Annotated in this window: 50 protein-coding genes (1 of these 50 cut by a window edge); 33 read left to right on the plus strand and 17 right to left on the minus strand. The window is 61.8% G+C overall.

The window, feature by feature from the left end:
* From AB6803_RS09740 to AB6803_RS09750, 3 genes are all read right to left on the minus strand, one after another.
* Positions 1 to 2,841: the 5' portion of an efflux RND transporter permease subunit gene (locus AB6803_RS09740; RefSeq protein WP_371108685.1), read on the minus strand. It extends 357 nt beyond the left edge of the window; the window shows 2,841 of its 3,198 coding nt (coding positions 1-2,841); its start codon is at positions 2,839 to 2,841; the stop codon falls past the left edge of the window.
* Positions 2,842 to 2,971: 130 nt separating this feature from the next.
* Positions 2,972 to 4,159 carry an efflux RND transporter periplasmic adaptor subunit gene (locus AB6803_RS09745; RefSeq protein WP_371108686.1) on the minus strand — a complete coding sequence of 396 codons (1,188 nt, stop codon included), beginning with the start codon at positions 4,157 to 4,159 and terminating at the stop codon, positions 2,972 to 2,974.
* A 182-nt stretch (positions 4,160 to 4,341) separates the two neighbouring features.
* Positions 4,342 to 5,154 (minus strand): alpha/beta hydrolase fold domain-containing protein, encoded by an 813-nt coding sequence (locus tag AB6803_RS09750; RefSeq protein WP_371108687.1) that lies wholly within the window; start codon positions 5,152 to 5,154, stop codon positions 4,342 to 4,344.
* 234 nt (positions 5,155 to 5,388) lie between these two features.
* Here AB6803_RS09750 and AB6803_RS09755 point away from each other — a divergent pair, with 234 nt between their 5' ends.
* The gene (locus AB6803_RS09755) at positions 5,389 to 6,300 is read left to right on the plus strand and encodes a LysR substrate-binding domain-containing protein (protein WP_371108688.1); all 912 of its coding nucleotides are present in this window, start codon (positions 5,389 to 5,391) and stop codon (positions 6,298 to 6,300) included.
* Between the two features lie 58 nt (positions 6,301 to 6,358).
* Here AB6803_RS09755 and AB6803_RS09760 read toward each other — a convergent pair whose 3' ends face one another.
* Entirely contained in the window at positions 6,359 to 6,817 is a 459-nt protein-coding gene (locus AB6803_RS09760; protein ID WP_371109005.1) for a carboxymuconolactone decarboxylase family protein, read from the minus strand.
* A gap of 117 nt (positions 6,818 to 6,934) precedes the next feature.
* Between AB6803_RS09760 and AB6803_RS09765 the strand changes: the two genes are divergently transcribed.
* Positions 6,935 to 7,819, plus strand: a complete 885-nt coding sequence (locus AB6803_RS09765; RefSeq protein WP_371108689.1) for a sigma-70 family RNA polymerase sigma factor — start codon at positions 6,935 to 6,937, stop codon at positions 7,817 to 7,819.
* Between the two features lie 5 nt (positions 7,820 to 7,824).
* Here AB6803_RS09765 and AB6803_RS09770 read toward each other — a convergent pair whose 3' ends face one another.
* Positions 7,825 to 8,586, minus strand: coding sequence for a helix-turn-helix transcriptional regulator (locus AB6803_RS09770; RefSeq protein ID WP_371108690.1), 762 nt, complete (start codon positions 8,584 to 8,586; stop codon positions 7,825 to 7,827).
* 127 nt (positions 8,587 to 8,713) lie between these two features.
* On the opposite strand from AB6803_RS09770, the gene AB6803_RS09775 reads away from it, so the two are divergent.
* The 4 genes from AB6803_RS09775 (at position 8,714) to AB6803_RS09790 (ending at position 12,797) form a co-directional block, all read left to right on the plus strand.
* The gene (locus AB6803_RS09775) at positions 8,714 to 9,685 is read left to right on the plus strand and encodes a DMT family transporter (protein ID WP_371108691.1); all 972 of its coding nucleotides are present in this window, start codon (positions 8,714 to 8,716) and stop codon (positions 9,683 to 9,685) included.
* Positions 9,686 to 9,751: 66 nt separating this feature from the next.
* On the plus strand, positions 9,752 to 10,480 hold the full coding sequence (locus AB6803_RS09780) for a GntR family transcriptional regulator (protein ID WP_371108692.1): 729 nt from the start codon (positions 9,752 to 9,754) through the stop codon (positions 10,478 to 10,480).
* 101 nt (positions 10,481 to 10,581) lie between these two features.
* A complete protein-coding gene (locus AB6803_RS09785) occupies positions 10,582 to 11,862 on the plus strand; it encodes a cysteine desulfurase-like protein (protein ID WP_371108693.1) in 1,281 nt (426 codons plus the stop codon).
* 182 nt (positions 11,863 to 12,044) lie between these two features.
* On the plus strand, positions 12,045 to 12,797 hold the full coding sequence (locus tag AB6803_RS09790) for an HpcH/HpaI aldolase/citrate lyase family protein (protein WP_371108694.1): 753 nt from the start codon (positions 12,045 to 12,047) through the stop codon (positions 12,795 to 12,797).
* A gap of 32 nt (positions 12,798 to 12,829) precedes the next feature.
* Here the strand turns inward: AB6803_RS09790 and AB6803_RS09795 are convergent, their stop codons facing one another.
* Genes AB6803_RS09795 through AB6803_RS09805 form a run of 3 tightly spaced genes read right to left on the minus strand, consistent with a single transcriptional unit; the run spans position 12,830 to position 14,569 of the window.
* On the minus strand, positions 12,830 to 13,618 hold the full coding sequence (locus AB6803_RS09795; RefSeq protein ID WP_371108695.1) for an anti-sigma factor: 789 nt from the start codon (positions 13,616 to 13,618) through the stop codon (positions 12,830 to 12,832).
* A complete protein-coding gene (locus tag AB6803_RS09800; RefSeq protein ID WP_371108696.1) occupies positions 13,615 to 14,364 on the minus strand; it encodes a sigma-70 family RNA polymerase sigma factor in 750 nt (249 codons plus the stop codon). Before AB6803_RS09800 ends, AB6803_RS09795 begins: the two co-directional genes overlap by 4 nt.
* A complete protein-coding gene (locus AB6803_RS09805) occupies positions 14,354 to 14,569 on the minus strand; it encodes a hypothetical protein (protein ID WP_371108697.1) in 216 nt (71 codons plus the stop codon). The genes AB6803_RS09800 and AB6803_RS09805 overlap by 11 nt, the downstream gene beginning before the upstream one ends.
* 137 nt (positions 14,570 to 14,706) lie before the next feature.
* Between AB6803_RS09805 and AB6803_RS09810 the strand changes: the two genes are divergently transcribed.
* From AB6803_RS09810 to AB6803_RS09835, 6 genes are all read left to right on the plus strand, one after another.
* Positions 14,707 to 15,684, plus strand: a complete 978-nt coding sequence (locus tag AB6803_RS09810; RefSeq protein ID WP_371108698.1) for an MBL fold metallo-hydrolase — start codon at positions 14,707 to 14,709, stop codon at positions 15,682 to 15,684.
* 19 nt (positions 15,685 to 15,703) lie between these two features.
* Positions 15,704 to 16,165, plus strand: coding sequence for a tetratricopeptide repeat protein (locus AB6803_RS09815; RefSeq protein ID WP_371108699.1), 462 nt, complete (start codon positions 15,704 to 15,706; stop codon positions 16,163 to 16,165).
* 72 nt (positions 16,166 to 16,237) lie between these two features.
* Entirely contained in the window at positions 16,238 to 16,714 is a 477-nt protein-coding gene (locus AB6803_RS09820) for a DoxX family protein (RefSeq protein WP_371108700.1), read from the plus strand.
* A gap of 209 nt (positions 16,715 to 16,923) precedes the next feature.
* Positions 16,924 to 18,132: a pyridoxal phosphate-dependent aminotransferase gene (locus AB6803_RS09825; protein ID WP_371108701.1), complete on the plus strand. Its 1,209-nt coding sequence runs from the start codon at positions 16,924 to 16,926 to the stop codon at positions 18,130 to 18,132.
* 80 nt (positions 18,133 to 18,212) lie between these two features.
* Positions 18,213 to 19,010 (plus strand): ABC transporter substrate-binding protein, encoded by a 798-nt coding sequence (locus AB6803_RS09830; protein ID WP_371108702.1) that lies wholly within the window; start codon positions 18,213 to 18,215, stop codon positions 19,008 to 19,010.
* Positions 19,011 to 19,108: 98 nt separating this feature from the next.
* Positions 19,109 to 19,783 carry an amino acid ABC transporter permease gene (locus tag AB6803_RS09835; RefSeq protein ID WP_371108703.1) on the plus strand — a complete coding sequence of 225 codons (675 nt, stop codon included), beginning with the start codon at positions 19,109 to 19,111 and terminating at the stop codon, positions 19,781 to 19,783.
* 9 nt (positions 19,784 to 19,792) lie between these two features.
* On the opposite strand, the gene AB6803_RS09840 is transcribed toward AB6803_RS09835, so the two are convergent.
* Together AB6803_RS09840 and AB6803_RS09845 are read right to left on the minus strand one after the other, a co-directional pair.
* On the minus strand, positions 19,793 to 20,308 hold the full coding sequence (locus AB6803_RS09840; RefSeq protein ID WP_371108704.1) for a MarR family winged helix-turn-helix transcriptional regulator: 516 nt from the start codon (positions 20,306 to 20,308) through the stop codon (positions 19,793 to 19,795).
* Positions 20,309 to 20,406: 98 nt separating this feature from the next.
* Positions 20,407 to 21,996, minus strand: coding sequence for a phytoene desaturase family protein (locus AB6803_RS09845; protein ID WP_371108705.1), 1,590 nt, complete (start codon positions 21,994 to 21,996; stop codon positions 20,407 to 20,409).
* Positions 21,997 to 22,372: 376 nt separating this feature from the next.
* Here AB6803_RS09845 and AB6803_RS09850 point away from each other — a divergent pair, with 376 nt between their 5' ends.
* From AB6803_RS09850 to AB6803_RS09860, 3 genes are all read left to right on the plus strand, one after another.
* On the plus strand, positions 22,373 to 23,155 hold the full coding sequence (locus AB6803_RS09850; RefSeq protein ID WP_371108706.1) for a cyclase family protein: 783 nt from the start codon (positions 22,373 to 22,375) through the stop codon (positions 23,153 to 23,155).
* Between the two features lie 70 nt (positions 23,156 to 23,225).
* Complete coding sequence (locus AB6803_RS09855) at positions 23,226 to 24,815, plus strand: phytoene desaturase family protein (protein ID WP_371108707.1); 1,590 nt, start codon at positions 23,226 to 23,228, stop codon at positions 24,813 to 24,815.
* A 25-nt stretch (positions 24,816 to 24,840) separates the two neighbouring features.
* On the plus strand, positions 24,841 to 25,350 hold the full coding sequence (locus AB6803_RS09860) for a MarR family winged helix-turn-helix transcriptional regulator (RefSeq protein ID WP_371108708.1): 510 nt from the start codon (positions 24,841 to 24,843) through the stop codon (positions 25,348 to 25,350).
* A gap of 179 nt (positions 25,351 to 25,529) precedes the next feature.
* Here the strand turns inward: AB6803_RS09860 and AB6803_RS09865 are convergent, their stop codons facing one another.
* Positions 25,530 to 27,089: an indolepyruvate oxidoreductase subunit beta family protein gene (locus AB6803_RS09865; protein WP_371108709.1), complete on the minus strand. Its 1,560-nt coding sequence runs from the start codon at positions 27,087 to 27,089 to the stop codon at positions 25,530 to 25,532.
* Positions 27,090 to 27,098: 9 nt separating this feature from the next.
* On the minus strand, positions 27,099 to 29,252 hold the full coding sequence (locus AB6803_RS09870) for a thiamine pyrophosphate-dependent enzyme (RefSeq protein ID WP_371108710.1): 2,154 nt from the start codon (positions 29,250 to 29,252) through the stop codon (positions 27,099 to 27,101).
* Positions 29,253 to 29,628: 376 nt separating this feature from the next.
* On the opposite strand from AB6803_RS09870, the gene AB6803_RS09875 reads away from it, so the two are divergent.
* From AB6803_RS09875 to AB6803_RS09895, 5 genes are all read left to right on the plus strand, one after another.
* Positions 29,629 to 31,164: an ABC transporter substrate-binding protein gene (locus AB6803_RS09875; protein ID WP_371108711.1), complete on the plus strand. Its 1,536-nt coding sequence runs from the start codon at positions 29,629 to 29,631 to the stop codon at positions 31,162 to 31,164.
* Between the two features lie 190 nt (positions 31,165 to 31,354).
* Positions 31,355 to 32,362, plus strand: coding sequence for an ABC transporter permease (locus AB6803_RS09880; protein ID WP_371108712.1), 1,008 nt, complete (start codon positions 31,355 to 31,357; stop codon positions 32,360 to 32,362).
* A complete protein-coding gene (locus AB6803_RS09885; RefSeq protein ID WP_371108713.1) occupies positions 32,355 to 33,248 on the plus strand; it encodes an ABC transporter permease in 894 nt (297 codons plus the stop codon). Before AB6803_RS09880 ends, AB6803_RS09885 begins: the two co-directional genes overlap by 8 nt.
* Complete coding sequence (locus AB6803_RS09890) at positions 33,245 to 34,117, plus strand: ABC transporter ATP-binding protein (protein WP_371108714.1); 873 nt, start codon at positions 33,245 to 33,247, stop codon at positions 34,115 to 34,117. Before AB6803_RS09885 ends, AB6803_RS09890 begins: the two co-directional genes overlap by 4 nt.
* Positions 34,114 to 34,962, plus strand: a complete 849-nt coding sequence (locus AB6803_RS09895; RefSeq protein WP_371108715.1) for an ATP-binding cassette domain-containing protein — start codon at positions 34,114 to 34,116, stop codon at positions 34,960 to 34,962. Before AB6803_RS09890 ends, AB6803_RS09895 begins: the two co-directional genes overlap by 4 nt.
* Here AB6803_RS09895 and AB6803_RS09900 read toward each other — a convergent pair whose 3' ends face one another.
* Positions 34,963 to 36,579: an AMP-binding protein gene (locus AB6803_RS09900; protein ID WP_371108716.1), complete on the minus strand. Its 1,617-nt coding sequence runs from the start codon at positions 36,577 to 36,579 to the stop codon at positions 34,963 to 34,965.
* A gap of 293 nt (positions 36,580 to 36,872) precedes the next feature.
* Here AB6803_RS09900 and AB6803_RS09905 point away from each other — a divergent pair, with 293 nt between their 5' ends.
* Genes AB6803_RS09905 through AB6803_RS09940 form a run of 8 tightly spaced genes read left to right on the plus strand, consistent with a single transcriptional unit; the run spans position 36,873 to position 46,010 of the window.
* The gene (locus tag AB6803_RS09905; protein ID WP_371108717.1) at positions 36,873 to 39,191 is read left to right on the plus strand and encodes a bifunctional salicylyl-CoA 5-hydroxylase/oxidoreductase; all 2,319 of its coding nucleotides are present in this window, start codon (positions 36,873 to 36,875) and stop codon (positions 39,189 to 39,191) included.
* A gap of 7 nt (positions 39,192 to 39,198) precedes the next feature.
* Positions 39,199 to 39,987: an SDR family NAD(P)-dependent oxidoreductase gene (locus tag AB6803_RS09910; RefSeq protein WP_371108718.1), complete on the plus strand. Its 789-nt coding sequence runs from the start codon at positions 39,199 to 39,201 to the stop codon at positions 39,985 to 39,987.
* Positions 39,984 to 40,835, plus strand: a complete 852-nt coding sequence (locus AB6803_RS09915; protein WP_371108719.1) for an enoyl-CoA hydratase family protein — start codon at positions 39,984 to 39,986, stop codon at positions 40,833 to 40,835. The genes AB6803_RS09910 and AB6803_RS09915 overlap by 4 nt, the downstream gene beginning before the upstream one ends.
* A 4-nt stretch (positions 40,836 to 40,839) precedes the next feature.
* On the plus strand, positions 40,840 to 42,021 hold the full coding sequence (locus AB6803_RS09920) for an acyl-CoA dehydrogenase family protein (protein WP_371108720.1): 1,182 nt from the start codon (positions 40,840 to 40,842) through the stop codon (positions 42,019 to 42,021).
* Positions 42,022 to 42,035: 14 nt separating this feature from the next.
* Positions 42,036 to 43,217 (plus strand): acyl-CoA dehydrogenase, encoded by a 1,182-nt coding sequence (locus tag AB6803_RS09925; protein ID WP_371108721.1) that lies wholly within the window; start codon positions 42,036 to 42,038, stop codon positions 43,215 to 43,217.
* An 8-nt stretch (positions 43,218 to 43,225) separates the two neighbouring features.
* Entirely contained in the window at positions 43,226 to 43,657 is a 432-nt protein-coding gene (locus AB6803_RS09930; protein ID WP_371108722.1) for an acyl-CoA thioesterase, read from the plus strand.
* Entirely contained in the window at positions 43,635 to 44,030 is a 396-nt protein-coding gene (locus AB6803_RS09935; protein WP_371108723.1) for a RidA family protein, read from the plus strand. Before AB6803_RS09930 ends, AB6803_RS09935 begins: the two co-directional genes overlap by 23 nt.
* Before the next feature lie 12 nt (positions 44,031 to 44,042).
* Positions 44,043 to 46,010 (plus strand): 3-hydroxyacyl-CoA dehydrogenase NAD-binding domain-containing protein, encoded by a 1,968-nt coding sequence (locus tag AB6803_RS09940; RefSeq protein WP_371108724.1) that lies wholly within the window; start codon positions 44,043 to 44,045, stop codon positions 46,008 to 46,010.
* 20 nt (positions 46,011 to 46,030) lie between these two features.
* On the opposite strand, the gene AB6803_RS09945 is transcribed toward AB6803_RS09940, so the two are convergent.
* Together AB6803_RS09945 and AB6803_RS09950 are read right to left on the minus strand one after the other, a co-directional pair.
* Complete coding sequence (locus AB6803_RS09945; RefSeq protein ID WP_371108725.1) at positions 46,031 to 47,242, minus strand: adenylate/guanylate cyclase domain-containing protein; 1,212 nt, start codon at positions 47,240 to 47,242, stop codon at positions 46,031 to 46,033.
* Between the two features lie 220 nt (positions 47,243 to 47,462).
* On the minus strand, positions 47,463 to 48,203 hold the full coding sequence (locus AB6803_RS09950) for an SDR family oxidoreductase (protein ID WP_371108726.1): 741 nt from the start codon (positions 48,201 to 48,203) through the stop codon (positions 47,463 to 47,465).
* 121 nt (positions 48,204 to 48,324) lie between these two features.
* Between AB6803_RS09950 and AB6803_RS09955 the strand changes: the two genes are divergently transcribed.
* The 3 genes from AB6803_RS09955 (at position 48,325) to AB6803_RS09965 (ending at position 51,278) form a co-directional block, all read left to right on the plus strand.
* Positions 48,325 to 49,236, plus strand: a complete 912-nt coding sequence (locus tag AB6803_RS09955) for a LysR family transcriptional regulator (protein WP_371108727.1) — start codon at positions 48,325 to 48,327, stop codon at positions 49,234 to 49,236.
* A gap of 141 nt (positions 49,237 to 49,377) precedes the next feature.
* Positions 49,378 to 50,724 carry an LLM class flavin-dependent oxidoreductase gene (locus tag AB6803_RS09960; RefSeq protein ID WP_371108728.1) on the plus strand — a complete coding sequence of 449 codons (1,347 nt, stop codon included), beginning with the start codon at positions 49,378 to 49,380 and terminating at the stop codon, positions 50,722 to 50,724.
* A gap of 11 nt (positions 50,725 to 50,735) precedes the next feature.
* Positions 50,736 to 51,278 carry a hypothetical protein gene (locus AB6803_RS09965; RefSeq protein ID WP_371108729.1) on the plus strand — a complete coding sequence of 181 codons (543 nt, stop codon included), beginning with the start codon at positions 50,736 to 50,738 and terminating at the stop codon, positions 51,276 to 51,278.
* 37 nt (positions 51,279 to 51,315) lie between these two features.
* On the opposite strand, the gene AB6803_RS09970 is transcribed toward AB6803_RS09965, so the two are convergent.
* Together AB6803_RS09970 and AB6803_RS09975 are read right to left on the minus strand one after the other, a co-directional pair.
* Entirely contained in the window at positions 51,316 to 52,920 is a 1,605-nt protein-coding gene (locus AB6803_RS09970; protein ID WP_371108730.1) for an FAD-dependent monooxygenase, read from the minus strand.
* A gap of 397 nt (positions 52,921 to 53,317) precedes the next feature.
* Entirely contained in the window at positions 53,318 to 53,746 is a 429-nt protein-coding gene (locus tag AB6803_RS09975) for an OsmC family protein (RefSeq protein WP_183695806.1), read from the minus strand.
* A gap of 154 nt (positions 53,747 to 53,900) precedes the next feature.
* Here AB6803_RS09975 and AB6803_RS09980 point away from each other — a divergent pair, with 154 nt between their 5' ends.
* Positions 53,901 to 55,166, plus strand: coding sequence for a glycerate kinase (locus AB6803_RS09980; protein ID WP_371108731.1), 1,266 nt, complete (start codon positions 53,901 to 53,903; stop codon positions 55,164 to 55,166).
* A 545-nt stretch (positions 55,167 to 55,711) separates the two neighbouring features.
* Positions 55,712 to 57,457 (plus strand): gamma-glutamyltransferase, encoded by a 1,746-nt coding sequence (gene ggt / locus AB6803_RS09985; protein WP_371108732.1) that lies wholly within the window; start codon positions 55,712 to 55,714, stop codon positions 57,455 to 57,457.
* Positions 57,458 to 57,671: the final 214 nt, after the last annotated feature.

The raw sequence follows: 57,671 nt of genomic DNA on the forward strand, positions 1-57,671 counted from the left end.
CGCCGACAAGCCCACCAACACCATCAAGCCGATCTGCGTGAAGATGTTGTTGTCGCCCCCCGTTAGCCAGACACCCGTCAGGGCAGCGAGCACGCCCATCGGCACGATCATGACGATCGCAAGCGGCAGGGTGACGCTCTCATACTGGGCGGCCAGCACGAGGTAGACGAGCAGCAGGGCCAGCGGGAAGATCAGGATGCCTGAACTGCCGGCCAGGATCTGCTGGTAGGTCAGATCGGTCCATTCGTAACCGATGCCCTTCGGCAGGGTTTCGTTGGCGATGCGCTCGATGGCGGCCTGGGCCTGCCCGGACGAGAAGCCCGGAGCTGGGCCACCGTTGATATCGGCGGCGAGGAAGCCGTTGTAGCGCGTCGTCCGTTCCGGACCGGTGCTGGCCTCGACCTTCAAGAGCGCCGATAGCGGGATCATCTGGCCCGATGCCGACCGGACCTTCAACTGGCCGATATCGCTTGCATGCGAGCGGAACTTGGCGTCCGCCTGCACACGCACGCTGTAGGTACGGCCGAAGGCATTGAAGTCGTTGACATAGAGCGAACCCAGATAGATCTGCAGCGTGTCGAAGACGTCGGTCACCGAAACCCCCAGCTGCTCAGCTTTGGCGCGATCGAGATCTGCGAAGAGCTGCGGCACGTTGATCTGGTAGCTCGAGAAGATGCCGGCTAGTTCCGGCGTCTGATAGGCCTTCGCAATGAACGCCTTGTTGGCCTCGTCGAGCGCCTGGTAACCAAGACCGGCACGGTCCTCGATCTGCAGCTTGAAGCCGCCAGTCGTGCCGAGACCCTGGACGGGCGGTGGCGGGAACATGGCGATGAAGGCATCCTGGATCGCCCCGAACTTCTGGTTCAGCTGCATGGCGATGGCACCGCCCGACAGGTTCGGCGTCGTGCGCTCCTCGAACCCCTTCAAGGTCACGAAGACGATGCCGGCGTTGGAGGAGTTGGTGAAGCCATTGATCGACAGGCCAGGGAAAGCGATGGCATGTTCGACGCCCGGCTGCTCCAGGGCGATCTTGCTCATCCGCTGGATGACGTCATCCGTGCGGTCGAGGGTCGCGCCATCTGGTAGCTGCGCGAAGCCGATCAGATACTGCTTGTCCTGCTGCGGCACGAAACCGCCCGGTACGGTCTGGAACAGGAAGTAGGTCGCGCCGATCAGGGCGAGATAGATCACCATGACCAGGCTCTTCAGCGACAGGATGCCGCCGACGCCCTTGCCGTAAGCATGGGAGCCGCGGTTGAACACCTTGTTGAAGCCGCGGAAGAACCAGCCGAACACCGCGTCCATCACCCGCGTCAGCATATCCTTCGGCGCATGATGGTCCTTCAAGAGAAGGGCCGCCAGAGCCGGAGACAGCGTCAACGAGTTGAAGGCGGAAATCACCGTCGAAATCGCAATCGTCAAGGCGAACTGACGATAGAATTCGCCCGACAGGCCGGAGATGAAGGCGAGCGGCACGAAGACGGCGACCAGCACCAGCGCGATCGCGATGATCGGGCCGGAGACTTCCTTCATGGCGCGATAGGTCGCATCGCGCGGACTGAGTCCGTTTTCGATATTACGCTCGACGTTTTCGACGACCACGATGGCATCGTCCACGACGATACCGATTGCCAACACTAGGCCGAAGAGGCTGAGCGCATTGATCGAGAAGCCGAAGACATACATCACGGCAAAAGTGCCGATGATCGAGACAGGAACGGCGATCAGCGGGATGATAGAGGCACGCCATGTCTGCAGGAACAGGATGACGACGACAACGACCAGCGCGATCGCTTCCAGCAGCGTATGCACAACCTTGTCGATCGACGAGCGCACGAACTGCGTGGTGTCGTAGACGATCTCGTACTTCACGCCGTCGGGCATCGCCGCCTGCAACTCGTTCATTGTCTTGACGACATCGTCCGAGATGGTGATGGCGTTGGAGCCTGGAGCTTGGAAGACCGGAACAGCCACCGCCGGCTTGCCGTCGAGCAGTGAACGCAACGAATAGTCGGCGGCACCGAGCTCGATACGCGCGACATCGCGCAGGCGCGTGATCTCACCGTTGCTGCCGCTCTTGACGATGATATTGCCGAACTCTTCCGGCGTCGTCAGGCGGCCTTGCGCGTTGACGTTGAGCTGCACATCAATGCCAGGAACGCTTGGTGATTGGCCGATGATGCCGGCGGCGGCCTGGATATTCTGTGCACGAATGGCATTTGCGATGTCGCTTGCGGCAAGGCCGCGTTCCGCGGATTTCTGCGGATCGACCCAGACGCGCATGGAATAATCGCCCGATCCGAACACGCGAACCTGGCCGACACCCTCGATGCGGGCGAGCCGGTCCTTGATATTCAAGGTCGCGTAATTGCGTAGATAGGTGATGTCGTAGCGGTTATCCGGCGAGATGAGGTTGACCACCATCATCAGGTCAGGCGAGCTCTTGACCGTAGTGATGCCGAGATCGCGCACGTTCTGCGGCAGGCGCGGCTCGGCCTGCGAAACGCGGTTCTGCACCAGCTGCTGCGCCTTGTCCGGATCGGTGCCGAGCTTGAAGGTGACCGTCAGCGTCATCAGACCATCGGATGTCGCCTGGCTGTTCATGTAGAGCATGCCTTCAACGCCGTTGATCTGCTCTTCGATCGGCGTCGCCACGGTTTCGGCGATAACCTTGGGGTTGGCGCCAGGATATTGGGCGGTAACGACGATCGACGGCGGCACGACTTCCGGATACTCGGAAATCGGCAGCAGCCGAAGACCGATCAGGCCGGCGACCACGATGAGGACCGATAGCACTCCGGCAAACACCGGACGGTCGACGAAAAATCTTGAGATGTTCATGGCAGAACCCTCTCCAGGGGTGAATGTAAAAGGACACGGAGTCCGGGCCCGTCCGCGATATGCGCCACGAGCATTCCAAAATCAGAGCATTGAGACGACCGCCGGGAGAGCACTCTCCCGGCAATGTCGATTATTGAGCGGCCGCGACTTTTTCTTCCAGCTTCGGATCGACCACGGCGCCCGGGCGAACCCGCTGCAGGCCGTTGACGATGACCCGATCGCCAGCGTTCAGGCCGGTCTCGACGATGCGTTGGCCATCGGCAGTGTCGCCGAGGCTGATCTGGCGATAGACGACCTTGTTGTCGCCATCGACCACGAAGACGAACTTCTTGTCCTGGTCAGTGCCGATCGCCCGCTCGCTGATCACCAGCTTGCTCTCGGCCTTCGGCTGGCCCATGCGGACGCGCACGAACTGGCCGGGGATGAGACGTCCGCCCGGATTGTCGAAGACGGCGCGCACGGTAACGGTGCCGCTTGCCGCATCGACTTCATTGTCGATCAGTTGCAGCTTGCCGTTGATCGGCGTACCGTTGTCATTGGTGGTGCCGATCTGCACGGGGATCTGCTCGACCGGGGGCGCTGCGCCATCGGTGACCGGAAGCTCAGCCAGCGCCTGGGTAACGGTCTGCTCGCTCGCATTGAAGCTGGCATAGACCGGATTGACCGAGACCAGCGTCGTCAGCGCCGGTGAAGCCGAACCGCCGGCGACAAGATTGCCGACCGTGATAGCGATTTTGCCGACACGGCCGGCGATCGGGGCACGGACCTGCGTATAGTCGAGGTTCAGCTGCGCGGTCTGGAGCGATGCCTGTGCGGCTTTCAGATTGGCTTCCGCCTCGGCGTAGTTGCTGGTACGCGTATCCATGTCGCTCTGCGAGATCGTCTTGTTGTCGAAGAGTTTCTGGCCGCGATCGACTTCGACCTTGGCAAGATCGAGCTTGGCCTTGGCCGCGCCGACCTGTGCTTGCGCTTGGGCGACAGACGCCTCAAAGGGTGCCGGGTCGATCGTCACCAGCAGGTCGCCCTGCTTGACCAGAGCGCCTTCGCGGAACTGCACCGACTGAATGGCGCCGGCCACGCGCGGACGGACCTCCACCCGGTCGATGGCTTCGAGCCGGCCGGAAAACTCCTGCCAGGCGGTGATATCACGTGCCTGGACGGCCGCGACGGTCACCGGAATGGCCGGCATTGCCGCCGCCGCCTTTTCGGTCGCTTGCGCGCCGCGCGGCAGATCCAGATAGAAGGCTGCGCCCGCAACAGTCGCAGCAACACCCATGCCGGCGCCCCACAGGGCCCAGCGCTTACCGTTGGACGTCATGTTAGTCTCTCCTTGTGGTCCCGGCTTGGGACACGGGACCGAAAATTCTTAATCGTCTCGATATCGTCGGGACCCAGAGCGTAGCGCGTCCATGTTAACGCACGCGATCGCTCTTATTTTTCACGTCCAGAACACCGCATCCGCTTCCAGTGGTCCCACTCGATGGCGGGATGCTGTGTCGATCAAGCCTGTACGTCTTCGACAAAACCCTTGAACGAACAGCATACATCCTGCTGCCATGACGGCTTGTCTTTCGACTGCCCGCCGTAGAGGGTGGGCCAGCCTGTCCCGGCGGGGAGGACTTGCTGGCGAACACGGACGCCTGCCTCCTTGAGGCGGCGGCCATATTCCATGCTCTCGTCGCGGAGCGGGTCGTCCTCGGCCGTGAGCACCAATGCCGGCGCGAGGCCCGAAAGCCGCGAACAGTATCGAGGCGCCGCATAGGGATGACAGACACCGCCCAGAAAACCCAGGTAGCGATTCCAGCCTTCCGTCCAGCGCTCGCGCATGCCGCTTTCCTCCGCCTGGAGGAAAGATTTCGACCCCATGAAGGGATCAAGAAGCGGCGATATCAACACCTGTCCGTCCAGCGAACCGGGCATCTGATCACGCGCCTTCAAAGCAACACCCGCTGCAACATTGCCACCCGATTCCTCACCGGCGACAAACAGCAGCGACTTTTTCGCTCCGCCCAGCTCAAGCATGTTTCGCTTGTTGCTGAGGTAGGCGAGAATCCCGTAGGCGCATTCCAGCACCTGCGGAAAAGCATTTTGATTGCCGCTGGTATAGTCGGCGGCAATCACAATCGCACCGGCTTCCGCGAGGCTGGCGGCGACCGGACGAACGGTTGCATGTTCGGTATCGAGAAAGGCGCCACCATGCAGATAAAGCACGATGGGTGCCGCCTTCTTGAGACCCTCGCCGTTATAGATCCGCGCTGCGACCGGTCCCGTAGGCACGTTTTCCAGCACAACATCTTTCCACGGCGCGCTCATGAACCCACATCCTTGTCTATTCTGTCGAACATGCCCCTTTTCCTAAAGCCATTTCACAGGCTTGGCGACCATGTTCAGGATAATGCGGCTTCTAGCGCCCCGTACCGCATTGCAACAATCATGAAGACAACATATTGTTATTCCGTTCTGAGAATAAGTGGCCTATATTCGACTAGACTATTCACGAATGACAAACAATCGACCGCTTTCTCTGGGGTCGAAGGGCACCATGGAATGGACCAACTATCAGCAATGCGGGCATTTGCACGCGTGGTGGAGACAGGCAATTTCACCCGCGCCGCCGCGACCCTCTCCATGCCGAAGGCGACGGTGACGACGCTCATCCAGTCGCTCGAGGCGCATCTGCACGCCAAGCTTCTGAACCGCACCACGCGGCGCGTCATGGTGACGACCGACGGCGCGCTCTACTATGAACGCGCCATCCAGATCCTCTCCGAGATCGACGAACTCGACGGCAGCATCAGCAATTCGCAGAGCCTGCCGAGCGGCCGCCTGCGCGTCGAAATGGCCGGCGCCTTCGCCGAGAAGATCATCATGCCGGCGCTTTGCGATTTCTACCAACGCTACCCGGACATCCACATCGATCTCGGCGTCGGCGATCGGCTGGTGGATTACCTGGCGGAAAATGTCGACTGCGCGCTGCGCGCCGGCATGCCGAGCGATCAGTCGCTGATTGCCCGGCGGGTGGGCGAGATACCCCTCATCACCTGCGCCGCTCCCCGCTATATCGAGAAATTCGGCCGGCCAGAACGGCCGGACGAACTGGAAACGACGCACTATGCCGTCAGCTATTTTCGCGCGCAGACCGGGCGGGTCATCCCGTTCGAATTTCAGCGCGGCAATGAATCGCTGGAAATCAGCCCGCGCTATATCCTCTCGGTCAACGACAGCCGCAGCTACGTCAACGCCGCGATGGCCGGCCTCGGCATAGCCCAGGCCCCCGCGTTCATGATCCGCGACGAACTCGCAAGGGGCGACCTCATCCCCGTGCTCCCCGGCTGGACCCGCAGCCCCATACCGCTGCATATCGTCTATCCCCCGAACCGGCACCTGAGCAACAAGGTGCGCGTCTTCGTCGACTGGCTAGCAAAGCTGCTGGTGACGTCGAAGGTAAGCGAAGCCTGACATGTGAACTAACCGCCTCCCTATCGGGAGACGGTGCTTCCTTCGGCACGATCCGGGGTCAGCTCCAGGATGCTCCCGCCTGCTGCCGGACCGTCGCGTTCAGCCGGTTCCAGACGTTGTCGACCGCGATCGAGACAATCAATGCTGACAGCGCCTTCTCGTCGTAGTGCCGGGCAGCCTCGTCCCAGATCTCGTCGCTCACAGCCTCCGGCCGGTCGGCAAGCCGGGTTGCCGCCTCGCCAAGCGCAAGGGCGGCCCGTTCAGCCTCGGTGAAATAGGGCATCTCGCGCCAGGCGGAGACGCCGACGATACGCTCGACCGTTTCCCCGTCTTTCTGGAGCTTGCGGAACCCCATGTCGGTGCAGACGCTGCAGCCATTGATCTGGCTGACGCGCAAATGCACGAGGTCCATGGTGTTTTCGGACAGACCGCGCCCCTTGAGCGAGGCGCTGAGCGCCAGAAGCGCCTGCAAGGTTTCCGGCAGGACAAGGGCGGGGTTCTTCATACGGGCTTGCATCATTCTCTCCTTGGATGTTTTGGTCTTGACGATGCCGCTCCCGTGCCGATCCATTGTCACACCAGCCGGGCCTCGTTCGTCATAGGCATGACGGAACAGGATGAGGGAATGTGACTGATGGACGAAAAAAAGTGGCAGGCGGAGAAATTCGAGGCCAACCGGCCGCACTTGCGCGCCGTTGCCTATCGCGTGTTGGGCTCACGGACGGAGGCGGAGGATGCGGTGCAGGAGGCATGGTTGCGGCTCAACCGCGCCGACACGTCAGAGATCGACAATCTCGGCGGCTGGCTGACGACGGTTACCGCCCGCATCTGCCTCGACTGGCTGCGCAGCCGCAAATCCCGGCGCGAGGAGCCGCTGACCATCCGCGTCCCCGAACCGGTCGTCAGCCATGAGGCAGGAAACGGCACGGACCCGGAGCAGGATGCGTTGCTCGCCGACTCAGTCGGCCTCGCGCTGCTGGTGGTGCTGGAAAAGCTGACGCCGGCTGAACGGCTGGCTTTCGTGCTGCACGATATGTTCGACATGGCCTTCGATGACATCGCCCCGATCGTCGGGCGCAGTACCATCGCCACGCGCCAGCTCGCCAGCCGCGCCCGCCGGCGGGTGGAGGGAGTGCCGGTTGCCGCGGAGGCAGACCTCAGCCGTCAGCGCCATCTGGTCGATGCTTTCTTCACGGCATCGCGCAACGGCGACATGACTGCCCTTCTCATGGCTCTCGATCCCGACGTCATCTTCCGCGCCGATGCGGTCGCGACGCGGATGGGCGCGCTTGCCGAAATCCGCGGCAGCTCCGCCGTTGCCGAAACCTTCCGCGGCCGCGCCCAGGGCGCCCGGCTTGCTGTCATCAATGGGGCCGTCGGCGCCGTCGTCATTCTCGGTGGCCAATTGCGCATCGCGCTTCGCCTTATCATTGCCGATGATGGTGGAATCACCAGCATCAATGCGATGGCCGATCCCGAAGAGTTGCGGAAGCTTGAGATCTTGCTGATCGATCCATAATGGCCTCAACCAAGCCGCGTCGGGCTTGTTCCCGTCAGCCTGCGAAACATGGCGATGAAGGCGGAGGCGCTGCCATAGCCGAGCTGCGTCGCGATCCGCCGCACCGGTTCGCCGGCCTCGATCAGCGCCAACGCCTTAACCAGTCTCAACCGCTGACGCCACTCGTTGAAGGAAATGCCAAGGTCATCGTTGCAGCGGCGGGACAGCGTCCGCTCGGTCGTTCCCATCCGCCGCGCCCATTCCGCCAGAGAATGACGATCGCCGGGATCGGCTTGCAACGCTTTCAGCACCGGACCGAGTAAGGGGTCATCGGACAGCGGCAGATAGTTTTCACTGCGCGGGGCGAGACGGATCTGATCGACCAGGACTTGCACCAGCCGCAGGTCCTCTTCCGTCTCTGGAAGAGTGATATCGCGGGCGGCGAAGTCCGCCAGGATCGCTTTCAGCAACGGGCTGATGCTGAGCGTCGAAGGTTCGGCCGGCAGGTCGGCGCAGAGTGCACGCTCGACATAGACTGTGACATAATGCAGGTCATGCTGGTTCCATGCGCCATGCATCGTGTCGGGCGGCAGCCAGATGGCGTAATGGGGTGGAGACAGATAGCGCACGCCCTCGATGACGAACTCGGCGACGCCCGCAAGGGCATAGTTGAGTTCGCCCCATGGCTGGCTTTTGGCCGGGAATACCGTGCCGCCCTTGTAATGCTCCGTGCGGAAGGAAACCGGACGCGGCGGATCCCCCTCGATGCGTGGTTCTCGCGCCGCCACCCCTACTCCCTATGTCCGCAATCCACTACCTGTGTCTGAAACTCGCTATATACCAGAAATCGGACAGGCAGTAAAAAGCAACATCAACATAACCCCGACCCGGCCGACCATCCGACAGGAGGACGCCATGAGCAATAACCCGACTTCTTCGACCAACGACACCGCCGCCATCATGACGAGCGCGGCGCTGGCGCCCCTGCTCACCGTCCTCATCTGGTCCGGCAACACCGTCGTCACCAAGGCGGCCGCCGGCGTCATTTCGCCCGGCTCGATCTCCTTCTATCGCTGGCTGCTGGCCTTCCTCATCCTGCTGCCCTTTGTCGGCCCTGCCGCGTGGCGCAACCGCGCAATTCTTAGCCAATACTGGCTGAAGATCGCCACCCTCGGCGCGCTCGGCATGGTGATCTACCAGACCCTCGCCTATGAAGCGGCCAAGACCACCTCGGCGGTCAATATGGGTGTGATCGTGGCGCTGATGCCGCTGCTGTCGACATTGCTGGCCGGGGTTCTGGCCGGAGAAAAGCTGACGGCGGCTAGCATTGCCGGCGGGATCATCTCCCTGATCGGCCTGATCTACCTGACCTCCCAAGGCCATCCCGCCGCCTTGCTGAGCGGCGGCTTCCACATAGGCGACGCATTGATGATCGTCGCCGTCCTCTCTAACTCGCTCTACGGCGTGATGCTGAAGCGCTGGGCGATGCCGCTTCCCATATGGCAGCAGCTTTTCTGGCAGATCGGTTTTTCGACCATCCTGCTGATCCCGGTCTTCCTGATGGGCGATATCTCGCCGATCACGTCAGCCAACCTGCCGCTGATCCTCTATGCAGCCATTCCGACATCGCTGCTGGCACCGCTGTGCTGGATGATCGGCATCCAGAAGCTTGGGGCGGCGCGAACCTCCCTGCTCATCAACCTCCTGCCGATCGTCGTCGCAGCTCTCGCCTGGGCCGTCCTCGGTGAACAATTGCATTCCTATCACGCCATAGGCGGTGCCCTTGCCCTGATCGGCGTCGGCATCGGCCTCCGCCAGACAAAGATCGTCAAGGGCGAAGAGGTGTCCGGCGCCGGTCAGGCGGCTTGGGAAACCGAGGAGGTTTGACACGGCTGCCCTTCGCTCTACGATATCCGGCATGACTGGAATCGCCCGAGCAAGAAGGAAGCGAGCGTGCGCATAGGCCTGGAACCGGTGTCATCGAGAACGACCATCCAGGAGGGCGTTTACCAGCAATTGCGCAATGCACTGATGGCCGGCAATTTCGATCCCGGCCAGTCTCTGACCATCGCCTCCCTCGCCGAGACCTTCGGGACCAGCAACATGCCGGTGCGCGAAGCGCTGCGCAGGCTGGCGGCGGAAAATGCGCTGGAAGTTGCAGCGAACGGCTCGGCCCGCATTCCGATCGTCACGCTTGCCCGCCTCGACGATCTCTGCCGCGCCCGCATCGCCGTCGAGGGACTGGCCGCCGAGCTCGGCATTCCCAGGTTAAGCGCCACCGACATCGCGACCCTGGAACGCATCGCCGCCGAGCAGCACGCCATCGGCCTTGGCAGCAATGTCTACGACCTGATGGTGCGAAACCAGCAGTTCCATTTCACCATCTATCGCGCCTCCGGCTCGGAGGTGCTGCTGCAATTGATCGAGACGCTGTGGCTACGCTTCGGCCCTTATATGCGCATGCTCTCGGCCTCGGTCGAACCGCTGATGCGCACCGGCGAGATCGATCCCGCAGCACCGCATCTCCCGATCATCGAAGCGGTGAAGGCCGGAGATTTCGCCCGCGCCCGTGACGGCGTCATCGACGATATCCGCCGCACCCATGAGATCCTGCGCGATTATTGCCCGGCAACGCAGGACGAGCCGCGCACCAAGAAATTCACCTCGGCGCTGCGGCGCTAAGCCACCGAAACGCAACGAGACGAATCTAGTTGAACCTTAAAATATTTTGTGATCAAATGATCATATCTTGACATCGACCAGTCGTTTTCAGCGAGATCATCATGAGCGCCTCCCCTTCCACATCGAGTTTTCCTGGCCATAACAGTTTCCCGGTCGATGAAATCCGCGCCATGTTCCCGGCCATCCAGAAGGCCGGCGATTTCGTGTTTCTCGACAATGCCGGCGGCGCGCAGGTGCCTCAAGCGGTGGTCGATGCCGTCGCCAACCACCTGATCGATTTCAATGTTCAGCGCATGGCGAAATACCAGCACAGCCAGGGTGTCGACCGCAATCTGGTCGAGGCGCGCGAAAGCGTTGCCATGCTGGTCAACGCTTACCGGCCGGAAGAGATTTCCTTTGGCCTGAATGCCACATCCTTCATCCGTCTGGTGAGCCTCGGCATCGCCAAGCTGCTCGGCAAGCGCAACGAAATCGTCATCACCGACATGGACCATGACGCCAATATCGCCACCTGGCTGGCGCTGGAAGCCGATGGCGCCAGGATCGTCTGGTGGCGCATGCGCGAAGACGGTACGCTGCACACCGAAGACCTGAAGCCGCTGCTGAACGACAGGACCCGCCTCGTCGCCTGCACGGTAACCGCCCATTCCATCGGCACGATCGTCGATGTCGCGACCGTAGGCCACCTGGCGCATGCGGCCGGCGCCGAAGTCTTCCTCGATTGTGTCCATTACGGCCCGCATGGCCTGATCGACGTGCAGGCGTGGGATTGCGACTATCTCGTCTGCTCCGGCTACAAGAATTTCTCGCCGCATATGGGCTTTCTTTGGGGCCGCTACGACGCGCTGGTGAAGCTGCCGACCTTCAAGGAAGACTTCATCCCGGACGTGCCGCCCTACAAGATCGAGGTCGGTACCTTCACCTATGAGAACGTCGCCGGCATGAATGCCGCCATCCACTATCTGGAAGATCTCGGACGCCGCTTCCTGCCGGCAATTACTCACACCCGCCGCGAAGCGCTCGCCGCCGCCATGGGTGCGATCCGTGACTATGAGCTGACGCTGTCGCGTGAGATGATCGCCGTGCTGAACCGCCATGGCGCCGTCATCTACGGCATTTCCGACGATGCCCGCCTCGAACAGCGCGTGCCGACCATCTGCTTCAATATGCCAGGTATCACGCCACAGCAGTTCGCCGCGGAGATGGGCGAAGCCGGCATCGGCCTGCGCGATGGCCATATGTTCGCCCCGCGCCTGATGAAGCGTCTCGGTCTTTCAATGGAAACAGGCGCAATCCGCGTTTCTCTGGTACACTACAACAAGCTCGAAGAAATCGCCCGCTTCGAAAAGGTTCTTACCGAGGTCATGGCGCGGCACAGATAAGCCGCGTGTGAGCGGTGGCGGCGCCCGAACAACTCCGCCACCGCAATGCCTCGCCGCCCCAATCCTTACCGACGGCCCGACAGCCCATAAAATATTTCAACTCTAAAACAGATTGCCGCTTCGCAAGCTTGTTTTCTCGATCTATCCCTCTTGGCCAGGACCGTCGGAGCGCGAGGAAAACAATGAGCAATTTCCGCAAGGCCTGCATCGACAAGAGCCTGCTCATCGGCACCTTCGCCGCCATTCCACATCCCGTCGCCATCGAAGTCATTGCCGCCTCCGGTGTCGATTTTCTCTGCGTCGACTGGGAGCATTCGCAGATCAGCCGCGAGCGCATCGAGGACCTGATCCGCGCCGCCGACGTCCATCGGGTTCCCGCCATGGTGCGCGTTCCCGGCCATGCACCGGAAGCCATCGCCTCCGTATTGGATGCGGGCGCCGCCGGCGTGCTGGTGCCGCGCGTGTCCACCGCGGCGCAGGCAAAGGCCGCCGTCCAGGCAACGCGCTATCCTCCGATCGGCGAGCGCGGCGTCGGCCCCGGCCGGGCAGCGGCTTACGGCTATCGCATCCCGGATTATCTCGCCAAGGCCAATGCGGAGCTGGTGCTCGCCGTCCAGGTCGAGACGGCGGAGGGGCTCGCCAATATCGCCGAGATCGCCGCGGTCGACGGCATCGACGTCATTTTCATCGGCCCCGGCGACCTCTCGGTCTCGATCGACGCCATGGGTCCGGAGGGAAAAGACAGGCTCGATGCCGCCATCGAAACCATTGCGAAAACGGCCCTTGCCGCCGGCAAAACGGTCGGCATTTTCCGCCCGTCGCCCGACGATATCGGCACTTGGTCGAAGGCCGGCATCAGCTTCTTCCTGCTTGCCAGCGATACGATGTTTCTGGGCGCCAGTCTGGCCGACGGAGTTGCCCGGGCACGTCGTTAGCGCACTGTGAAAGGATAGACCAGTAGCAGCGCCTATAGAGCCGTCGCTCGCGAATAATTATCGCGGAAAGCGGCCAGATCGGCCGGACTGACATCCGAAACAGCCCAGAAGACCAAGCCGCCGCCCGACCATTCGACGAGATTATAGCCGTCATGCGCCGTCGCGCTCTGCCCGGCCGTTGGCCCCGGCCAGACGAAGAGATTGATGACATGGCCGTGGCGCCGATAGACGAGCGCCGCGACAACCCGGCCACCAATATAATCCACCCGTCCCCCGATCAGCGGAAAACCGTCCGCAGCAAGATCGACCACAGGCGGAGAGAAATCGATCTTGCCGTTGAACCATGGTTTGACCGTATGCTGGTCGGATGTCTGCACATCGACCAGGTGGCTGGCGAGCATGGAACGCACATGGCTGGCAAGCAGCTCTCCCTGAAGGGGCGCGTTTGTCTGGGGATTGCCGAGCACCAGCACCAAGCTCGCCGCCAGGGCCGCCAGCGACGGGATGAAGCTCCATTGCCCGAAAGATTGTAACCAACGCCACCACATGCCCACACGTTGCGGTGCTTGCTGCTGCGCTGCTTCAAGAGAAATCGCGGTCATGACACGCGCGCGAACCTCGGGCGGCGCTTTCCACTTCACCTCATCCTGACCGACGACCCGCTTCATCTCTTTGAGACCTTCCAACGCGGCGGTGCAATGCGGACACGTCGCAACATGCTGCTCGAACTGCATCGTATGAACCGCATCGAGTTCGTCATCCACATAGCAGTGCAGGACCGTTTCCCATTCCGGGCAGCTTTCGGGGATTTTCTCGCTCATGACTGTGCCCCGTTTCGCTCGCCGGCCTGCCATACGTCACCGAATTCGCGTCTGGCCCGTGCGAGCCGGGACATCACGGTCCCGATCGGCACTTCGGTGATATCGGCGATTTGGCGATAGGACAGACTTTCCAGCTCCCGAAGGACCAGCACTTCCCGCGATATGTCCGGCAGCGAATTGATCACCTGCCGGACCTGTTGCGACTCCATCTTGCGGATCATGGCCGCCTCCGGCGTGTCCTCGTCCGAGGCAATCTCGTAAGCGGCAGGTGGCTGATCCGCATCCATCGCTTCATTCATCGCCATCGGCGTCTCGAAGCGAGCCTTGCGCCGGTCCTCGTTCAGCCAAGCGTAGTAACAGTTCCGGACGATGGCAAACATCCAGGCGCGCGGCTCACCGCCGCGATAGCTGTCGAAGCTGCGGTAGGCGCGCAGGAAGGCATCCTGCACGATATCCTGCGCCGCATCGGCATCCCGGCTCAGAAACCGCGCGAAATTGTAGGCGGCATCCAGATGAGGAACGACAGTGTTCTGGAACCGCAACATCAGGTCGCGCGAGATCGGCGGAGCGAGGCCGACTGCACTGTCGGCATGCCGCGATTGCAGCATCGGGGCGATGCCGATGGATTGCCGGGCAAAAGCGCCTATCGCCGACAATCGGGCCACAAGCCGCCGACACGCCGCGAGGAAACCTGGCGACGGGCGACTGTCATAGGTGAGAAAGGCAGATTGAATGTCAGCCACCATGATCCCTGCATTGCTCCGGCACGGTTTCGCTCAGGTTCGACCCGGCGTGAATATTGCTCTCCATTCTCCAGATCGTTTCAGGCGGTATTTTATTCCCACCTGCAGAAAAATATTTGCCGGACACAATATCCGCGCCAGCATTTCCTTGATGATAACCACTGTGCACCGGCCAGAATTCTAGCGCCAGCAGAATTAGATCAAGCATATCAAAATCTTATCGGAAATTCAGCCAGGCCCGAGAATAATCCGCCGATAACGGCGATCTCCTTTGACAGCGGAGGCGTTGAGTGACCCCTGTCCTCCGCTTCGCGTGGCGATGCCACTCAAAGAGGAGATAAGGCAATGTTCAACATGACGCGCCGCACCGTTCTGAGCTCGGCCGCAGCGGCCGCTGCTTTCGGCCTGTCGGCGAGACTGGAATTCATCCCATCACTGGCCAGCGCCGCAACGCCGCTGGAGCCGACCGTGGGCTTTTATCGCTACAAGGTCGGAGACGTCGAAGTCACCGCCATCTATGACGGCATATGGCGCAAGCCGCATGACCCCGCCTTCATCAAGAATGCCTCTGTGGAGGATACCAAGCAGGCGCTCGCCACCGCCGGCCAGACCACGGATTTCATGCCCATCCCGCTCACCGTCGTCGTTCTGAAGATCGCCGATCGGCTGATCATGATGGATGCCGGCTCCGGCGTCGGCCAATGGCAGGTGAATGCCACACACCTGCCGGCCAACATGGCCGCGGCCGGCATCGACTACAAGAATATCGACACGGTCATCATCTCGCACTTCCATCCCGACCACGTCTGGGGCCTGATGGAAAAAGGCACCAATGCGCCGGTTTTCGCGCATGCCGAACTCGTCACCAGTGCCGACGAGTATAATTGGTGGACCGCCCCGGGCCGCGTCGACAAGCTGGCCGCCGGCCGCAAGGATGCCGGTCGCCGCATCGCGGACGTGTTTCCGACATGGAAGAACTGGAAACTGGTCAGAGATGGCGCCGAAGTTGCCCCGGGCGTCCACCTCGTCGCGGCACCCGGCCACACGCCCGGCCATTCCACCTTCCTTGTCGCCTCCGGCAAGGAACAACTTCTGGTCTCCGCCGACATCATGTATGTGCCGGCGCTGCTCGCTCCGCATCCGGAATGGGAAGGCAGCTACGATCAGGACGGACCGGCGGCCGTCGTGACGAGGCGCAAGCTGATCGACCGCGTCATTGCCGATAATATCAGGATCTGCGGTTCGCATTTCCCCTTCCCGGGCTCCGGCACCTTCGTCAAGGACGGCAATTCCTATGGTTTCACCCCGACAAGCCAGGCCTGAAAACTCAAGGAGAGATATCATGTTCAAATACGCCATCATCGGCGCTGCCAGCCTTTGCGCCGCGCTCATCATTCCTGCCGCCACTGCACTGCCGGCCTTTGCTGTCGACAATATGGAAAGCACGGATGCGCCGGACCTGACCTCCGTCCACGCCAAAATCGACGCGAAGGACTATGCCGGGGCATTGGCGGAGCTTCGCGATCTGGCCGAGGATCATCAGCAGGCGGATGTCTACAACCTGCTCGGCTTTACGCTCAGAAAGACCGGCGATTTCAAGACGTCGCTGACCTACTACACCAAGGCCCTGGAGCTGCAGCCCGATCACAAGGGCGCCCGCGAATATCTCGGCGAGCTCTATGTCGAGACCGGCAACTTGGACAAGGCGAAGGAACAGCTCGCGACACTCAAGCGGCTTTGCCCGAGCGGCTGCGAAGAGCTCGAGGACCTGCAAAAGGCCATCGACACCAAGACCACCAACTGATCTCAAACCAAACACGCGCCTGCGAAGCCGAACGACGCCTCGCAGGCCATCAGCTCGCACGGGAGATGACAGATGGACTATTCGGAAAATACAAATGTCGTCCATCCAATGGACATCACGCTTCTGGCCGGTCGGTTGCTGCTGGCGTGGATATTCCTGCATGAAGGAACGTCACTAGCGTTGAATTTCAACGCCGCAGTGATCGCTATGGCGAAGCTCGGTGTTTTTGAGCCGCTGGTAGTTGCCGTGATCGTGTTGCAGCTCGCCGCAGGCCTGTCGATCACACTCGGTTTGCTGACCCGCCTCGGCGCTTTGTCGCTCGGGCTGTTTTGCTTGTCGACCGCGTTGATGTTCCACGCGGATTTCGCAAACCACAACGAAATGCTGCATTTCGAAAAGGACTTGGCGATTGCGGGCGGCATGTTCGTTCTGGTGACGACAGGTGCCGGCGCGCTGTCGATCGATCGCTTTCTCGAACGCCGCATCATGGCGCGGAACGACAAGCTGCGCCAGCCGTTGCGCCGCGTGATCGGCATGGGAATTCTCTAAGCAGCTCGATATCAATCCACGTGAAATCTCTGTCGAAAACAGCCTCATTCGCGGTTGCTTTCGACATTCCTTTAGATTTTTTAAGCTTAAAACTTTTTCCTTGAAAAGCCCCGCATTTTGGATAACGATCCCCAAAACAAAGGGTGATCCGAACGCCGCTACCCGTGACACTGCGGCCTTTCCGACACCAGTTTTCCAGGGGAAGTTTCTTGTCTCTTCTGCCACCGAACAACCTGTCCGAGATGACACACGACCGAAACGCCTTCGAAGGCATCCGTGCCCAGATCCGCGATCTGCGCACCGACAATATCGCCGTACTGGCCAAGCGCGCCCGCGAGCTTGGCGGCGTCATTCCGCTGTGGTTCGGCGAAGGTGACGTGGTGACGCCGGCCTTCATTCGCGACGCCGCCAAGAAGGCGCTCGATGATGGCCAGACCTTCTATGTCCCGAATATGCGCGGCCTCCCCGCGCTGAACGAGGCGCTGTCCAACTATCAGACGCACTGGCATGGCCGCCCCATCCCGATCGAACGCACCACCGTTGCGCCCGGTGGCATGCAGGCACTCTATATCGCGTTGGAGCTGCTGGTCGATGTCGGCACCAATGTCGTCTATGTCGCGCCGCAATGGCCGAACATCCACAATGCTATCCACCTGATCGGCGGTGAGCCGCGCGCCGTTTCTCTCGATTTCGACACCGACTGGCGTCTCGACCTCGACAAGCTCTTCGCCCGTTGCGACGCCCGCACCCGCGCCATCTTCCTGTCGACGCCAGCCAATCCGACCGGCTGGACGGCAACACGCGAGGAGATGCAGGCATTGCTGGATTTCAGCCGCCGCACCGGCATCTGGATCATCTCCGACGAAGTCTATGCCCGCCTCTATTTCGACGGCGATATCGCGCCGTCGATCCTGCAGGTCGCCGGGGACGACGATCGGGTGATCGCCATCAACAGTTTCTCGAAGGCCTGGGCGATGACCGGCTGGCGCGTCGGCTGGCTGACGCATCCTTCAGGCGTGGCCGATCAGCTTGGCGCCATGACCCAATATGTCAACAGCGGCACATCGGCGATGATCCAGGCAGGCGCTGCCGCCGCCATCCGCGAGGGCGAGCCGCTGGTCGCCGAAATCCGCGCCAGGATCAAGGCCGGCCTCGATCTCGCCTATGAAAAGCTGCCGCAGATCCCCGGCGTCATCCTGCCGGAAAAGCCGCGCGGCGGCATGTATGCCTTCTTCGCGCTGAAGGGTGAAGCCGATGCCACGGCGGTTTGCGAGCGCATTCTCGAAACCGCGCGTGTCGGCCTGGCGCCCGGCTATCATTTCGGTGAAGCGTCGCGCCCATTCCTGCGCATGTGCACCTTCCGTGACACCGAACAGATGCGGATCGCGCTCGACCGCATGGTCGACGCCATGGCTTGAAGGCCCACCGCGTAGGTGGGATCCGGCAATACCCGCGGACAGAACGCGTCCACGGTCATAACCAGAGGGAGAACAATGAAATGAATTTGACCCGCCGCAATCTACTGGTCCTTGCGACCGTCGTCGGCATGGCCGGCGGCAGCCACTTGGCCTATGCCGCCGATGTGCTGAATGTCGGCTCCTATCCGAACAACCCGCCCTTCGAATACAAGACCGCGAGCGGCACCTTCGAAGGCTTCGAGGTCGATATCGTCAACGAAGCGGCCAAGCGGGCCGGCATGACGACGAACATCGCCGACTACGGCTTTCAGGCCCTGTTCGCCGCCACCAGCTCCAAGCGCATCGACGTGGCCATCTCCTCGATCACCATCACGCCCGAACGCCTGAAATCGCAATCCTTCGCGCAGCCCTATTACGATTCCGACATGGGCATCGCCACCAAGGACAGCAGCCCGATCAAGGTCCTTGCCGATCTCAAGGACAAGACCGTCGGCGTCCTCTCCGGCTCAACCGGCGAGAAGTGGGCCAACGACAACAAGGCCACCCAGGGCTTCGCCGACGTCAAGGGCTACAATGCCCAACAGGATGTGTTCCTCGATCTCGGTGCCGGCCGCATCGATGCGATCATCAGCGACGTTCCCGGCATGGAGTATCTCTTCGTCAAGACCAAGGGCTTCGCCATCAAGGACCGCATCAAGACCGGCGAACAATACGGCCTGATGATGACCAAGGATTCGCCGCTGGTCGGCAAGATCAACGACGCCATCACCGCCATGAAGAAAGACGGCACGCTGGAAAAGATCCATGAGAAGTGGTTCGGCAGCAAGGCTCCCGCCGGCTCCTCCACCGTCACCGAAATGCCTATACCCAAGGCGTGATCAAAAGATCATATTCTACGCGAGCAGTTACGCCGGCCCACCTCGGCCGGCGTAATTTTGGATAGACCTTCACTTTGTTTCGCCTGATGGGAGTGCCAATGTCGTTCGTCGATACCTTCTTCAATTCCGACGTCATGATTTCGGCTTTCCCGCAATTGCTGCGCGGTCTCTGGATGACCATTGCGCTTGGCGTGGTCAGCATTATCATCGGTGTGTCGGCCGGTCTCGTCGTCAGCCTGATCCGCCTCTATGCGCCCAAGCCGATCCGCCTGCTGATGGTCGGCTTTATCGACATCATGCGCGCCATGCCGATGCTGGTGGTGCTGATCCTGATATACTATGCCCTGCCCTTTGTCGGCATCAGCTTTTCCGCCTGGTGGTCGGCGATCCTGGGCTTCTCGATCGTGCTTGCCGCCTATTCGGCCGAAGTCTTCCGCTCCGGCATCGAAAGCGTGCCGCGCGGTCAGTTCGAGGCCGCCGCCGCGCTCGGCATCCCCTTCCTGATCACGCTCTACAAAGTGGTCCTGCCGCAGGCGATCCGCATCGTCATTCCGCCGACCACCAGCAACTGCGTCTCGATGTTCAAGGATACGTCACTCGCCTCGACCGTAGCTTTGCCGGAGCTTTTGAAAGAGGGGCAGAATGCGCAAGGCTTTTATGCCAACCCCTCGCCACTGATCATGGCAGCGCTGATCTACGTCATCCTGCTCTGGCCGATGGTGCGCCTGGTGAGCGTGCTCGAAAAAAGATTCAAGAGCGAGCAGGCACGATAGATCTAGCCATCAATCGAAAGCGGCACCCGAAAGATGATTGTTGACCGACGATTTGACCTCGCCGATATCTTTCCAGAGTTCGGCGATAATGGTGGGGTCGACATCGGCCATCAACTCGCGCAGCCAACCCTCATGGGCAGCCGCCATGGCGGCGAAAATCTCATCACCCTTCTTCGTCAGCTTCGCGACCGTCACGCGCCGGTCACCGTCAGGCGTCTCGCGAAGCACCAGGCCGTCCGTTTCCAGCCGCTCCACCAGTCCCGTGACATTGCCGTTGGTGACCATCGTGCGCTTGGAAAGCTCGCCGAGCCGCAGACCGTCATGCTCGCGATAGAGCTGCGCCATCAGGTCGAACTGCGGCAGCGTTGCACCGAACTCGTTGCGCAGGCGCCGGCGGATTTCCTGCGATATCAGCTTGGTGGTCGACAGCATCCGCAGCCAGAGCCGCAGCTCCTGCTTCTTGCCCTCCTGGGCCCCCCGGACGATGATTTCCAGATCGACGGTTGCGCTCTCGGATTCTGCCATGGTTTCAGCTCAGATCGCCAGTTTGCTATTTCATATAGGAACGGTCTACGGAGCAATATTTCAAATGTCAAAGGTTTACGCATCAAGCCCGGAGACGGTCACTTCGTCAGCATTTTCCCCAGCATGAAGCCGGAGCCGGCGCCCGTCCCCGCGCCCGGCCAGGTAGACGCCCCGCACATGTAAAGCGAAGCGACCGGCGTCCTGTAGCGCGAATAGCCGGCAACCGGGCGAAACAGGAAATTCTGGTCGAGATGATGACTGCCGGAAAGATTGTCGCCGCCGATCAGGTTCGGGTTCTCCCGCTCGAGATCGACAGGCGAAAACACCGATCGTGCCAATATCTTGCGGCGCAGGCTGGGCGCATAGCGCTCGACGATATCAAGCACGCGCTCGGCATAGGCCTCCTTCACCTCGTCCCAACTCCGCCCGCCGATTTCACCCGCCGCATCGCCGCTGAATTCCGCCGGCAGAACGCGCACCTGTATCCAGAGCACATGCTGCCCATCCGGCGCACGTGACGGATCGACCGCAGTGGGTTGGCCGACCACCAATGCCGGCTCGGCCGGCAGGAGCCCACCCATCGCTTCGGCATAGACGCGCGACATCATCTCAAGATCCGGCGCGATATGGACATAGGCGAAGGACTTGAGCGCCTCGCCCGCCGTCCAGTCCGGCAGACCGGAGAGCGCCAGATGGATCATCATCGTGCCGGGACCGGCACGGAACTTGGCGATCTTACGGTCGAACTCCTGACGCGACGCCTGCTGATCGAGCAGTTTTCCGAACAGGATCTGCGGATGGACATTGGCGATGACGGCGCGCTTGGCCTCGTAACGCCGCCCATCGGCGAGGACCACGCCGGTCGCCTTGCCGCCGGCGGTGATGATCTTGTCGACCCGCGTGCCAAGCATTAGCTCACCACCCTTGGCCTTGAGCACGCCCACCATCGCCTTGACGATCGTATCGGCGCCACCCTTACCGATCACCATGCCGAACGCCTGGTCGGCCATGGATTCCAGATAGGGAAACAACGCGCCGCCGGCGACATCGGGAGCGAAATCGAGATGCAGCCCCCAGGCCGCCATCATCGTCTTCAGCTTGACGCTCTCAAACCGCGCATCGAGGAAATCGCGCGGCGAGGCAAGCAGCATTCGCGCGGTATCGTAAAGCCAGCCCGTCCCCTTCTCTCGCCAGGCCTTCCAGACCACCTTGGCGGTCGCCGCCGACGGCATCGGCGCACCAAGCAAGCCGAAAATATGCGGCGCGTCCGAACCGAATTCCGACAGCATGGCCCGCCACGCGGCAGCATCCTTTGGCGAGATATCGGCGATCGCGCCCGTGGTCTTTTCCAGATCGGTGCTGACGCCGAGATGGGTGCCGTCGCGAAAGACGCTGGCAAAACAATCCGCCGCCGGCGCAAAGCCGATGCCCTCGGCGATCAACTCGTTCTTGTACTGCGCGAAGAAGGCCGAGCCGGCGAACATCGAGAGGTTCATGGCGCAGAGGTCATGGCGGAATCCCGGCAGCGTCACTTCGCGAGTTTTGACCGCCCCGCCAGGCTCGGCATTGCCTTCGATGACGCCGACTTTCCAGCCTTTGGCCGCCAGATGCACCGCCGCCGCCAAGCCATTGTGACCGGCTCCCACAATGATCGCATCATAGCTCATCGATTGACCCTCTTTTGTCATGATTATTATCATCACATGCATACATTTTAAGCTTTAGGCTTCAAGTACCCGGAATGCAAAATCGCGGCGACCGATTACAACCGAATGTCACTCACTCCAGAAAATGTCGCGAGAATAGCGTTTATTTTCCAGCATTTGGACCGGTTGCAAAGCCTCGAAGATCCGTCCGATTTTTGCCTTCGCGACCCGGCGCAATGCTTGCATTATCATATATTGTAACATAGGCTCGCCCTCATTCTGCCGCTGCTGCACGGTCTCGCGATTTGAGGAAACGCGCTCCGCGCCTGGCGGTAAAGGCTTTCAAACCTGGTCCTAAGATGAAGGTCCGCGAAGCGGCCCCTCATGTAGGATCATGCCAAATCAAGGGGAACGCAACATGACCGTCAATACGCTTGCCAGCCTCGCCTCGGCCCTCGTCTCAGGCGCCATCAAGGTCGTCGATCTGACGGCGCCGCTCGGCCCGGAAACGCCGGTGCTCTACCTGCCGCCACAGTTCGGCAAGAACACGCCGTCGGTCAAGGTACACACGATTTCGGAATATAACCAGGATGGCCCCTTCTGGGCCTGGAACTGGCTGGAACTTGGCGAGCACACCGGCACGCATTTCGACGCGCCCTGTCATTGGATCACAGGCAAGGACAATCCGAACAACACGACCGACACCATCCCGCCGCAGAACTTCGTTGCCCCGGTCAACGTTATCGACCGCTCGAAGGAAGCAGCCGCCAATGCGGACTATCTGCTGACCGTCGACAGCATCAAGGAATGGGAAGCCGAGCACGGTACCATCGAAGCCGGCTCCTGGGTCTTGCTGCGCACCGACTGGTACAAGCGCAACGGCTCGACTGAAACCTTCCTCAACGCCGACGAAAACGGTCCGCATTCGCCAGGTCCGACCGCCGAAGCCATCGATTATTTGCTGAGCAAGGGCATCATCGGCTGGGGTTCGGAGACGATCGGCACGGACGCCGGTTCCGCCGGTGGCATGACCCCACCCTTCCCAGCGCACAATCTCATGCACAAGGCGAACCGCTATGGTCTTGCCAGCCTGTCCAACCTCGACCAACTCCCGGCCAAGGGCGCCGTGCTGATCGCGGCACCGCTGAAATTCGTCAAGGGCACGGGATCTCCGGTGCGCGCACTGGCGCTGATTGCATGATGGGCCAGGGGGTCGGGGCGTGGCGGCGCTTCGACCTCTTCCTCGACATTCGTCTTTGCCAGGGGGCGGCATGAGCGACCATGATTACATTATCGTCGGCAGCGGCATCAACGCACTGGTTGCGGCCGCCATGCTCGGCAAGAAGGGCCGCAAGGTTCTCGTCCTCGAGCGCAACGATCGCATCGGCGGCTGCCTGCGCAGCGAGGAGATCACCGAGGCGGGCTTCATCCATGATGTCATGGCGACGACGCTGGTGCTGTTTCTGACCTCGCCCGCCTATGGCGCCATCGGCAAGGATCTGGAGGCACGCGGTCTCGAATTCTGCCATGCGGACCTGCCGACCGGCGTGCTGAGGCCGGACGGTTCGCACGTCTTCCTCTCCAAGGACCGGCAGCGCAACATCGCGACCTTCGATGCGCTATCGCCCGGCGATGGCCAGACCTTTGCGCGCGAAATGGACGCGCTTGCCGCCGACGCTCCTTTCCTGTTTTCGCTGCTCGGCGGCGCGCTGTGGTCGCGCCCGACCTTGAAGATGATAGCCAAGCAGGGCTGGAGCCGCGGCCTGCGCAATCTCGCCGCCTGGTTCGGCGAGGCCCTAACACCGGCGCGCGGCTATCTCGAAACCACCTATCGATCCGAAGACATCCATGCGCTCTGGGCGCCCTGGGTGCTGCATTGCGGCCTCGGGCCGGAAAGCGCCTATTCGGCCGAGATGCTGAAGGTCATCGGCTTTGCCATCGAGCTTGCCGGCGCACCCGTCGTCAAAGGCGGCGCCGGAACACTGCTGACCGCCTTCGAACGGCTGATCACCGACAATGGCGGCGAAATCCGCACCGGCGCCGATGTCGAAAGCGTCATCGCCGGTCCGAGCGGCCGCGCCGACGGCGTCAAGCTTGCGAGCGGCGAAACGCTGGAAGCCAACGCCGGCGTCATCTGCTCGGTAACGCCGAACCAGCTCTATGAACGGCTGATGAAGGACTGGCCCACGCCACTTCCCGCCGAGATCAAGACCGGCGTTGCCGGCTATCGCTATGGCAAGGGCAACATGCAGATCCATTACGCCCTGTCCGAACCGCCGCGCTGGAAAGCCAATGCGGAGCTTGGCAAGGTGGCGCTGCTGCATCTGACCCCCGGCCTCGACGGCGTGTCGCGCGCCGCCAATGAATGCGAACGCGGGCTGCTGCCGGCCGAGCCGAGCGTCTGCGTCGGCCAGCCTGTCTCCTTCGATCCCAGCCGCGCGCCGGAGGGAAAATCGATCCTGTGGCTCCAGCTTCCCGAAGCGCCGCGTCACATCAAGGGCGATGCCGCCGGAGAGATCACAACGCCTGCTGATGGCCGCTGGACGGAAGAGGTGCGCGAGCGCTATGCCGACCGCGTCGAAGCGCTGCTCGCCAGCCATATCGAGAATTTCGACGGTATCAAGCTTGCGCGGCGCGCCTATTCACCGGCCGATCTCGAAGCCATGAACATCAATCTCGTCGGTGGCGACCCCTATGGCGGCTACAGCGGCATAGACCAGCTTTTCCTCTGGCGCCCCTTCAAGTCCTCTGTTAACCACCGCACCCATGTAGCAGGCCTATACCACATCGGCGCTTCGACGCATCCAGGAGCAGGCCTCGGCGGCGGCTCGGGCTTCCTGCTCGCGTCATCACTGAAATAGCAAGTCCCACGAGGAGACATCGTTCATGGAGGAACGGTTTTCAGGCGCCGTTTTGCGGCGCAGTCACAATGGCTCGGAGAAGAAGCGTCCGACCATGGGCGAAATCGGGCTCAACCATTTCGCTCCCTATCTGATGAACCGGCTGATGGCCCGCTGGAACATCAACATGTCGGAGGAACTGCGCGAATACGACATGACGACCGCGAAGATGCGCGCGCTCGCCGTCCTCAGCGTCTCCTCGTCGGTCACCATCAACGAGCTCGCCGTCTTTGCCGTCACCGAGCAATCGACGATGAGCCGGACGCTGGACTCGCTCGAGCAACAAGGCTTCATCCGCCGCCAGCCCCGTGCCGAAGACATGCGCATCCGCGACGTCTCCATCACCGAAGACGGCCGCGCCGCCTTCGAAAAGGTCTGGCCGACCATGTACGACCTGTTCCTGCAGATGTTCGACGGCGTGGAAGAAGCCGAATACCGCGCCTTCATCGCGACGCTGCACAAGGTGCTGCATAATATCAGGAAGCATGAGATTTGAGATGAGATCGGGGTGGCGCCTATGGCCGCCTTGTCCTTCGAGGCACCTTTCCGCTGCGCTTCAGGAAGAGGCGGAGCGAATTTCGCGATTGACGCAAACGGTTAGCCCTCATGGTGAGGTGCCGAGGGCCGAAGGACCGGAGCCTCGAACCACGAGGGCGGGTGGCTGAAACACACCCTTCACAGCGTCGCCACCGTCTTCAGGGCCCCATCCAGCGCAACCCCGTTCTCATCCAGCAGCGCCGCCTGCCGCAGCCGTTTCATCCAGGCCGCACCATCCTCCCGATCCCGCAAGATCGGCAGCGCCGACATGACACGGTCGAATTTCGACAGACCGCGCGCATGCGTGTCGGAATAGCCTTTGACCAGGCGACGGTTGTTGAGGACTTCGACAGCGAGATCGTAGTTCGTGCCGAGCAGATTGGCGGCTGTGACAAGCCAGGCCTCTCGATGTTCGACTTCGCGCATGTGCCGCAGCGTGCCGCGGCGGGTGCGGCGCAGCGCCGAGACGATATAGAGGCCGAGGAACCAGAAGAGCGTGCCGGTCTGCACACGGCGGCCCTTGTTGACCACGCGATCGAGACGATCGAAGAGCTTCGGCCGGTTTTCGATCCAGAGGCCCAGGCCCTTCGGCAGCGTACCGCAGACCTCCTCCATGCGCGGGTGCATATATTCGGTCATATAGACGATCTGGTCATCCTTGGCGCCGACCTCCTTGCGCACACGATCGAAGCGAGACGCGCGCACCTTCAGATCGGCGACGCGGATGACATCGTCATAGGCCATGGCAACGGCAACATATTTCGCCGCCTGCACGGTGAAGGCAAAGTCCTTGGCAATACCACCGACCTTGCGATCCAGCGCGTAGAGCGCCGCCACCCGGGTCAGATACTCGTCGGCATAGGCCGGGTCCTGATAATCGGTGAGCTTCTTGACGCCGGCGAACAGCAGCGGCCGCGCTTCTTCCGGGAATTCGGCTCGGATGCGATGGACAAGGCGGTCGAGCGCCGGGTGGCCAGCCGTCTCCGGCAGCACTTCGAAATGTTTCGGCGGCGTTGCGGAAACCGCATCGCGCGGCCTATCCTTGGTGCGGTCGAAGGCGGCGTTGAAGGCTTTCAGGCTGGGCTCGATGCCCTTGCCGCCGGCACGGATCATCGCCTCGAAAGCCTGCCTGCCGAACGGCAATGCCCCGGAAGCGGCCAGCGCGCCGAACATCGAGGCGGAAATCACGCTGCCATTCTTGATCGCCAGCGTCTCCATGTCGAAGGCAATGGTGCGCTTGGCGGCAAAATCCGTGGCTTCAACCACGACTTCGGGGTTGCCAATGCCATCGCCCGGCTTTTCCTTTTCGCCGACGGCGAAGGAGCGGTGCGTCGAAGCGATCAGCACGGTCTTGTCCGGCGTGACCAACCCGCGCAGCACCGAACGACCGGCTTCCATTAGCTCCGCCGCCAAGACGACATCGACATCGCCCGGCGTCGGCATCAGCGAGAAGATCGGCGCATGGCCGTCGCGAGCCGGCAGCATCTCGATATAGTAGATCGTCGCACCGGTGCGCTGCGCCACGCCAGGAACGGAGGTGGTCTGCGCCATCCATCCCTCAGCTTCGGCAAGCCCGACGATCCAGTCGGCCAGGACGCCGCCACCCTGCCCGCCCATGGCGAGGACGGCAAGCGACAGCGGCTTGTCGGTCGACAGGCGGCTGGTGCCGATATTACCCATGCTCACATGCTCGTTCATATCATCACCTCAATCCGCAAACACGATGCGGCCGGCCCGGCGGCGGGCCTGCAGCCAGCCGATGACGGATGCACGCATGCGGGCAAGGAAACGGTCCCAGCCGGTCGGATTATGAATGATATCGGCACGGTAGAAGGAGGGACAGAGGACAGCCGCCTCCGACACTTCGCCGCAATTGCCGCAGCCAACGCAGTTGTTATCGATCGCCGCCACCGGATCGTCCTTCAAGGGATCGTCGGTCTGCTTGACCGACAGCGACGGACAGCCGGAAAGCCGGATGCAGGCGTGATCGCCGGTGCAGACGTCCTCATCGACGCCGAACCGCTCCTTGACCATGCGCTTGCCGTCCTTGACCGCCTTGGCGAATAGCGGCTTCACGCGGCGCTGCTTGTTCAGCATGCATTCGGAGGAAGCGACGATAATCTTTGGTCCCGGTTCCTTCGAGGTCAGCGCTTCGCGCAGCGTGTCGCGCATCTTGGCGACATCATAGGTGCGATCGATCTGGCGGACCCAGGTGGCGCCGATGCCCTTGACGGCATTGACGATGGAATTGTTGGTCTTGCGGCGTGGGTTGAGCGCCCGCGAAGACGGAATATCCTGGCCGCCGGTCGCGGCCGAATAAAAATTGTCGACGACGAGGATAACGCCGTCCTGCTTGTTGAAGACGGCATTGCCGACCGAGGTCGCCAGACCATTGTGCCAGAAACCGCCATCGCCCATCACCGAAATCGCGCGCTTGTCGGCGGCAACATTGAAAGCCGAGGCCGCAGCCGGGCCGAGACCGTAGCCCATGGTCGTGCTGCCCAGATTGAACGGCGGCAGGATCGAGAACAGGTGACAGCCAATATCGCCGGAGATGTGGTGCTGACCAAGTTCGCCTTCGACCAGCTTCATCGCCGCAAAGATCGGCCGCTCGGGACAGCCGATGCAGAAGCCCGGCGGGCGCGGCGGCACGACTTCGGCGAGCGCCTTGATCTTCGGGTCGTTCAGGATCGGTGTCGGGTCCGGCAGCGGTGGCTGGTTGCCGAGCAGCACACGCTGATGCGTCTCCAGGAAATTCTTGATGCCCTTCATCAGGACAGGCGCGGTATATTCCCCGCCCATCGGCAGGACATCCTTGCCGGAAATCTTGGTCTGGATATCGCGGCGGCGCAGGATGGTGTTGAGGGATTGCTCAATATATTCAGGCGCGCCCTCCTCGACCAGCAGCACCGCTTTCTTGTTGGCGCAGAATTCGGCCATCTGATCGTCGATCAGCGGATAGGCAACATTGAGGACGTAAAGCGGTACGGCGGAATTGCCGTAGACATCGGCAAGGCCGAGCTGCTGCAGCGCGCGCATGACACCATTATACGCACCACCAAGCAGGATGATGCCGACCTCGCCTTCGGACGGACCGAAATACTCGTTGAGCTGGCGCTTCTTGATGAACTCGACGGCCGCCGGCCAGCGCTTTTCCAGCTTCTCCTTCTCATGCAGGAAGGAAGCAGGCGGCAGCACGATACGGTTGACGTCGCGGATCGGATTTTCCAGTGCCTGCTTCAGCGTATAGGTCGGCCGCTTGTTGTCCTTGGCTTCGAACTGGCCGTGGACATGACAGCTGCGGATGCCGACCTGCAGCATGACCGGCGTGTTGGAGGCCTCCGACAGTTCGAACCCCTCTTCGACCGCCTGCACGATCGACGGCAGGTTCGGGCGCGGATTGAGCAGCCACATCTGCGACTTCATCGCATAGGCATGGCTGCGTTCCTGCATGATCGAGGAACCCTCGCCATAGTCTTCGCCGATGATGATCAGAGCTCCGCCGGTTACGCCGCCGGAGGAGAGGTTGGAGAGCGCGTCGGAGGCGACATTCGTGCCCGCCGTCGATTTCCAGGTGACGGCGCCGCGCACCGGATACATGACCGAGGCGGAGAGCATGGCAGCGGCGGCCGCTTCAGACGCCGAGGTCTCGAAATGAACCCCCAGATCCTCCATCACGTCCTTAGCGTCAGCCAGCACATCCATGAGGTGGGAAATCGGCGATCCCTGATAGCCGCCGACATAGGAAACACCCGATTGCAACAATGCCTTGGTGATCGCAAGGATGCCTTCGCCGCGGAAGATATCACCTTCCCCAAGCTTCAGATCCTCGACCTCGCGCGCAAACGACCGTTCGGCCATCGAAGTTACCCCTTTGCCCTATTGGGCTTATTTTAAATCATTTGCAAAATCATATTTTGAACTTTGTCCGGCTGTCAATGAACAAATAAGAGACCACCCGGCATGTATGATCGATTAGGCACGGCGGCGGATAATGGGCTGAGAAAGAACCGCCACAAGCGGCAGATGGCGAACAGATATATATGCATCTGCATGAATTATGAGCTCCCGTATCGAAATCCCAACAAGTAGCTGGCTCCGGAATCTACTGAGCGCCCAGAGAAAGCGCTTGCCGGTTCAGAAGCCTTATTTTAAGATTAAAACATTCCGAAAATAAATCGCCAGCGGCAAGCGGGCGTCATGCTTTTCTGCCGCTTAACAGGGGAACGGAGTGACCATGACAACGCTTACTCGGCGCGAGGCATTGAGCCTTGGCGCAGCTGCTTTTATTACCGGTATTCTAGCGGGCAGGACGCATGTGGAAGCTGCCGAAGCCGGCACGCTGACCATCGCTTACAACGTCAATCTACCTTCTTTCGATCCGACCACGGGGCCGTCGGCGGTCAATCCATCGATCCAGGCGATCTATCGCTCGGTCTTCGACCAGTTCATCGGCCAGGGCCCTGATCTGAAGTTCCAGCCGGGTCTTTTGACCGCCTGGGGCTGGAACGACGACAAAACCAAGGTCTGGATGGATGTTCGCGAAGGTGTCACCTGGCATGACGGCTCCAAGTTCACGCCCGACGACATTGTCTGGTCGCTGGAGCGCGCCGCCAAGCAGGATACCGGCAATCCGATCCAGTTCATCTGGTCGACGGCCAACAACTATAAAGTGGAAGGCAATCGCATTACCGGCGATGTCGTCCGCTTCGAGCCGACCTTCTTCAAATGGATGGCGTTTCTGACCGGCTATGTCCTGCCCAAGGACTACTATACCAAGGTCGGCGCGGAAGGCTTCGAGAAGAAGCCCGTCGGCACAGGCCCCTATATGGTCGACGCCTATGAGGGCAATTCCTACCTTCGGCTGAAGGCAAACCCGAATTATTTCGGCGGCAAGCCGGTCTTCGATACCGTCATCTTCAAGTTCGTGCCCGATACGACAAGCCGCGTCGCCGAAATCGAATCCGGCTCCTCCGATGTGACCCTGGAAATCCCCTACGAGGATTTCGACCGCCTGAAGAAGAAATCTGGCCTTGCCGGCGTCGCCACGCCGATCTCCGATATCGGCATGATCTTCATCAGCAACGTCGATCCGATGCTCGACAAGAACGTGCGGCTTGCCGCCAATATGGCGATCGACAAGGAAGCGATCATCAAGCGCCTACTACGCGGCTACGGCAAGCCGCTCTCGACACTGGAAGCGCCGGAATACGACGCCTACGACGCCTCCATCAAAATCCCTTACGACCCGGAGCAGGCCAAGAAGCTGCTGGCGGCCAGCGGCTTCTCGCCGGAAAAGCCGGTAAAGTTCGCCATCAAGACCACCCGCGGCTTCAAGCCGAAGGACTACGAGATGATCCAGGCGATCGTCGGCATGTGGCGCAAGGTCGGCATCGAGGCGGAGATCGAAGTCTACGAAATCGCCAAGCATTACGAGCTGCGCGCCGCCCATAAGCTCGGTCCCGCTGCCTTCTACAACTGGGGTAACGCCATCGGCGACCCGACGACCTCCACCGGCTTTGCCATGTTCGGCCCATCACCGCACTCGGCCTGGAAGACCAAGGATGTCGACGACATGATGGGTCCGCTCTGGGTGGAAAAGGACGAAGCCAAGCGCATCGCCGGCTGGAAGGCGGTGATCAAATATATTGCCGAGCAGGGATACGTGATCCCGCTGCTGCAATATGTTCAGCCGATCGTCTATAAATCGAGCCTGAAGGTGACGCCGAACGTCTCCGGCGCGCTGCAGCCGACATTGGTATCGAAAGGTTGAGTGAAGCCTTCTCCCCTCGGGGAGAAGGTGGCCCGAAGGGGCGGATGAGGGGGTGGTGCGGCATATTCCGTGGAGCCTTACGGTGCAACGCCCCCTCAACCTGCGCCCCTTCGGCAAGCTCAGGAGCGCGTCCTTCTCCCCGCTGGGGAGAAGGTAAGGCCACCAGCCGTGCGATCGGAATTCATAACGAATGATAGCAGTCTCCATTCTCAATCGCCTGATCATGGCCGCCGTCACCCTGTTCGGAGTGGCGCTGATCGTCTTCGTGCTGCTGCGGGGCGTGCCGGGCGATCCGATCGCGATGATGATTTCGCCGGGCGCGAGCCCCGCCGATATCGCGGCGCTCCGCGCCCATTACGGCCTCGACGCCAGCCTGCCGGTGCAGTTCGGCATCTGGCTTAAATCGGTTCTGGCAGGTGATTTCGGCACATCGATCTCACTGAAACGAAATGTGCTCTCCCTGCTCGGCGAACGCCTGCCCGCAACGCTGGAGCTAGCCTTTGCCGCGCTCATCCTCGCGGTATTGTTGGGGGGTACCGTAGCGATCGTCGGCACGCTCGTCCGCCGCACGATACTGGAACCCGTCATCGATAGCCTCAACGGTCTCTTTCTCGCCGTACCGGATTTCGTCTGGGCGCTGGCCCTGGTACTGGTTCTCGGCGTTCTCTTTCCACTCTTCCCGCTCTCCGGCCGCATCGATCCGAGCATCGACACGCAGTTCACGACGCCCTTCTATCTGATCGAAAGCCTGCTGACCTTCCGCTTCCGGATCTTCGCCGATATCGCCGCCCACATGGTTATGCCCGTGCTGGCCCTCGGCCTGCCGCTTGCCGCCATCATCGCCCGCGTGCTGAAGGCAGCGCTGTCCGAAGCCATGGTGCAGGACTATATCCTGCTCGCCAGGCTCAAGGGCATGTCGAACATGCGTCTGGTGCTGCAGGAGGCGCTGCGCAACGCCGTCGGCCCGACAATTGCGCTCACCGGCGTGCAATTCACTTTCCTGATTGGCGGCACCGTCATCGTCGAGCGCATCTTCGCCTATCCTGGCATCGGCAACATGGCGATCGACGCGGTGATCAATCGCGATCTACCGCTGATCCAGGGCCTTGTCCTGATCTTTGGCGCTCTCTTCATTCTTGTCAACCTGGCCGTCGACTTGCTGGTGGCCGCCTTCAATCCGAGGCTCGCCCATGGCTGACATCGCCGCGACCGCCTCCGCCAAACCACCGTCCCGCACGACGAAACGCCTGCGGGCGCTGCTGTCCGAACCGAAGGTCATCTTCGGCGGCGGCTTCATCCTGATCCTGATCATCCTTGCCGTCTTCGCCCCCTTCATCGCGCCGAAAGATCCGCTGGAACAGGATCTGATGTCCGGCACCCTGCCGCCCGTCTGGCTCAATGGTGCCGACCCGGGCTTTCTGTTCGGCACCGACGATCTCGGCCGCGATGTGCTCTCCCGCGTTATTTTCGGCGCGCGTATCGCCCTCCTCGTCGCCTTCGTGGCGGCAGGCCTGGCGGCCCTGATCGGCTCCTTGCTCGGCCTCGTCGCCGGCTGGTATGGCGGCTGGATCGACAAGGTGATCTCACGCCTCGTCGATATCTGGATGGCCTTTCCGCCGGTACTGCTGTCGATCCTGCTGGTCGCCGTTTTCGGCTCAGGCGTGCATTCGGTGATTGCCGCCATCGTCATCATCGACTGGACGCGCTTTTGCCGCGTCGTGCGTTCCGAAACCCAGGCGCAGGCGCAGATGGACTATGTCACCGCCGCCCGAACCATCGGCTTCTCGCGCGCCAGAATCCTGTTCAGCGAAATCTTGCCGAACGTCGCGCCGGTACTGATCGCCCTCATCAGCCTGGAGATGGGTATCGCCGTCATCGTCGAAGCGATCCTCTCCTTCGTCGGCCTGTCGGTTTCCTCGGATACGCCGACCTGGGGCGGCATGATCGCCGAGGGTCGGCAGATCATCTATGACGGCTGGTGGGTGCTTCTCGTACCGCTGATCGCGCTTTTCGCCACGGTGCTTGCCTTCAATCAGCTCGGTGATGGCCTGCGCCGCGCCCTTGATCCGGTGATGCGCCGATGACCAAGCCGCTTCTTTCCATCACCGGCCTGAGTGCCGTTTCTGACAGAGACCGTGGCGCTCCGATCCTGCGCAATGTCTCTCTGACATTACAACGCGGCAAAGTCTGCGGCCTCGTCGGTGAAAGCGGCGCCGGCAAGTCGACCATCGCCAAGGCTTTGCTCGGCATCCTGCCGCGCACCGTTCGCGTCACCAACGGCTCCATTCTGTTCGAAAACCGCGATCTGCTGACGCTGCCCGCGAAAGACCTTCGCAACATCATGGGCAACGAAATTTCGCTGATCCCGCAGGACCCGCAGACGGCGCTTAATCCCGGCCGCCGCATCGAGGCGCAACTGACCGATGGCTTGCGGCTGAAGCGCGGCCTGTCTTCGCGCGACGCCCGGTTGCGAGCGCTGACGTTGCTGGAAGAAGTCCACATCCGCGATCCGGAACGCCTGCTTCGCGCCTATCCGCATGAGCTTTCCGGCGGCATGCGCCAGCGTATCCTGATCGCCGCCGCCTTTGCGCTGGAGCCGAAACTGGTGATCGCCGACGAGCCGACAACGGCTCTCGACGTCACCGTGCAGAAGCAGATCCTGCGGCTGATCCGCGGCTTGCAGGAGGCGCACGGCACGGCCGTCATCTTCGTCACCCACGACCTCGGCGTCGTCGCGCAGATCTGCGATACCGTTACCCTGCTCTATGCCGGCAAGGTCATCGAGGAAGGCCGCACCGCCGACGTGCTCGCCGATCCCCGCCACATCTATACCAAATCCCTTATCGCCGCCGGTCCGCGCTATGATCGGCCGGATGCCGGACTGACGCCGGTGCCACAATCCGTCTTCCAACAATTGCGTCGCGAAATCGACATAGCGGAGGGCGGAAAATGAGCCTGCCCGATATCCTCCTTTCCGCTAGAGGTCTCGATGTCACCTACGGCGCCAAACGTCGCCTGTTCGGGCGGGCTAGCGGTGGCAACAAGGTGCTGCATGGCGTCGATATCGACATCCGTCGCGGTGAAACCGTCGGCATCGTCGGCGAAAGCGGTTCCGGCAAGACGACATTGGGCCGAGCGCTGCTGCGGCTGGTTAATGTCTCCGCCGGCACGATCCATTTCGACGGCGGGGATATCACCCATTTGCCGGATGGCGAGATGCGGCCCCTGCGCCGGCGCATGCAGATGATCTTCCAGGACCCGATGGCCTCGCTCAACCCGCGCCATACGATCCGCCGCATCCTTGTCGAGCCGGTGCTGCTGCATGGTCTGGCGGGTGACCGGCAAGCTGCCGAAAGCCGTGTGGCGACGATCCTCGAGCGCGTGACGCTGCCGCAAGCCTGCCTCGACCGCAATCCGCACGAACTCTCCGGCGGCCAGCGCCAGCGCATCGGCATTGCCCGCGCCGCCCTGCTCGAACCGGATTTCGTGCTCGCCGACGAGATCGTCTCCGGCCTGGATGTCTCGACACAGGCACAGGTGCTGAACTTGCTGAAAGAACTCTCCCGCGATCTCGGCCTCTCAATGGCCTTCATCAGCCATGATCTCTCCGTCATCCGCGCCATCTGCGACCGGGTCTATGTGATGCGCCATGGTCGCGTGGTGGAGGAAGGGTCATGCGAGCGTGTCTTCGCCGCGCCGGCCTCCAGCTACACCCGAGCGCTGCTCGATGCCATTCCGCTGCCGGAAGTCGATCCGGACTGGCTCAACCGCACGTCGGAGCAGGATGATGCCGCGTGATCAAGGCTGCTTGAGGCGAAACCGCTGGATCTTGCCGGACTCGGTCTTCGGTAAGGCATCCACGAAGACGATCGATCTCGGATATTTGTAGGGCGCGATCGTTGCCTTCACATGATCCTGCAGCGCCTTCGCAAGGCTTTCCGAGCCGTTGATGCCCGGTGCCGGCACAACAAAGGCCTGAACGATATGTCCGCGCTCGTTGTCCGGCTTGCCGATCACCGCACATTCCAGCACGTCGGCATGGGACAGCAGCGCGGCTTCGACCTCGGGCCCGGCAATATTGTAGCCGGCGGAGAGAATGATGTCGTCGGAGCGCGCGGCGAAATGGAGGTAGCCTTCTTCGTCCTGGATGAAGGAATCTCCCGTCATATTCCATCCGTCGCGGACATATTCGGCCTGTCGCGGATCGGCGAGATAGCGGCAGCCAATCGGTCCGCGAATGACCAGCTTGCCGATGGTCCCGCGGGGAACCTCGTTCATGTCGGCATCCACGATGCGTGCCTCGTAGCCCCGCAACGGCTTTCCGGTGCAATTGGGCTTGGCATCATCGAGGCGATTGGAGACGAAGATATGCAGCATTTCCGTCGAGCCTATCCCGTCCAGGATCGGCTTGCCCGTCTTGCGGGTCCACTCCTCGAAAATCGGGCCGGGCAAGGTTTCGCCCGCGGACACGGCAATCCTCAGGGACGAAAGATCGGCCCCCTCCTCCATCGCCGCCAACATGGCGCGATAGGCCGTCGGGGCCGTGAAACTGATGGTCGCCTTATAGTCCTGAATGATCTGCACCATGTTCTTTGGCGAGGCGTGCTCCAGCAGCGCCGTCGACGCGCCGAAGCGAAGCGGAAAGACCACCAGGCCGCCAAGCCCGAAGGTAAACGCGATCGGCGGCGAGCCGATGAAGACATCGTCCGGCGTGACGCCGAGAATCTCCCTCGCATAGGCATCGGCGATGATGAGTATGTCGCGGTGGAAATGCATGGTCGCCTTGGGAACGCCGGTGGAACCGGAGGTAAAGCCCAAAAGGGCGACATCATCCCTCCCCGTCCTGACAGCTTCAAAGCGCACCGGCTTGTTCAATGCGATCCGGTCGAGCTCTGCGTCATGATTGGCAGTACCGTCGAAACCGACCACCTGCTTCAGAAAGCGGCTCTCTTTCGCCACCGCCACCAGTTCTTCCATCAACCTGGTATCGCACAGCGCGAAGGTGATCTCGGCCTTGTCGACGACCTTCGCCAGCTCTCCGGCCCTCAGCATCGGCATCGTATTGACCGCGACCGCGCCAACCTTGGTCACAGCAAGCCAGCAGGCGATCATGGCGGGATTGTTGCCGGAGCGGATCAGCACGCGATTGCCGGGCCGAATGCCGAAATCCTCGACCAGGGCATGGGCGATGCGGTTGGTCCAGTCGGACAGTTCCTTGTAGGTACGGCGTCGGCCATTGCCGATCAGCGCGACACGATCGCCAAAGCCGCGCTCCACCATACGGTCGCTCAGCTCCTCGCCGGCATTCAGCCATTCGGGATACTCGAAGCCGTCGAGCAGCAGTTCCGGCCATTCGTCGAACGGCGGCAGGTTGTCGCGCGTGAAAGTATCCAGATGACCCGTCGGTCCAAGCATCGGCTTTCTCTCCGTTCCTCTCTGCTTCGGCGACTGTATCGGCGATACCCTCTCAATCGCACTTTATGAGGAAAGGATTGCATCGAAGCCTAAAATGTTCAAGCAAGAAATTTTAAACCTAAACTAAATTGAAAGCACGCTGTTTTCAAAAGACTTTCCCGGTTTATCGGAGCTATTATCGTCGCCAGTACGCTCCGCGCCGGTGAAAACAACACTTGACGAAGCGCGCACCTAGGATATTTTAAACTTAAATTATTTTTCGGGAGCGGCTTCATGCCAGGGAGAAGTAAGCGATGAAAATCGTCTGCATCGGCGGCGGCCCGGCCGGGCTCTATTTCGGGCTTCTGATGAAGAAGCTGCATCCCGAACATTCCATCCAGGTCGTCGAGCGCAACCGCGCTTATGATACCTTCGGCTGGGGCGTCGTCTTCTCCGATGCCACCATGGTCTCGATGCGCGAATGGGACCCGGAAAGTGCAGCCGAAATCGAGGATGCCTTCAACCACTGGGACGATATCGAAGTCTGGTTCAAGGGCACGCGCCAACGCACCTCCGGCCACGGTTTCGTCGGCATCGGCCGCAAGAAGCTGCTCAATATTCTGCAGAAGCGTTGCGAAGCGCTCGGCGTCGAGTTGATTTTCGAAACCGACGTCACCTCCGATCTCGACTTTCCCGACGCCGACCTGATCATCGGCTCCGATGGCCTGAACTCGCGGATCCGCAACCATTATCCCGAGATCTTCCAGCCCGACATGATCACCCGGCCGAACCGCTATATCTGGCTCGGCACCAACAAGCAGTACGACGCCTTCACCTTCGATTTCCGCAAAAGTGAACACGGCTGGTTCCAGGCGCATATCTACAAGTTCGATGACCAGACCTCGACCTTCATCGTCGAAACCACTGAGGAAGCCTATCTCGCTCACGGCCTCGACAAGACGGACCAGGACGGCTCCATCGCCTTCTGCGAAAACCTGTTCTCGGACGTCCTCGACGGCGCATCGCTGATGACAAATGCCCGCCATATCCGCGGCTCGGCCTGGCTGAATTTCAACCGGCTGATCTGCGGTAAGTGGAGCCATTTCAACGGCAATTCACATGTCGTGCTAATGGGCGACGCCGCCCATACCGCGCATTTCGCCATCGGCTCCGGCACCAAGCTCGCCATTGACGACGCGATCGAGCTGACACGACAGTTCCAGATCCATGGACATACCAAGGACAAGATACCGGCTGTTCTCGAAACCTATGAAGAGATCCGTCGCGTCGATGTCGCCCGCATCCAGAATGCGGCGCGCAACGCCATGGAATGGTTCGAAGTTGTGGGGCGTCGCTATGCCGACACGTTGGAACCCGAACAGTTCATGTATTCCATGCTGACCCGCTCGCAGCGCATCAGCCACGAGAACCTGCGCCTGCGCGACAAGGATTGGCTGGAAGGCTACGAGCGCTGGTTTGCGAAAAAATCTGGTCTTGCCGTCGGCAATGACCGCTGCCTGCCGCCGATGTTCACGCCCTATTCGCTGCGCGACGTGACGCTCGTCAATCGTATCGTCGTTTCACCGATGGCGATGTATTCGGCGGAAGATGGCGTGATGAACGATTTCCACATCATTCATCTCGGCTCGCGGGCGCTGGGCGGCGCTGGCCTGATCTTCGCGGAAATGACCTGCGTCACCCCCGACGCTCGCATCACCCCCGGCTGCCTCGGCCTCTGGAACGAGAAGCAGGCGGCACAATGGAAGCGGCTCGTCGATTTCGTGCATGCCAATAGCGCCGCCAAGGTCGGCATCCAGCTCGGCCATGCCGGTCGCAAGGGCGCAACGAAAGTCGCCTGGGAGGGCATAGACCAGCCGGTTGCCGACGGCGGCTGGCCGCTGATCTCAGCCTCCGCTGTTCCATACCTCAAGAACAGCCCGGTGCCGAAGGCCATGGACCGCGCCGATATGGAGCGCGTCAAGGCCGACTTCATCCGCTCGACCGAACTGGCGATCCAGACCGGCGCCGATTGGCTGGAACTGCATTGCGCCCACGGCTATCTGCTATCGAGCTTCCTGTCGCCGCTCACCAATCTGCGTGAGGACGAATACGGCGGCAGCCACGAAAACCGTGCCCGCTACCCTCTGGAGATCTTCAGGGCCATGCGTGAAATCTGGCCTACGGACAAGCCCATCTCCGTCCGCCTGTCCTGCCATGACTGGACCGATGGCGGCAACACGCCGGAAGATGCGGCGATCTTCGCCCGTATGTTCAAGGAAGCCGGAGCCGATCTGATCGATTGCTCGTCCGGCCAGGTATCGAAGGAAGAAAAGCCAGTCTATGGCCGCCTATTCCAGACGCCCTTCTCCGACAAGATCCGCAACGAAATCGGCATTCCCACCATCGCCGTCGGTGCGATCTCGGAGGCCGATCATGCCAATTCCATCATCGCCGCCGGTCGCGCCGATCTCTGCGCCGTCGCCCGCCCGCATCTGGCCGACCCCGCCTGGTCGCTGCACGAGGCCGCCAAGATCGGCCTGACGTCGATCCCCTGGCCGAAGCAGTATCGCTCCGGTAAGACGCAATATGAAACCAACCTTGCCCGCGCGGCCACGACCGCACCGGCGAAGTGAGGATCAGATGACGACTTCGGGTAAACTCGCGGGCCGTCACGCCCTCGTCACCGGCGCCGGCAGCGGCATCGGCGCCGCTATTGCGCGGGCGCTTGCCGCCGAGGGTGCGCGTGTGACACTGGCCGGACGACGCAAGGAGCCGCTGGAGACCGTCGCTGCCGAGATTGGTGTCCATGCTTTCGTCGTGGACGGATTCGATATCTCCAGCGCCGAAGCGATTACCAAAGGCCTGACCCTTGCCCGCGAAAAATTCGGCCCTGTCGATATTCTCGTCAACAATGCCGGCGAAGCGCCAAGCGCACCCTTCGAGAAGACCAGCCTTGAGATGTGGAACCGCGTGCTCACGGTCGATCTCACCGGTGTTTTCCTAGTGACGCAGGCCGCCCTGCCCGATCTCAAAGCATATGGTTCTGGCGCCCGTATCATCAACATCGCTTCGACGGCGGGCCTGACCGGCTACGGCTACGTTTCCGCCTATGTCGCCGCCAAGCATGGCGTCGTCGGTTTGACGCGCTCGCTGGCGCTGGAGCTGGCAAAGACCGGCATCACGGTCAACGCCGTCTGCCCCGGCTTTACCGACACGCCGATCATCCAGCGCTCGATCGAGACCATCGTCGCCAAGACCGGGCGCACGGAGGAGCAGGCACTTGTCGAATTCACCAAATCCAATCCGCAGGGACGGCTCGTCAAACCGGAGGAGGTCGCCGACACCGTTCTGTGGCTGGCATCGCCGGCGGCGGCATCGATCAATGGACAGGCAATCGCGGTTGCCGGTGGGGAGGTTTTAGCGGGATGAGCGAACAGGATATGACCATGCGGGGCCATCTTGCGCCCTTCAACACATATGTGGCCCGCCATTTCCTCTGGGAAGTCAGCGATGACGGCCGCGTCGCCACCATTCGGCTGAACCGCCCGGAGCGCAAGAACCCGCTGACCTTCGACAGCTACGCCGAATTGCGCGACCTCTTCCGCAACCTCACCTATGCGTCCGACGTTCGCGCCGTGGTGCTGACCGGTGCCGGCGGCAATTTCTCCTCCGGCGGCGATGTCTTCGAGATCATCGAGCCGCTCACCCGCATGGCGATGCCCGAACTTCTCGCCTTCACGCGCATGACCGGCGATCTCGTCAGGGCCATGCGCAAGTGCCCGCAGCCGATCATCACCGCCGTCGATGGGATCTGCGCCGGCGCGGGCGCCATCCTCGCCATGGCCTCGGACCTGCGCCTGGCAACACCCGAAGCCAAGACCGCATTCCTCTTTACCCGCGTCGGCCTTGCCGGCGCCGACATGGGCGCATGCGGCATCCTTCCCCGCATCATCGGCCAGGGCCGCGCCGCCGAACTGCTGTTTACCGGTCGTTCGATGACAGCAGCCGAAGGCCATGCCTGGGGATTCTATAACGGCGTGCACGCCAGCGCCGATCTGGAGCAGGAGGCCGTCAAGCTCGCCCGGTCGCTCGCAGACGGACCGTGGTTCGCCCATGGCATGACCAAGACGATGCTGAACCAGGAATGGGCAATGGGCATCGACGAGATGATCGAATCCGAGGCGCAGGCTCAGGCAGTTTGCATGGCAACGCAAGATTTCCGCCGCGCTTTCGAAGCCTTCGCCGCCAAGCGCAAGCCCGAATTCCAGGGGAACTGAGGCGATGTCTATCGTATCAGCCCTCCCCGGTCCGACGCGGGACCATCTGGATTGGCCATTCTTCGAGGAACGCCACCGCAAATTCGCGGCCGAGGTCGATGCTTTCGCCAAATCCTCGGCCATGGCAAATATTGACCATAGCGATGTCGACAGCGCCTGCCGCAAGCTGGTCAAGGCACTCGGCAACGCTGGTCTCCTCGCCGCCGCGACCGGTACATCCGATAGCGAACCGCTGATCGACTCCCGCTTCGTCTGCCTCGCCCGCGAAACGCTTGCCTGGCATGACGGCCTTGCCGATTTCGCCTTCGCCATGCAGGGCCTCGGCACCGGCGCCATCGGCCTTTCCGGCTCGCCTGAACTGCGCGCCGCCGTGTTGCCGAAAGTCCGCGCTGGCGACTGGCTGTCCGCCTTCGCTTTGTCGGAGAAGGATGCCGGTTCCGATGTCGCGGCAATGAGCTGTGCGGCCCGCGCCGATGGCGGCCACTATGTCCTCGATGGCGAGAAAACCTGGATCTCCAATGGCGGCATCGCCGACGTCTACACCGTCTTTGCCCGCACCGGCGAAGCACCGGGCACGCGCGGCATCTCCGCCTTTGTCGTCTTTGCCGACGATCCCGGCTTTTCGATCGCGGAGCGCATCGAGGTGATCGCACCGCATCCGCTGGCGACGATCCGTTTCGAGAATTGCCGCATCCCAGCCTCACGCCGCCTCGGCGCGCCCGGCGAAGGCTTCAAGATCGCCATGCGCACGCTGGATATCTTCCGCGCCTCGGTCGCCGCCGCCAGCCTTGGCTTTGCCCGCCGGGCGCTCGACGAGTCGCTCGCCCATGTCCGCGCACGGCCGATGTTCGGTGCGACGCTAGGCGACCTTCAGTTGACGCAGGCAGCGCTTGGCGACATGGCGACCGGCATCGATGCAGCCGCCTTGCTCACCTACCGCGCAGCCTGGCGCCGCGACGTGCAGCACCTGCCGACGACACGCGAAGCAGCCATGGCCAAGATGACATCAACCGAAACTGCGCAGAGCGTCATCGACCGCGCCGTCCAGCTGTTTGGCGGACGCGGCGTCAGGACGGGCGAAATAACGGAAAAACTCTATCGGGAGATACGCGCGCTTCGCATCTATGAGGGTGCGACGGAGGTTCAAAAACTCATCGTCGCGCGCGAACTTCTGAAGAACAAATGACGGGAGACGAGAGCATGAGCCGCGAGATATTCGACTGGGCCGATCCGTTCCGGCTGGTGGAACAGCTGAGCGATGAAGAACGCATGGTGCTGGACACGGCGCATGCCTATGCGCAGGAGAAGCTGGCGCCCCGCGTGCTCGAAGCCTTCCGCCATGAAAAGACCGATCCGACGATCTTCCGTGAGATGGGCGAGCTTGGCCTGCTCGGGCCGACCATTGCCCCCGAATATGGCGGCGCCGGCCTCGGCTACGTTGCCTACGGCCTGATCGCCCGCGAAGTCGAGCGCGTCGACAGCGGCTATCGTTCGATGATGAGCGTGCAGTCCTCCCTCGTCATGGTGCCGATCGATGCCTTCGGGTCCGAGGCGCAGAAGCAGAAATATCTGCCGAAACTTGCCACCGGCGAGTGGATCGGCTGCTTTGGCCTCACCGAGCCGAACCATGGTTCCGACCCGGGCTCGATGGCAACACGGGCGAAGAAGGTCGATGGCGGCTACAGCCTCACCGGCGCCAAGACCTGGATCTCCAATGCGCCGATCGCCGATGTCTTCGTCGTTTGGGCCAAGACCGAGGATGGCGTCATCCGTGGCTTCATCCTGGAAAAGGGCTGGAAGGGCCTGTCCGCGCCTGCCATCCACGGCAAGGTGGGCTTACGCGCCTCGATCACCGGTGAAGTCGTCATGGACAATGTCTTCGTGCCGGAAGAAAACCTGCTGCCGAACGTCTCCGGCCTCAAGGGTCCGTTCACCTGCCTCAACTCCGCCCGCTTCGGCATTGCCTGGGGCGCGCTCGGCGCTGCCGAGGATTGCTATGCCAAGGCGCGGCAATATGTGCTCGACCGCAAGCAATTCGACCGGCCGCTCGCCGCCAATCAGCTGATCCAGAAGAAGCTCGCCGACATGGTGACCGAGATCACGCTCGGGCTGCAAGGCTGCCTACGTCTCGGCCGCATGAAGGAAGGCGGCCATCCGCCGGTGGAACTGACCTCGATCCTGAAGCGCAACAGCTGCGGCAAGGCGCTCGACATTGCGCGTGCCGCTCGCGACATGCTCGGCGGCAACGGCATATCCGACGAGTTCGGCATTGCCCGTCATCTGGTCAACCTCGAAGTGGTCAACACCTACGAGGGCACCCACGACATCCACGCCCTCATCCTCGGCCGCGCCATCACCGGCATCGCCGCTTTTGCGAACTGAGGCCGGATTTGTCGTTCAAAACCACCAGACCCCTGCGCTTCGGAGACTGCGACCCCTCGGGAATCGCCTATTTTCCGTCTTATCTGAACATCCTCGTCGGGGTGCTGGAAGATTACTTCGCCTCGCTCGGCTTCCCTTGGAAACGATTGGTCGACGACCGCCGCATCGGCGTGCCCACCGTGCGGCTCGATCTGACCTTCATGAAACCGGGCCTGCAGGGCGACGATCTCGAATTCGTGCTGACGGTGCGCGGCATCGGCCGCTCCTCGCTCGATCTGGAACACCAGGTCTCGGCAAACGGCCATGTGCTGTGGACGGCCAAGCACCGCGTCGTCGCCACTTCGCTAGACACCCATCAATCGCTTGCATGGCCGGATGATATCCGCGCCGCACTGACCTCTCATCTGGAGATGACCGATGCACACCATCCTGCAACCTGAAGGCTGGGCCAAGCCGATCGGATATGCCAATGGCATGGCGGCAACCGGCCGCATGGTGTTCGTCGGCGGCCAGGTCGGCTGGAACGCGGCATGCGAATTTGAAAGCGACGATTTCGTCGAGCAGGTGCGCCAGACGCTGAAGAATGTCGTCGCCATCCTCGCCGAAGGCGGCGCCGAGCCGCAGCATATCACCTCCATGACTTGGTATTTCACCGACAAGGCCGAATATCTCGGCAATCTCAAGGGCATCGGTCAGGTCTACCGCGAGATCATCGGCCGGCATTTCCCGGCCATGGCCGCACTGCAGGTCGTTGCCCTTGTCGAGGATCGCGCCAAGATCGAGATTCAGGCGACCGCCGTCATTCCGGAATAGGACAGGCTCGCCATGCCGGCATTGCACTTTTCGCAGACCATCTCGGCGTCGCTCACCGATGGTGTCCTCGTCGTCACCATCGACAATCCACCGGTCAACGCGCTCTCGGCCGATGTCCGCGCGGGGTTGATGGCGGCACTCGATCATGCTGAGGCGGATAACGCGATCGTTGCCGTCCTGCTGACGGGGGCCGGCAACAGCTTCACTGGCGGCGCCGATATCAAGGAATTCGGCAAGCCGCCCGTCGAGCCTCTACTGCCGCAGGTCATCGCCCGTATCGAGGATTTCGCCAAACCTGTCGCCGCCGCCATCAATGGCGCGGCCCTCGGCGGCGGCCTGGAAGTGGCGCTTGCCTGCCACACGCGCTACGCCAGCCCCGCTGCGAAGATCGGCCTGCCGGAACTCAAGCTCGGCATCGTTCCCGGCGCCGGCGGCACGCAACGCCTGCCACGACTGATCGGCACAGTCGCCGCCATCGACTTGATCGCGAACGGACGTATCATCTCCGCCAATGAGGCAAGCAAGCTCGGCATTGTCGATAGCCTGATCGAAAACAAGCTGATCGATGGCGCCATTGCCAAGGTCAGCCGCGCGACCGCCTCTCCCTTGCGGCGCACCGGCGCGCTGCGGGTCCCATCGGAGCCCGCCGAAGCCATCGACAAGGCAACCGCCGAGGTGCTCCGCAAAGCACGCGGACAACGCGCGCCTGCCGAAGCCGTCCGTCTCGTTCGCCTTGCTGCGACGACATCGCTTGCGGAAGGGCTCGCCGAGGAACGCCGCACCTTTATCGAACTCCGCGATAGCGAGGAGGCGGCCGCCCTTCGCCACGTCTTCTTTGCCGAACGCGCCGCCGGCAAGATCGAAGGCCTGGAGAAGATCGCTCCGCGCAAGATCGAAACCGTCGGCATCGTCGGCACCGGCCTGATGGGCTCGGGCATCGCCGTTGCCGCGCTGAATGCCGGCTACCGCGTCATCGGCATCGAACAGACCCAGGAAGCCGCCGACAGGGGCCTCGAACGGATCGCCGGCATCCTCGACAAGGCGGTGCAATCCGGCCGCCTCGATATCGCCGGTCGCGACGACCGTCTGAACCGGCTGACGGTCACCGCCGATGCACAGGCGCTGGCGCAAGCTGACCTCGTCATCGAAGCGGTCTTCGACGATCTCGCCCTCAAGATCGAACTGTTCCAACGATTGGATGGCATCGTCCGCGCCGACACCATCCTTGCGACCAACACCAGCTACCTCGATCCGAACGCCATCGCCGCCGTTACCGCCCATCCAGAACGGATCGTCGGCCTGCACTTCTTCTCGCCCGCCAACATCATGCGGCTGCTGGAAGTGGTGAATTGCAACAGGACCGCGCCGGATGTGCTGGCAAGCGCACTCGCTTTCGCCAAGCGTCTCGGCAAGCTCCCCGTCGTCTGCGGTGTCACCGAAGGCTTCATCGGCAACCGCATCTTCTCCGCCTATCGGCGCGAGGCCGAATTCATGCTTGAGGACGGCGCGCTGCCGCACGAGATCGACACAGCACTTGAGGCCTACGGCTTCCCAATGGGCCTCTTCGCCGTCTACGACATGGCCGGCCTCGAAATCGCCTGGGCACGGCGCAAGCGCCAGGCGGCGACACGCGATCCCAATGCGCGTTACGTCGCCATCGCCGACCGTCTCTGCGAAGCCGGGCGCTTCGGCCAGAAGGCTGGACACGGCTGGTACGCCTATCCGGATGGGAAACGTACCGTCGACCCCGAAGTGACGGCGATGATCGAAACAGCTCGCTCCGAAAAGGGCATCGCGCCGAAGAAGTTCACCGCGGATGAAATCACCGCCCGCCTGCTGAAGGCCATGGCCGATGAAGGCGACGCTCTTCTCGCGGAAGGCATTGCTGCCCGCGCCAGCGATATCGACCTGGTAATGATCAACGGCTACGGTTTTCCATCACACAAGGGCGGACCGATGTTTGCCTCTGGCCGCCGATGAAAAGTGTCACGCGGCCCTCATCACGCCGCCGATGACAACAGGGTAAACAGTTCCTGCGGCCGGTTAACGCCGCGCAGCGCATAGCGCCCGACCGAGACGAGATCGTTGCTCTGATCCGCCGCCAGCGCCTCGATGAAATTCGACGACATCAGGATATTGCGGTCGGCCGAACGGCACATGGAGGCGATACGGCTGACCTCGTTGACAGCCGGGCCGATGACGGTGAAATCCAGGCGGTCCATGCTGCCGATATTGCCGTAGAAGACATCGCCTATATGCAGGCCGAGATAGACGTCGGTCACCGGCCTGCCCTCGATCTGTCGCTGGGCATTGAGGTCACGCAGCCGCTGACGCAGCAGCGATTCCGCCATCAGCGCCGCAGCACAGGCATCAGCAGAATCCCTGGCCTTGAAGATCGCCAGCGTGCCGTCGCCGATCAGTTTCAATACATTGCCGCCGGCCTCGTGGATCGAGGAAATCACGGCATCGGCATAGGCGTTCAGCATCGGAATGATTTCATCCGGCTCGGCGGTGTCCGAGATGCGGGTGTAGTTGGCGAGATCGGAGAACCACAGCGCCGCCGAGATGCGCTCGGCCTTGCCGCGCGTGATCTTGCCCTCAAGAACATGCCGGGCGGCGTCCTCGCCCAGATAGACCTCGGCAATGGTGCGGGCAATTCGGCCGGTAGCGGTGCATTTGATCGCCAAGGCCAGGGCCGGCGTAAGCTTGCGCAGCACACGCAAATCCTCTTCGGGGAAACCGGCCGCGGCAGCGGTGGCGAAATTCGAATAGAAACAATCCATCTCGCCGATCGTGCCGCCCTCTTCAAAGCGGTGCACCATGGCCATGTAGTCCGTGTGACCATCGGCCAGCAGCGTGTCGAGCCCGTAGAAATCGGCCGGGTCGCCGAAGCCGATGCGGCGGCGAACCTCGTCCCCGCCTGTCGTCAACAAATGATAAAAGGCGGATCGCTGCCAATTCTCCGAGGCGATTCCTGCCTGCGTCGGCCCATATTCGAACTCGCGCTCGATCGCCTGATTGCCATCCCAGCGGAAGGCGCGGCCCTCATAGACCGGATGCAGCGTATCCATCAGCGCCATGGCGCGATCGAGGTTGAGGCCATGCTGGCGGCACTGCTCGCAGAACCCCGCGAGGATATCGGCTTCCGCCATGCCCTTGAGGCCGGCCTGCATGAGCCAGCTGGCGATTTCGCCAATGTCCTTCGCGTCCATGGATATCTCCCGACCCTCTAAAGGACTCGCTTTAATACGAAACTTATAGGCTTGGAATGGTGTGCGATGCAAAATAGTCCTGACGGATGCAAGTGATCGCCGCTTCTGTGGCATAGAAGCGGCGATTTGACGCGTTCGAAGGTATCCGCGAAGCTTCAGCTCCTCCCATGCAACATCAGCAGGTTCTCCAGCCCGATCCGGCGGAATGGTGGCAAGAGACTCAGATCATGCCGCCATTGGCGCGCAGCGTCTGGCCGTTGATCCAGGCTCCGTCGGGACCGGCGAGGAAGGAGACGGCGGCGGCGATATCATCAGGCGTGCCGAGGCGCTCCAGCGGGTTCATCTTGGCCATGCGATCGATCAGCTCGTCGCTCTTGCCGTTGAGGAAGAGGTCGGTGGCGGTCGGGCCGGGTGCCACAGCGTTGACCGTGATCGAGCGGCCGCGCATTTCCTTGGCCATAATGCCGGTCAGCGTTTCCACAGCAGCCTTGGTGGCGGCGTAGACGCCATAGGCCTCGAGCTTCAGCCCGACGACACTGGTCGAGAAGTTGATGATACTGCCGCCGTCACGCAGGCGCTTGCCGGCTTCGCGCAGCGTGTTGAAAGTGCCCTTCAGATTGACGGCGATCTGGCGGTCGAAGTTGGCGTCATCGGCATCGGCGATCTTGGCAAGCTGCAAGATGCCGGCATTGTTGACGAGGACATCGACACCACCAAAGGCGGCTTCAGCCGCATCGAACATGCGACGTACCGCTTCGGCATCGGAAACGTCGGCCTTGGCGGTCAGAGCCTTGCCGCCCTTTTCTTCTATTCTACGGGCCAGCTCCTCGGCGGCGGCTTCGCTGCCGGAGTAGTTGACGACGACCGTGAAGCCGTCCTTAGCGAGGCGTTCCGCAATCGCGGCGCCAATGCCGCGAGAAGCGCCGGTAACGATGGCTACCCTGCTGAAATTGTTGGTCATTGTCTTCATCCTTCATATCTCTGCGCCATGGCGCGTTTCGATGAAGGGAAGATACCCCTTTTCAATTCGCGGATAATCCTCCATTAATCGGCATCACTATCCGAAATTAACGAACAAAAAAATGGACAGATTCGATGCCATGCGGGTGTTTTCCCGCGTCGTGGAGCGGCGCAGCTTCACGCTGGCCGCCGAAGACACCGGCCTGCCGCGCTCGACCGTGACGGACGCCGTCAAGCAACTGGAGGCACGGCTCGGCGTGCGCCTGCTGCAGCGAACCACACGGCATGTCAGCCCGACGCTCGACGGCGAGGCTTATTACCAGCGCTGTCTCCGCATCCTGTCGGACATTGAGGACGCCGAAGGCGCCTTTGCCGGCGCCAAGCCGAAGGGGCTATTGCGCGTCGATGTGCATGGGACGCTCGCCCGACATTTCGTCCTGCCGAACCTGCCGTCCTTCCTCGAAACCTACCCCGAGATCGAGCTTTACATGAGCGAGGGCGACCGTTTCGTCGACCTCATCCGTGAAGGCATCGATTGCGTGCTGCGCGTCGGCACACAGCAAGACAGCGACATGATCGCCCGCCGCGTCGCCATGCTGGAGGAGATCACACTGGCCGCTCCGGCCTATATCGAGCGCTTCGGCATGCCAACGCATCCGGACGCTCTCGACGGCCACCGCATGATCGGCTTCCGCTCCTCGGCGACGGGCGGATTGTTGCCGCTGGAATTCACCATCGACGGCGCAGTCCGTAACATCACTTTGCCCGCCACGGTCTCGGTCAACGCCGCCGAGAGCTATTTTTCGGCCGCCAAGCTCGGCCTCGGCCTGATCCAGGTACCGCGCTATCACGCCGAAGAAGCCCTGAAATCCGGCGAGTTGCTTAACATCCTCAAGGACTTTCCGCCGACCCGCACACCGGTCTCGATGCTCTACCCCCGCAGCCGCCAGCTCTCGCCGCGCGTGCGCGTCTTCATCGACTGGCTCACTAAGGTTTTTGCCCTGCAAACCGAGGCTGAAGGCAGCAGCGGATGAATATTTCCCCGAACCGATCAAATAAATGAAACCAGCTCTTTGAATGCGCCGACGGTGCTCCTACGTCGAGGGGGATAATTTCGTCGGCGCCCGTTCGCGCACGCCGCTATGACCCCATGATTTTCGAGAGGGACTGGATCCATGACTGAACAGAAGCAATTGAAGCTCGGGGCCTTCATGCGTCCCGTCAGCCTGCATACCGGCGCATGGCGCTATCCCGGCTCCTACCCCGATGCGAATTTCAATTTCAAGCACATTGTCAGCTTTGCGCAGGAACTGGAAAAGGCGAAATTCGACGCCTTCTTCATGGCCGATCACCTTGCCGTATTGAACATGCCGGTCGAGGCGTTGAAGCGCAGCCATACCGTGACGTCGTTCGAGCCGTTCACGCTGCTCTCCGCACTTGCCGCCGTCACCGAAAGGATCGGCCTCGTCGCAACGGCGTCCACCACCTTCGACCAGCCCTATCATATCGCCCGGCGCTTCGCCTCCCTCGATCATATCAGCGGCGGCCGCGCCGGCTGGAATATCGTCACGACCTCCAACCCGGACGCAGCGCTGAACTTCGGCCTCGATGAGCATATGGAACATGGCGAGCGCTATCATCGCGCCCGCGAATTCTATGATGTCGTCACCGGCCTCTGGGACAGCTTTGCCGACGATGCCTTCATCCGCGATGCCGAGAGCGGCATCTTCTTCGATCCGGACAAGATGCATGTGCTCGCCCACAAGGGCGAAGAGCTCAGCGTACGCGGTCCGCTCAACATCGCCCGCCCGCCACAGGGCTGGCCGGTGATCGTCCAGGCCGGGCAATCCGACGTTGGCCGTCAGCTTGCCGCCGAAACGGCGGAAGCGGTCTTCGCCGCCCCGCGCAATCTCGCCGATGGCAAGGCGATCTTTGCCGACATCAAGGGCCGGATGAAAAAGATCGGCCGCAACCCGGATCATCTGAAGATCCTTCCCGCCGCCTTTATCATCGTCGGTGATACCGTCGAGGAGGCCAAGGCCAAGCGCGCCAAGCTCGACAGCCTGGTGCATTACGACAGCGCCATTGCCTCCCTGTCGATCTCGCTCGGTCATGATGCCTCAGGCTTCGATCCCGACGGCCCGCTGCCGGCAACGCCGGAAACCAACGCCAGCAAAAGCGGCCGCGAGCGCGTCATCGCGCTGGCCGCGGAGGAGAAACTGACCGTGCGCCAGCTTGCCCAGCGCCTCGGCGGCTATGCCGGCCTTGCCTTCGTCGGCACGCCGCAGACCATCGCCGACGAGATGGAGCAATGGCTGCATGAGGAAGGCTCCGACGGCTTCAACGTCGTCTTCCCCTTCCTGCCCCAGGGTCTGCTTGACGTCACCACCCGCGTCGTTCCGGAGCTGCAGCGCCGCGGCATCTTCCGCCGCGACTACGAGGGCACGACCCTGCGCGAAAATCTCGGCCTGCCACGCCCGGAAAACCGCTTCTTCAAGCCCGTTTCGGAAGCAGCGCAATAAGAGACATGCCGATGAGCCATATCACGCCGATCGACTACGACACCGCCTCCGACGCCGTCCGCGCCGAGCATGACCGCGAGGTGGCGCTGCGCGGCCGTATGACCAATATGAAGCGCACCCTGCTGCATTCACCGGTGGCGCACCGAATCTATGCCGAATGGTTCACCCTGCGCGAGGAACTGCGCCCGGCGCTGGACGACCGTGCCGTCTGGCTGTTCTGCCAGGCCATTTCGCTGGAAAGCCGAGCGATCATCCCCGTCGGCTTCTTCCGCCGCGCGCTGATCAATGTAGGGTTGACGCCGGAGGCGATCGAGCCGACGGAAGACGAAGCGCTGCTGATCGATTTCGGCAAGGCGATCGTCAAGGATTCCAATGCCGTGCCGGAGGCGCTATGGGCGCGGTTGAAGGCCCGCTATGACGAACCGACCCTCGTCAACCTCGTCGCCTTCGCCGGCATCATGATCGCCACAGCCGTCTATACCAATGTGGTGAAGGTGGATATCGATCCGGAGCTTGGGCCTTACCTGGAAGGGTTTGAGCTGCCGGAGCGCTGAGCGCGACATCGCTCAACACCAACGGCAACTCCACGCTCTACGCGCCACTTCGATCGGTGCGAAAGTCACGGATTGTGGACGCAACTTCACACGCCTGTTGGGGTTCGCCGAACCATCGAGACGCGGCTTGAGCAGCCTCGTCAAGGTCAGGGGCAGCGTCGGTGGCCCAGGCGACGAAGCCGTCGGGGCGCACGAGCACGGCGCTCAAGCCCAGCCGGTCCCTGGTGTCGCCCGCGACATAAGGGATTCGCCCACGCCAGCGGCTTGCAAAGGCTTGAAGGGGAGAGCCCGGGTCGAAGTCCAGAAGCAGGCCTTGCCCATTTCCGAGAAGTTCGCCGAGCCTCGTTCCATCGGCCAACTCGAAGTCGGGCGCGCTGCGGCCCACCAGCGGGTGACTGCCGCCAAGATCATAGCGAAGAGAAACGCCCCAGACGCGCTCGGCGAAGTATGTTGCGCCGTCGCGTGTCTCGATGAGATCACGAATGATGGATTCGAGCGCGCGGGAACTCCGGCTCGGCCGCATGAGGCCGACCTGGGCGCGCGACCAGTCTAGGACCTGCGCTCCCACCGGATGCCGTTCGCTCCAGTAGCTGTCGAGCAGATCGGCCGGGGCGTCGCCACGGATGGTAGCGGCAAGTTTCCAGCCAAGGTTCATCGCGTCGCCAAGCCCGAGATTGAGCCCCTGGCCGCCCAAGGGCGAGTGGATGTGGGCGGCGTCGCCGGCAAGCAGCACCCGCCCTTTTCGATAGGCCGTCGCCTGATAGGCACGATCCGTCCAGGTGGTGGCAAGCTTAAGAGCCGTCAATGTGACGTCTGTCCCGGAGATATGGCGCAATACCGTCTGCACATGTTCGAGCGTCATCGGCTGTGCCCGGTGGAAAGCACCCCCGTCGAAATCGACCATCCCGATGGTTCCGGGCTTTTGGTAGGTGTACATGCCTGTCGGCGTGTAGTGGCGGCCCGGGCGGAGCTTGTCCGGATCGGCCATCTCGACTTCCACGGAATAGCCGGTGAACTCGGGATCGGTGCCAGCGAATTCAAATCCGGCCGCCTTGCGCACGATGCTGCGGCCGTCATCGCATCCAACGAGCCAACGTCCGCGAAAAGTCTCGCCGCCAGCGCGGATGGTCACATCTTCATCCGACTGGTCGAAATCTTCGACTCCAAGACCGCGCCTGATTTCGACACCCATCGCACTGGCCTGAGCGGCCAAGACGGATTCGAGGTGCTCCATCTCGACCGCCATGTTGGTGCCAGCCGGACCTGGCAGGCGATGCGGCCATTTCGAGGTGTCGATATTGTCTTGAAAGAACTGGATACCGGCGAAATGGCCGCCCGCGCGGCGTTCCTGTTGCACCCAATGTGGGACAGTCGAAACGTTGCCATCGCTCGAGCCATGCTTCCGGTGTTGCGGGGCCGCAATGTCGTCGAGTAACCCGCGACGATAGAGGGCTTCGATGGTAGGCGCGGAAAGGCCGCGCATGCCGAACGGAAGCCGTTTCAACGGGGAGTGCGGATCCTCGGCCTGCTCCAGCACCAATACCGATAGGCCAGCAAGCCTCAGCTCACAGGCGAGGAACAGACCGACCGGGCCGGCACCGGCAATCACGACATCATAGGAAACTGGGTGGTGGTTGTGCATGAACTACTCCTTTGTCGATGTTCGACCGGAGCGTTCCCCACGTTTGAGAACCACACGGACGAACGATAAGACGCCCCGGGGAGCGTCCGATGTTCGTCGTGGGGATCTCACGCATGAGGCCAGAGACCAGAGCTTTCGTTACCGAAAGGACTTGGGCTTACCAAACCAAGTCTGCCTTTTCCGACACGGGCTATATAGCGCTATAGCGATTGGCCTTCAACCGGGTACCACAGGCAGCATCATCGGTGCCAAACCGTGACCGACCGCTTCAAAGTTTTCAACATAAGGCGGAGCCCAAAATCTCAGATTGAGTGGAGCGATGAAGAGCTTGATCCCGGCTGATCTCCTTCGTGTGACACACATGCACGAAAGTCCGCTTAATACCCTTACGCTAGCCTCACCCCGAAATCACCGTCTCGAACTTCGGATTCCCACGGATCGTATTGCTGACCGTGCAGATCTCGTCCTCGGCGGCATGCGCGATGGCATTGCGGATCTCGTCGCCGAAATCCCCCTTGATGGTGAAAGCGATGTTGAATTTCTCGACGCGCGACAACCCTTCCGTCGCCTTCTCGCCGGTGACGACAGCGGTGACTTCGGTCAGCTTGTCAAGCACGCCGAGGCTGCTTGCGGCCATGCGGGCGCTGAGCACGAGGCAGGCCGACAGCGAAGAATAGAGCAAGTCGAGCGGATTAAAGCCGGGCTGCGACGGCGAGGTGACGATATCTATCTCGCCGCCGGTGACCGAAGTCACATGCGGAAAGCCGGTGCGGCCGAGGGTGGCGGTGGCACCCGTCTGTCTGGTCTTCACTCTCAATTCCGCCATGTCGAAAATCCCTCAAAGTAAAAGGTTGAAACTGTTACTCGAAACATAGGGATTCACCTTGCCGGACACAATCGGCCATCTCCACCCTTGCGCGCCGACGCCAGTTGAGCCACCAAATGGTTACGAGCTCATCGCAGACAGGCAGAATTCCGATATGACCGTTTCCGATCCCCGCGCCTTCCTCACCTCCCTCTTTGACGCAGCCGTCCGCGCCGCCGATCCAATGACCGGCATTCGCGCGCACCTGCCTGCAAAGCCGAAAGCGCGCACCATCGTCATCGGCGCCGGCAAGGGATCGGCGCAGATGGCGGCCGCGTTGGAGCTATGCTGGGACGGCCCGCTGGAAGGGCTGGTGGTGACCCGCTACGGCTTTGCCGCCCCCTGCCGCCACATCGAGATCATCGAAGCCGCCCATCCCGTGCCAGACGAGGCCGGCCTTGTTGCCTCCGGACGCCTGCTGAAGCTGGTCGAGGGACTGACGGAGGACGATCTGGTGATCGCGCTCGTCTCCGGCGGCGGCTCGGCACTGCTGCCGTCGCCTGCAGGTGGTCTGACCCTTACTGACGAGATCGCCGTCAACAAGGCGCTGCTCGCCTCCGGAGCACCAATCTCGGCGATGAACGTCATCCGCAAGCATCTGTCGACCATCAAGGGCGGCCGTCTTGCCATGGCAGCCTACCCGGCCAAGGTCGTCTCGCTCGTGGTCTCTGACATTCCGGGCGACGATCCGGCCCTCGTCGCCTCCGGCCCGACCGTGCCCGGCGCCGGCACACGCGCTGAAGCGCTCGACCTCATCCGCCTATATCACATCGACCTGCCTGCCGCCGTCCTCGCGCATATCGAAAAGCCCGAAGCCGACGCGCCACGGCCGGGCGATCCGCGCTTTGCCCGCAACGAAGTGCATCTCATCGCCTCGGCCGGCGTCTCCCTGGAGGCCGCCGCCCGGGTGGCGCGCGACGCCGGCATCGAAGCAGCCATTCTTTCGGATGCGATCGAGGGCGAAGCCCGCGAGGCGGCCCACATGCATGCCGCCCTCGCCCGCGAGATCCTGCATCGCAACCGGCCCTTCACCAAACCGATCGTGCTGCTCTCCGGCGGAGAGACGACGGTGACCCTGACGGGCAAGGGCAAGGGCGGGCGAAACTCCGAATTCCTGCTGTCGCTGGCGATCGACATCGATGGTCATTCCGGCATTCATGCCATGGCGGCGGATACGGATGGTATTGATGGCAGCGAGGACAATGCCGGCGCCTTTGCCGATGCCAGCACGGTGGCGCGCTTGCGCAAGGCCGGGCTGGTGCCCGCCGAAATGCTCAGAAACAACGATGCCTGGACGGCCTTCAACGCCATCGGCGACCTCTTCGTCCCCGGCCCGACCGGCACGAATGTCAATGATCTCAGAGCTATTCTGATCGCCTGATCGTCAAGATTGGACCAAATCTACGGTTTGCGCGCAATCTTCGCAGCGCCAGTAGGCCGGCGCCGTCGATATCCACCGAAAGAAATGCCGGCGGCAATGCGCGCATTCGATTTCGACGACATGCGTCTTTTCGGCAACGACAAAGGGCTTGGGCCTATTCTTGCGGTCGTTCTTCCACTGCTCAAGTTTCGTGACGGCCATCGTTACTCTCCACGCAATACTTCGGCCTAGATATGTACATGCCTAAAGTAGACTACCCTGATGAATAAAATATTGCGAGTGTGGAGAGCGCCGGTCTCCTACATATTGCGGCGGCATTAATACGAAAGCGCGATCGCGCGATTTGCATTTAATACTAGCCGGTTTCAAAGGCCGACAATGGCTCCGAGTATCGCGGCTGGAAGGCCACCCTTTGCCGAGCCGTGCCGCGTCGAAGATGACGAAAACCGATGCACTCGCGAGGTCGAAATTCGCTTTTCTCAGACTGGACACCCCGCCCGCGATACGCTCCTCTACCTGGATAACAAACTCCAAGAGGGACCATCATGCGCCATTTCCGCCAGCGGGCGATATCCTCGGCCACCATCTTTGCCTTCGGGCTTTTCTCCATCACGACAGTCCAGGCCGCAGCACCCCAGCCGGTCGAAGCCGAGCATGGGATGGTGGTGACCGCGCAGCATCTGGCGACCGACATCGGCGTCGATGTGCTGAAAAGCGGCGGCAATGCCGTCGATGCGGCGGTCGCGGTCGGCTATGCGCTCGCCGTGGTCTATCCGACCGCCGGCAATATCGGCGGCGGCGGCTTCATGACCATCCGGCTGAAGGACGGCAAGACCGCCTTCATCGATTTCCGCGAGCGCGCGCCGCAGGCTTCCACCAAAACCATGTACCTCGATGACAAGGGCAACGTCGTCAAGGGCGCCAGCACGGACGGCTATCTCGCCGTCGGCGTCCCCGGCTCCGTCATGGGCTTCGAGACTGCCCGCGAGAAATACGGCACGAAAACCCGCCAGGAGTTGATGGCGCCGGCAATCCGCTATGCCAAGGAAGGCTTCGTGCTGAACCAAGCCGATGCCGCGGAACTGAATGAGGGCAAGAAATGGCTGTCGCGCGATCCGGCCACGGCCGCGATCTTCACCAAGCCGAACGGCGCGCCCTTCTCGACCGGCGACCGGTTCACCCAGCCGGATCTCGGCGCGGCGCTATCGAGCATTTCCGAACAGGGGGCCGATGGCTTCTACAAGGGGCCGACCGCCGATGCCATCGTCAAGGCCAGCCAGGACAAGGGTGGCATCCTGGCGAAGGTTGACTTCGAGCAATACAAGGTCCGCGAACTGGATCCGGTGAAGTGCAATTATCGCGGCTATGAGATCATCTCCTCGCCGCCGCCCTCCTCCGGCGGCGTGATCATCTGCGAAATCCTCAACGTGCTGGAAGGCTATCCGCTCTCCTACACCGGCTACGCCTCGGCCGACACGGTACATCTCATGACCGAGGCCATGCGCCACGCCTATGTCGACCGCAACTCCACACTGGGCGACCCCGATTTCGTCGACAATCCGGTCAGCAAGCTGCTGGACAAGGACTATGCCAGAAAAATCCGCGACAGCATCGACCCCTATCGCGCCGGCGTCTCCAAGGATCTGATGCCGAAGGGTCTCGGCGAGAGCCATGAGACGACGCATTATTCGATCATCGACAATGACGGCAATGCGGTCGCTGTCACCTACACGCTGAATGGCTCCTTCGGCGCCGGCGTCGTCGCGCCCGGCACCGGCATCCTCCTCAACAACGAAATGGACGACTTCACCTCGAAGCCCGGCGTACCGAACCTCTACGGCCTGGTACAGGGCGAGGCCAATGCCATCCAGCCGAAGAAGACGCCGCTTTCCTCGATGAGCCCCACCATCGTCGCCAAGGACGGTAAGCCCTTCATGGTGATCGGCAGCCCCGGCGGCTCGCGCATCATCACCATCACGCTCGAAGCAATCATCAACGTCATCGATTTCGGCATGAATATCCAGCAGGCGATCGACGCACCGCGTATCCATCACCAGTGGCTGCCGGATAGGATCTACACCGAACCCTACGCCCTCTCGCCCGACACGATCAAACTGCTGGCCGGCATGGGCTACACGGTGCAGATCGGTGGCGACTGGCCGGTCTGGGGTCAGGCGGCCGGCATCCTCGTCGGCGGCAAGAGCCTTAGCGATATCGCCAAGGGCGGCGGTGCCCGCTACAACGGCGCGATGGACAGCCGTGCCGGCTCAGGCCTCGCCGGCGGCTACTGATCCCCTCAGTTAATCCTGCCGGCGATGGCTTCGATAGCGGAGCGCATTTCCGGCAGGAAACCACAGACGGAAACACACCATCTTACACGGGAAAACAGGCTGCGATCGGCACAACCAGGCTCGATCACGGCCTTCTGTTCATCTGGCATTCATCGGCTGTGGCATTCCTGCCCACCTGCGTCACTTTTTCCATTTCGATCAATAAGATTTGCGA

The sequence above is a fragment of the Rhizobium sp. RCC_161_2 genome, assembly GCF_041355235.1.
Taxonomy (GTDB): domain Bacteria; phylum Pseudomonadota; class Alphaproteobacteria; order Rhizobiales; family Rhizobiaceae; genus Rhizobium.

Bases quoted from the DNA above. Each gene is read 5' to 3' on its own strand.
- AB6803_RS09750 (WP_371108687.1), bottom strand. From the start codon at position 5,154: ATGAGCGCGCCGTGGAAAGATGTTGTGCTGGAAAACGTGCCTACGGGA.
- AB6803_RS09850 (WP_371108706.1), top strand. From the start codon at position 22,373: ATGACCGTCAATACGCTTGCCAGCCTCGCCTCGGCCCTCGTCTCAGGC.
- AB6803_RS09940 (WP_371108724.1), top strand. From the start codon at position 44,043: ATGCCGGCATTGCACTTTTCGCAGACCATCTCGGCGTCGCTCACCGAT.
- AB6803_RS09965 (WP_371108729.1), top strand. From the start codon at position 50,736: ATGAGCCATATCACGCCGATCGACTACGACACCGCCTCCGACGCCGTC.
- AB6803_RS09785 (WP_371108693.1), top strand. From the start codon at position 10,582: ATGAGCGCCTCCCCTTCCACATCGAGTTTTCCTGGCCATAACAGTTTC.
- AB6803_RS09800 (WP_371108696.1), bottom strand. From the start codon at position 14,364: ATGGTGGCTGACATTCAATCTGCCTTTCTCACCTATGACAGTCGCCCG.
- AB6803_RS09745 (WP_371108686.1), bottom strand. From the start codon at position 4,159: ATGACGTCCAACGGTAAGCGCTGGGCCCTGTGGGGCGCCGGCATGGGT.
- AB6803_RS09815 (WP_371108699.1), top strand. From the start codon at position 15,704: ATGTTCAAATACGCCATCATCGGCGCTGCCAGCCTTTGCGCCGCGCTC.
- AB6803_RS09910 (WP_371108718.1), top strand. From the start codon at position 39,199: ATGACGACTTCGGGTAAACTCGCGGGCCGTCACGCCCTCGTCACCGGC.
- AB6803_RS09935 (WP_371108723.1), top strand. From the start codon at position 43,635: ATGCACACCATCCTGCAACCTGAAGGCTGGGCCAAGCCGATCGGATAT.
- AB6803_RS09840 (WP_371108704.1), bottom strand. From the start codon at position 20,308: ATGGCAGAATCCGAGAGCGCAACCGTCGATCTGGAAATCATCGTCCGG.
- AB6803_RS09835 (WP_371108703.1), top strand. From the start codon at position 19,109: ATGTCGTTCGTCGATACCTTCTTCAATTCCGACGTCATGATTTCGGCT.
- AB6803_RS09860 (WP_371108708.1), top strand. From the start codon at position 24,841: ATGGAGGAACGGTTTTCAGGCGCCGTTTTGCGGCGCAGTCACAATGGC.
- AB6803_RS09755 (WP_371108688.1), top strand. From the start codon at position 5,389: ATGGACCAACTATCAGCAATGCGGGCATTTGCACGCGTGGTGGAGACA.
- AB6803_RS09845 (WP_371108705.1), bottom strand. From the start codon at position 21,996: ATGACAAAAGAGGGTCAATCGATGAGCTATGATGCGATCATTGTGGGA.
- AB6803_RS09885 (WP_371108713.1), top strand. From the start codon at position 32,355: ATGGCTGACATCGCCGCGACCGCCTCCGCCAAACCACCGTCCCGCACG.
- AB6803_RS09950 (WP_371108726.1), bottom strand. From the start codon at position 48,203: ATGACCAACAATTTCAGCAGGGTAGCCATCGTTACCGGCGCTTCTCGC.
- AB6803_RS09820 (WP_371108700.1), top strand. From the start codon at position 16,238: ATGGACTATTCGGAAAATACAAATGTCGTCCATCCAATGGACATCACG.
- AB6803_RS09890 (WP_371108714.1), top strand. From the start codon at position 33,245: ATGACCAAGCCGCTTCTTTCCATCACCGGCCTGAGTGCCGTTTCTGAC.
- AB6803_RS09810 (WP_371108698.1), top strand. From the start codon at position 14,707: ATGTTCAACATGACGCGCCGCACCGTTCTGAGCTCGGCCGCAGCGGCC.
- AB6803_RS09980 (WP_371108731.1), top strand. From the start codon at position 53,901: ATGACCGTTTCCGATCCCCGCGCCTTCCTCACCTCCCTCTTTGACGCA.
- AB6803_RS09795 (WP_371108695.1), bottom strand. From the start codon at position 13,618: ATGAGCGAGAAAATCCCCGAAAGCTGCCCGGAATGGGAAACGGTCCTG.
- AB6803_RS09880 (WP_371108712.1), top strand. From the start codon at position 31,355: ATGATAGCAGTCTCCATTCTCAATCGCCTGATCATGGCCGCCGTCACC.
- AB6803_RS09955 (WP_371108727.1), top strand. From the start codon at position 48,325: ATGGACAGATTCGATGCCATGCGGGTGTTTTCCCGCGTCGTGGAGCGG.
- AB6803_RS09865 (WP_371108709.1), bottom strand. From the start codon at position 27,089: ATGAACGAGCATGTGAGCATGGGTAATATCGGCACCAGCCGCCTGTCG.
- AB6803_RS09855 (WP_371108707.1), top strand. From the start codon at position 23,226: ATGAGCGACCATGATTACATTATCGTCGGCAGCGGCATCAACGCACTG.
- AB6803_RS09895 (WP_371108715.1), top strand. From the start codon at position 34,114: ATGAGCCTGCCCGATATCCTCCTTTCCGCTAGAGGTCTCGATGTCACC.
- AB6803_RS09830 (WP_371108702.1), top strand. From the start codon at position 18,213: ATGAATTTGACCCGCCGCAATCTACTGGTCCTTGCGACCGTCGTCGGC.
- AB6803_RS09900 (WP_371108716.1), bottom strand. From the start codon at position 36,579: ATGCTTGGACCGACGGGTCATCTGGATACTTTCACGCGCGACAACCTG.
- ggt (WP_371108732.1), top strand. From the start codon at position 55,712: ATGCGCCATTTCCGCCAGCGGGCGATATCCTCGGCCACCATCTTTGCC.
- AB6803_RS09975 (WP_183695806.1), bottom strand. From the start codon at position 53,746: ATGGCGGAATTGAGAGTGAAGACCAGACAGACGGGTGCCACCGCCACC.
- AB6803_RS09970 (WP_371108730.1), bottom strand. From the start codon at position 52,920: ATGCACAACCACCACCCAGTTTCCTATGATGTCGTGATTGCCGGTGCC.
- AB6803_RS09925 (WP_371108721.1), top strand. From the start codon at position 42,036: ATGAGCCGCGAGATATTCGACTGGGCCGATCCGTTCCGGCTGGTGGAA.
- AB6803_RS09870 (WP_371108710.1), bottom strand. From the start codon at position 29,252: ATGGCCGAACGGTCGTTTGCGCGCGAGGTCGAGGATCTGAAGCTTGGG.
- AB6803_RS09920 (WP_371108720.1), top strand. From the start codon at position 40,840: ATGTCTATCGTATCAGCCCTCCCCGGTCCGACGCGGGACCATCTGGAT.
- AB6803_RS09945 (WP_371108725.1), bottom strand. From the start codon at position 47,242: ATGGACGCGAAGGACATTGGCGAAATCGCCAGCTGGCTCATGCAGGCC.
- AB6803_RS09960 (WP_371108728.1), top strand. From the start codon at position 49,378: ATGACTGAACAGAAGCAATTGAAGCTCGGGGCCTTCATGCGTCCCGTC.
- AB6803_RS09915 (WP_371108719.1), top strand. From the start codon at position 39,984: ATGAGCGAACAGGATATGACCATGCGGGGCCATCTTGCGCCCTTCAAC.
- AB6803_RS09775 (WP_371108691.1), top strand. From the start codon at position 8,714: ATGAGCAATAACCCGACTTCTTCGACCAACGACACCGCCGCCATCATG.
- AB6803_RS09790 (WP_371108694.1), top strand. From the start codon at position 12,045: ATGAGCAATTTCCGCAAGGCCTGCATCGACAAGAGCCTGCTCATCGGC.
- AB6803_RS09765 (WP_371108689.1), top strand. From the start codon at position 6,935: ATGGACGAAAAAAAGTGGCAGGCGGAGAAATTCGAGGCCAACCGGCCG.
- AB6803_RS09805 (WP_371108697.1), bottom strand. From the start codon at position 14,569: ATGCTTGATCTAATTCTGCTGGCGCTAGAATTCTGGCCGGTGCACAGT.
- AB6803_RS09905 (WP_371108717.1), top strand. From the start codon at position 36,873: ATGAAAATCGTCTGCATCGGCGGCGGCCCGGCCGGGCTCTATTTCGGG.
- AB6803_RS09760 (WP_371109005.1), bottom strand. From the start codon at position 6,817: ATGCAAGCCCGTATGAAGAACCCCGCCCTTGTCCTGCCGGAAACCTTG.
- AB6803_RS09875 (WP_371108711.1), top strand. From the start codon at position 29,629: ATGACAACGCTTACTCGGCGCGAGGCATTGAGCCTTGGCGCAGCTGCT.